The sequence below is a fragment of the Pseudomonas sp. FP198 genome, assembly GCF_030687895.1.
Classification (GTDB): domain Bacteria; phylum Pseudomonadota; class Gammaproteobacteria; order Pseudomonadales; family Pseudomonadaceae; genus Aquipseudomonas.
In genome coordinates this window covers 865,774-922,422 of record NZ_CP117452.1, presented here as the reverse complement: position 1 = coordinate 922,422, position 56,649 = coordinate 865,774, and the positions used below count along the sequence as shown (strand labels likewise).

The window sequence follows — 56,649 nt, the reverse complement described above, 5'->3', positions numbered from 1 at the left end:
GCTCGAACCGTTGGCCAAGGTGACCAGATAAGCCAGGTACCTGGCCGTGTAACGAGTGTTACCGCCCCCTACAGGATCGGGCAACCGCAGACAGACCCGCCCGATGGTGGATCGATAGAAACCATACCAGCCGGAAGAGCAGCCGCCACGCAACAGGCTGACCAACAGAATGTTCGTGTCGTCCAGATCAAGTTCATACCTGTCGTTGCAGCTGCTACTGGAATTGCACGCAAATGTACGCGTCTGTGTTGCCGCCGGATCAAACCCCGCCGCCCAGATAATGTTGTTCATGCTCCCCGAATCATCGATCAGCAGCATCACGTTGGGCGTCACCGCCGCTGCACTCAACAGCGGTGATTCCGACGGTGTGAAGCCATAGGCCGGGGCCGTCAGGTAAAGGCTGAGCAACGCTCCCCACAACGCCTGTCGCCAGCTTCGAAGCACCCTAATATTTCGCATAGATGCTCTCCACTACGCTGCGCTGGTTGTTGCCCACCACCGCCACCGCCGTGATCCGGTACAGCGTCGCCGAGGTATTGAGCGGCACGTTGACTGCCGTAAGGGTTGTGCCGATATTCTGCACGCCGTAAAACCCGCCAGCAGCGGCCACCCAGAGCACCCCCGACGACGAATAGCGCCCCGCCACCGTCACTGTTGCCGACTCAGGCGGTGGTGCGCATTGGGCCGCGGTACAGACCGGCAGCGAATAACTTTCTGCCTGCACCGCGCTTTCCCCGACCCTCAGCGCCGCCTCGGCCATCTGAAACGACTGGTTGCGCTGCATGACGCTGCTGGTCATCTTTTCCTGGAGCGTGGCGCTCTGCATCGACGACAAGCCAATCAGTGTCAGCAGCAGCAAAAAGACCAGGCTGACCAGCAAGGCCATGCCCCGCTGGCGATACCCGAAACCTGTCGACCTCATCAGTCGCCCCCTCATAGCAGCCGGTTGCGCAAGGCAGCAACCACGTTGAAGGTCTGCTCGCGCACGGTATTTTTCGGGTCGAACAGCGTCAACGTCAGGCGCACGCTGCGAATCAGCGCCGGGTCGCTCGGATTGCCGCTGTAGCTGGTGGCTGCGATGTCCGTCGCGCTGCCGGCCACGCCGAAGGTCACGTCGAATGCCCGCACGTTATCCACCAGCACCGCCATGGTCGGGTTGCCAGCGCCGCTCCCCAGCAATAGCTGATTGTTGTTGAAACCATAGATCAGCCGCCGGATCGGAAAGGCCATCTGCCCGCTCGCGGGTGCTCGCGCTCCGGTGTAGGCGGTGGCCGTATTGCGGCAATCGGAAACGATGGTCCAGGTCGGCGCACTGCCGCTATTGCCGATATCCGCCGTGACCAGGGTCAACCTGCGGGTGGCGTTGTCCCAGCGAATCGGGGTGATCTGGCTGGCGGCGAAATCATTGTTCGAAGACGCATCGGTGATCGTCGCCAGGCAGCCGAACATGCCCACCATGCGAATTTCCTGAACCATTTTGCTCAAGGCAAACCGTGCATCCTCCTGCATCACCGCGGCGGCACTCTGGCTTACGTAAGTATTTTTTGCTGCGATGAAAATCTGCACGACGCCCAGCACGACGATCAGGCTGATGACCAGCGCGATCATCAATTCGATCAGCCCGAAACCCCGGCTATGCCGGTTCATGGCGTCGTCGCCAATGGATCGACAGCGACCCGGCTGGTCAGCACAAAGCTGCGTCGCGCCTCGGCCGCGTTGGTCGTGTTGGCAGCCCGGGCGTCGTCCCAGGAAATGGTGATGGTGTAGACCCGCTGGTTCAGCGCAACCGTGCCGGTGGCCGTGGCGCCGCCGAAAGCGACGATATTGGTCTTGAAGTCATAAAGATCCTGGTCCCGGGCCACGTTGAGGTTCGGCGAGCTCGGCGGCGTGATGGTGTAGTCGGCGCCGGAATTGGCCCGGATGCGGTCCAGCAGGTCGTAGGCGATGAAGCTGGCCTGGCTGGTCATGCGCGAGCTGTCGGTGTATTTGAGAGCATTGAGCTGGACCATCGCCGCCCCCAGCAAACCCACGCCGAGAATCAGCATCGCCACCAGCACCTCGATGAGCGTCATGCCCTCCTGCGCCGTTTTACTGCAATCCTTCATCCGCAATTTCCACCCAATACGATTCGTCCATTGAGGCAGACATTGAGCGTCCTGCTCTGCGCCCCTCTCACGTAATTGAAGCCCACCGGCGTGGTCGGTGCCGATAACCCGCCCAGGTTGTTGAAATCAATGTTGGTCACTTCTGAGGTTAGCGTCAGAGTCACGCCACTGCCCATCGCTGGAACAACCCGCAATACATTGGTCGGATTGGCCGGGTTGCCAGTGTTGTCATACACCATCAATTCACCGCTCCAGGCTCCGCCCTGGGTGGTGGGACGAATGCGCGTGGTGATGCCACGATTGATCGCTTCCATTCGCGCGAAGTTCAAGGCCCTGCGCAAGTCGCCGATCTCGGTATCGGCCTTGGTACTTTGCAGCGAGCCGGTGAACGACGGCACCGCCATGGTGATCAGGATCAGCAGCACGCCGAGGGCCACCAACACCTCGATCAGCGTGAAACCTTTTGTACGAAGATCCATCGATGCCCTCCGTTGCCGTCGGCTATACCTGCTTCTACACGCTAGAACAAACCGTCGCCGTATGCGAAGTGCCACAACGATTCATAAGCCTTAAATCCGCTTCACGCTCTCCAGGGAGGAGACGTCATGCATCAACAGGGCTTCACCCTGATCGAACTGCTCATGGGACTGGCGATTGCCGCAATTGTTCTGCCGTGGGCCGGTGCAAGCTACAAAGAGCTGATCGAGTCCATCGAACGCGAGGATACCGCCCGGTTGCTGATCAGCGGGTTGCGTTTTGCCCGCAGCGAAGCCATCACGCGCAACCGCCGCATCTTGATCCAGGGAATCGACAATGATTGGGGCAAGGGCTGGCGGATCACGCTGGACAACAAGGAGCAAAGCTTGCTGAGGGAGCGCAGCGGTCATGCTCGGGTGGTTGGCAACTCGCCAGTAAAACGCCGGGTGAGGTTCGGCGGCCAGGGAGAAGCCCTGCACCTCGACGGCGCGTTCCAGGCAGGCACGCTGCATGTCTGCGCCAGACGCGGGCCGGTCAGCCATCACCAGGTGATCCTGGCGCCCTCCGGTCGCGTCCGCCTGGAAAGTATCAAGGCCGAGCAGGCCCTGTGTGAAAAAGGACTCAAAGCAGGGAGCGGACCCGCAGCTCTTTCGGCATCGAGAACGTAATGTTTTCCTCGCGACCCGCCAGCTCGTCGGCGCCCGTTGCGCCCCAGGCCTGCAACTGCTCGATCACCCCGCGGACGAGGACTTCCGGCGCGGAGGCACCGGCGGTGATGCCGATCCGCTCGACACCGTCGAACCAGCTGCGCTGCATGTCCTCGGCGCCGTCGATCAGGTAGGCCGGGGTCGACATGCGTTCGGCCAGCTCGCGCAAGCGGTTGGAGTTGGAGCTGTTCGGGCTGCCGACCACCAGGACCACATCGCACTCGTTGGCCAGTTGCTTGACCGCGTCCTGACGGTTCTGGGTCGCGTAGCAGATGTCGTCCTTGCGCGGCCCGCCGATGGCCGGGAAGCGCGCGCGCAGGGCGTCGATCACCCGGCTGGTGTCGTCCATGGACAAGGTAGTCTGCGTAACGAAAGCCAGCTTTTCCGGGTTGCGAACCTGCAAGGCCGCGACGTCTTCTTCGTCTTCGACCAAGTAGATCGCGCCGCCATTGCTGGCGTCGTACTGACCCATGGTGCCTTCAACTTCCGGGTGGCCTTCATGGCCGATCAGGATGCATTCGCGACCGTCACGGCTGTACCGCGCCACCTCGATGTGGACCTTGGTAACCAACGGGCACGTAGCATCGAACACTTTCAGGCCACGGCCGGCAGCTTCGGTACGCACCGCCTGGGAAACGCCGTGGGCGCTGAAGATCACGATGACATCGTCCGGCACCTGGTCCAGTTCTTCGACGAAGATGGCCCCACGGCTGCGCAGGTCCTCGACGACGAACTTGTTGTGGACCACTTCATGACGCACGTAGATCGGCGGTCCGAAGACTTCCAGGGCGCGGTTGACGATTTCGATCGCCCGGTCCACGCCAGCGCAGAAGCCACGGGGGTTGGCGAGTTTGATTTGCATGCTGTGCCTCGTGTCTTGCGCAAAAAACTGAATCGGTGCAATTCAGTGTGGGAGCGAGCTTGCTCGCGATTGCGGTGGGCCAGTCACCCCTGTATTAAAAGTGACGTCGCCATCGCGAGCAAGCTCGCTCCCACAGTGAACCGAGTGGCAGCAGGAACTGCCTGCAAAAATATTAAACCGCCCTGACCTCAAGGATTTCCACCTCGAAGCTCAAGGTCTTGCCCGCCAGTGGGTGGTTGAAGTCCACGGTCACCTCGGCATCGTCAAAAGCTTTCACCACACCCGGCAGCTCGGCGTTGGCCGCGTCATTGAAGATCACCAGCAGGCCCTCGGACAGCTCCATGTCCTGGAACTGCGAGCGTGGCATGGTCTGCACGTTTTGCGGGTTGGGCTGACCAAAGGCATTTTCCGGAGGAACCACCACGGTGCGCTTGTCGCCGGCCTTGAAACCGAAGATCGCCGCTTCAAAACCCGGCAGCAGGTTGCCGTCGCCGACCTTGAACACCGCCGGCGCCTTGTCGAACGTGCTGTCGACGGTGTCACCATTTTCCAGGTGCAGGGCGAAGTGCAGCTTCACTTCGGTGTTTTGAGCGATACGCTGCTCAGTCATGGACGGCTTCTCCGGTTTTCTTGCTCTTGAACATATCCAGGGCGAGCATCACGGCGCCCACGCTGATGGCACTGTCGGCAATGTTGAACGCCGGGAAGTACCAGCGGTTCTGCCAATGCACCAGGATGAAATCGATTACATGGCCCAAGGCAATCCGGTCGTACAGGTTACCCAGCGCACCACCGAGGACCAGCGCCAGCGCCACCGCCAGCCAGGTCTCGTCACGCCCCAGGCGCTTGAGCCAGACCACCAGCACGGCGCTGACCACAATGGCAATCAGGGCGAACAGCCAACGCTGCCAGCCCGAACTGTCCGCCAGGAAGCTGAACGCCGCGCCGGTGTTGTAGGCCAGGGTCCAGCTGAAGTAGTCGGGAATGACCACGATCTGCTGGTACATGGTCAAAGAGCTCTCGAAGTAGTACTTGCTGGCCTGGTCGATGACCAGTACCAGCACGCTCAACCAGAGCCAGCCCAGCCGTCCGAAACGGCCCGCTGCATTAGCCGCCACATCAGGCATAGTGGCGAACCTCGCCCGTACCGCTGATGTTGTCGACGCAACGACCGCAGATTTCCGGATGCTCCGGGTTCACGCCGACGTCTTCGCGGCAGTGCCAGCAACGGGCGCACTTGACGAAGCCCGACTTGACCACCTTGAGCTTCAGGCCGCTTACCTCGGTGACCACCGCATCGGCCGGCGCCTGCACCAGCGGCGCGACGCTGGCGGTCGAGGTGATCAGCACGAAGCGCAGCTCGTTGCCCAGCTTGGCCAGATCAGCGCCCAGCGCCTCTTCGGCGTAAAGGGTCACTTCAGCCTGCAGGTTGCCGCCGACAGCCTTGGCCGCCCGCTGGATTTCCATTTCCTTGTTGACCGCCGCCTTGACCGCCATGATCCGGTCCCAATACGCACGGTCCAGCTCGAAGCCTTGCGGCAGTTCGGTCAGGCCTTCGTACCAGGTGTTGAGCATCACCGATTCGTTGCGCTCGCCCGGCAGGTATTCCCACAATTCGTCGGCGGTGAACGCCAGGATCGGCGCGATCCAGCGCACCAGCGCCTCGCTGATGTGGAACAGCGCGGTCTGGCACGAACGACGCGCCTTGCTGTTGGCGCCGGTGGTGTACTGGCGGTCCTTGATGATGTCGAGGTAGAAACCGCCAAGCTCCTGCACGCAGAAGTTGTGGATTTTCGAGTAGACGTTCCAGAAACGGTATTCACCGTAGTGTTCCTGCAATTCACGTTGCAGCAGCAAGGTGCGGTCCACGGCCCAGCGGTCCAGCGCAAGCATGTCTTCGGCCGGCAGCAGGTCGGTGGCCGGATTGAAACCGGTCAGGTTCGAGAGCAGGAAGCGCGCGGTGTTGCGGATCCGCCGGTAGGCGTCCGCGCTACGCTGAAGGATCTGGTCGGAAACGGCCATCTCGCCGGAATAATCGGTGGACGCGACCCACAGGCGCATGATGTCGGCGCCAAGGGTGTCGTTGACTTTCTGCGGCGCGATCACGTTGCCCAGGGACTTGGACATCTTGCGACCGGCCTCATCAACGGTGAAACCGTGGGTCAGCAGCTCGCGGTACGGCGCGTGGTTGTCGATGGCGCAACCGGTCAGCAAGGACGAGTGGAACCAGCCACGGTGCTGGTCCGAACCTTCCAGGTACAGGTCGGCGCGCGGGCCGTTCTCGTGGCCCATCGGGTGCGAGCCGCGCAACACGTGCCAATGAGTGGTGCCGGAATCGAACCAGACGTCGAGGGTGTCGCTGATCTTGTCGTACAGCGGCGCTTCGTCGCCGAGCAGCTCGGCGGCATCGAGCTTGAACCAGGCTTCGATGCCTTCGGCTTCAACGCGCTTGGCAACTTCTTCCATCAGTTCGACGGTGCGCGGGTGCAGCTCGCCGCTTTCCTTGTTCAGGAAGAACGGGATCGGCACGCCCCAGTTGCGCTGGCGGGAGATGCACCAGTCCGGACGGTTGGCGATCATCGAGTGCAGGCGCGCCTGCCCCCAGGCCGGAACGAATTGGGTTTCTTCGATGGCCTTGAGCGAACGCTGGCGCAGGCTGTCGCCGCTGGTTGGCTGCTTGTCCATGCCGATGAACCACTGCGCGGTCGCGCGGTAGATCAGCGGAGTCTTGTGGCGCCAGCAGTGCATGTAGCTGTGTTCGATGACGGTGGTGTGCAGCAGCGCGCCGACTTCGGTCAGCTTGTCGACGATGGCCGGGTTGGCTTTCCAGATGAACTGGCCGCCAAAGAACTCCAGCGACGGCACGTAGACGCCATTGCTCTGCACCGGATTGAGGATGTCGTCGTTGACCATGCCGTATTTCTTGCAGGTCACGAAGTCGTCGACGCCATAGGCCGGCGCGGAGTGAACCACGCCAGTGCCAGCGCCCAGTTCCACGTAGTCGGCCAGGTACACCGGCGACAGGCGGTCATAGAACGGATGACGGAAGTTGATCAGCTCCAACGCCGAACCTGGCGCGGTGGCAATCACCGAACCTTCCAGGCTGTAGCGGGCCAGGCAGGATTCGACCAGCTCTTCGGCCAGCACCAGCAGCCTGTCGCCGACGTCGACCAGGGCGTAGTTGAATTCCGGATGGACGTTCAGCGCCTGGTTGGCCGGGATGGTCCACGGGGTGGTGGTCCAGATCACGATGGCGGCCGGCTTGGCCAGCTTGCCCAGGCCGAAAGCGGCGGCAAGTTTGTCTTCATCGGCGATCGGGAACGCGACGTCGATGGTCGAGGACTTCTTGTTCTCGTACTCGACTTCCGCCTCGGCCAGGGCCGAACCGCAGTCGAAGCACCAGTTGACCGGTTTCAAGCCCTTGAACACGAAGCCGCCCTCGACGATTTTCGCCAGGGCGCGGATTTCACCGGCTTCGTTCTTGAAATCCATGGTCTTGTACGGATTGGCGAAGTCGCCCAGCACGCCGAGACGGATGAATTCGGACTTCTGCCCTTCGATCTGCTCGGTGGCGTAGGCACGGCACAGCTCGCGGGTCTTGTCGGCGCCCAGGTTCTTGCCGTGGGTCACTTCGACCTTGTGCTCGATCGGCAAGCCGTGGCAATCCCAGCCCGGAACATAAGGCGCGTCAAAACCCGACAGGGTCTTGGAGCGGATGATCATGTCCTTGAGAATCTTGTTCAACGCGTGACCGATGTGGATGGTGCCGTTGGCGTACGGAGGGCCGTCGTGCAGGACGAACTTCGGACGATCCTTGCCAATTTCGCGCAACTTTCCGTACAGGCCAATGCTGTCCCAACGCTGCAGAATCTGTGGTTCGCGCTGAGGCAGGCCGGCCTTCATTGGGAAGGCGGTGTCCGGAAGGTTTAGCGTGGCTTTATAGTCGGTCATTTAAGGCTCTTCATTAGCGATTGGCGCTGGTTGCGACAAGGGCACGGGCGGCGGCGATATCTGCATGGATCGCCGTCTTGAGCGCCTCCAGAGAGGCAAAACGCTGCTCTTCACGCAGCTTCTGGTGGAAAACCACCGTCAAACGCCGGTCATACAGATCGCCGGCAAAATCCAGAATGTGTACTTCGAGATGGGCCTTGCCATCCCCCTGCACCGTGGGGCGTACGCCGATATTGGCAACGCCGGGCCAGGTCTTGCCGTCGATGTCGACACTCACCAGGAACACCCCGGTCAACGGCACGCGACGGCGCTTGAGTTGCACGTTGGCCGTCGGCGTGCCCAATTGGCGCGCCAGTTTCTGCCCGTGCAGGATCCGCCCGGCAATCCGGTACGGCCGGCCGAGCAAGCGCTCGGCCAATTCGAAATCCGCCGCCGCCAGGGCATTGCGGACCTGGGTGCTGCTGACGCGCAAACCGTCCATTTCGACGGTCTGTGCCGCTTCGACGGTGAAGCCCTGGGCGATGCCGGCCTGTTGCAGGTAATCGAAATCCCCTGCCCGGTCGCAGCCGAAACGAAAATCGTCGCCGACTTCCAGGTGCTTCACGTCGAGACCGTCCACCAGGATGGTATCGACGAACTCGGCGGCGCTGAGCTGGCTCAGGCGCTGGTTGAAAGCCAGGCAGAGGACCCGATCGACGCCTTCGGCGGCCAACAGTTGCAGTTTGTCACGCAACCGGGCCAGACGCGCCGGAGCGGTGTCCGGAGCGAAGAACTCCCGGGGTTGCGGCTCGAAGATCACCACGCAGCTGGGCAGGCCCAACTCCAGCGCACGCTCGCGCAGCCGCGCCAGGATAGCCTGGTGGCCACGGTGAACACCGTCGAAGTTGCCAATAGTGGCGACACAGCCCCGATGCCGGGGACGCAGGTTGTGGAGGCCTCGAACCAGCTGCATAACGCGCTTCTTGCTCATAAAGTGGCCGATTATAACCACACCCGGCGGTCGGCGACAGGCAACACCGTAACCCAAAGTGATCGAACCGACAAAACCGCCGTCCGGCCCGGGATTATCGAAGGCAACCGTTCAGCTCAAGGCCTTGCGATTGAAGTCGCGCAGACGGAATCCCATCAGCAGCAACATGCCGAAATAAGCCACCACGCCGGCCACGACCAGCACGCCAAGGCGCAGGAAGCGCTCGAGCATCTGCCCTTCGCCCCAGGCCGGCATGAAATGCATCCCCGCCAGCAACACCGCCGACATCACCGCCACGGCGATCAGCAGCTTGAGGCCGAACCTGGCCCAGCCGGGCTGCGGCTGATACATCTTCTGTTTGCGCAACTGGTAGAACAGCAGCCCGGCGTTGAGGCAGGCACCGGCGCTGATCGCCAGGGCCAGGCCGGCATGGGCCAGGGGTCCGATGAGCAGCAGGTTGAACAGCTGGGTCATCACCAAGGTAAAGATGGCGATTTTCACCGGCGTGCGGATGTTCTGCTGGGCATAGAAACCCGGCGCCAGGACCTTGATCACAATGATTCCAAGCAAGCCCACCGAATAGGCGATCAGCGCGCGCTGGGTCATCAAGGCGTCAAACGCATTGAACTGGCCATACTGGAACAGCGAAACCGTCAGCGGCTCGGCAAGGATCCCCAGCGCCAGGGCACAAGGCAGGACCAGCACGAAGCACAGGCGCAGGCCCCAGTCGAGGATGCGCGAGTATTCATGACGGTCCTGGCTGGCGTAGGTCTTGGCCAGGGTAGGCAGCAGAATCGTGCCCAGCGCCACGCCCAGTACGCCGGAGGGCAGCTCCATCAAGCGGTCGGCGTAGTACATCCACGAGACCGAACCGGCCACCAGGAACGAGGCGAAGATAGTGTTGATGATCAGCGAAATCTGGCTCACCGATACCCCGAGAATGGCCGGCAGCATCTGCTTCATCACGCGCCATACGCCGCTGTCGCGCAAGTTCAGGCGCGGCAGTACCAGCATGCCGATCTTTTTCAGGTGGGGCAGTTGATAGAGCAATTGCGCCAGGCCGCCGACCAGCACCGCCCAACCCAGGGCCATCACCGGCGGATCGAAGTACGGCGTCAGGAACAGCGCGAAGACGATCATGCTGACATTGAGCAGCGTCGGCACGAAGGCCGGCACCGAGAAACGGTTCCAGGTATTGAGGATCGCCCCGGCCAGCGATGACAGGGAAATCAGCAATATATAAGGAAAGGTCACCCGCAACAGGTCGGAGGTGAGCTGGAATTTTTCCGGCGTGTCGGTGAAACCTGGCGCGGTGGCCCAGATCACCCAAGGCGCGGCGAGCATGCCGGCCGCGGTGACCAGCGCCAGCACCAGCGTCAGCAAACCGGTCACATAAGCGATGAAAGTGCGGGTCGCCTCGTCGCCCTTCTGGCTTTTGTATTCGGCCAGGATCGGCACGAAGGCCTGGGAAAAGGCCCCTTCGGCGAAGATCCGCCGCAGCAGGTTGGGCAGCTTGAAGGCGATGAAGAAGGCGTCGGTGGCCATTCCGGCACCGAATATCCGCGCGATCAACGTATCGCGAACGAATCCCAGAATCCGGGAAAGCATCGTGATAGAGCTGACGGCAGCCAACGATTTGAGCAGATTCATGAAAAGAGTTTGTGCCTGTCGATAAACAGCAGGCGAACAACGCGCCCACTTGTGCGATACTTCGCGCCGCTAAACAGCACAGCGCCAAAGCCCGCGAGTTTACAGGTCGCACGCCGGAAAGAAATCATTCGGTGCGCCGCACCTGCCATTCAGCGGAACGTGTCACCCGCCCTTGACAAGACCTCAACTCATCGGCATGATTCGCGGCCTATTTTGTTTGCTATTTCCTAAAAAGTCTTTCGAGGAGCTCGACGGTGGCCAACTCACCTTCCGCCAAAAAACGTGCAAAACAGGCTGAGAAGCGTCGCAGCCACAACGCCAGCCTGCGTTCCATGGTCCGTACCTACATCAAAAACGTAGTCAAGGCCATCGACGCAAAAGACGCTGAAAAAGCACAAGCTGCTTACGTTCTGGCTGTGCCAGTTATCGACCGCATGGCCGATAAAGGCATCATCCACAAGAACAAGGCTGCTCGCCATAAGAGCCGCCTGAATGGCCACGTAAAGGCCTTGAACGTTGCCGCTGCTGCCTAAGCGACGCGCTCGTTAAAAAACCGACCTCAGGGTCGGTTTTTTATTGCCTGGGATTTATCAGCCACACCACCGATAACAACTGCGGGAGCGAGTCTGCTCGCGAATGCGGTCCGCCAGGCAGCATCAATGTCACTGGCAGACTGCATTCGCGAGCAGGCTCGCTCCCACAATGGATTTTTGCGTAGTTATTGGGCCTTGGCCCACGGCAGGATCGGAATCGCCGTCACCGCATTCTGCGGGCTGCCCTCGATCACACGGTCGCTGTAGACCAGGTACACCAGCGTATTGCGCTTCTTGTCGAGAAAACGCACCACCTGCATGGTCTTGAACACCAGCGAGGTGCGCTCTCTGAAGACCTCCTCGCCATCCTTGAGCTCACCCTTGAAGCTGATCGGCCCTACCTGGCGGCAGGCGATAGAGGCCTCGGCGCGATCTTCGGCCAGCCCCAGGCCTCCTTTTACGCCGCCGGTCTTGGCCCGCGACAGATAGCAGGTCACGCCATCGACCCTGGGATCGTCGAACGCCTCGACCACGATCCGGTCATTTGGCCCGACGAACTTGAACACAGTGGACACCTGACCGATTTCCTCGGCAGAGGCCAGCAGCGGCAGCGCCACCAGCAAGCCGATCAATCCTTTTGCCAAACCCATGATTTTTCCTTAGACGAGGATCAGGTTGTCACGGTGAACCAGCTCAGGCTCAGCCATGTAACCCAGCAGACCAACAATCGCATCAGACGATTGGCCGATGATTTTCTGTGCTTCCAGCGCGCTGTAGTTGGCCAGGCCCCGGGCAATCTCTCGACCATCCGGCGCTACGCACACGACCATTTCGCCGCGGCGGAAGCTACCCTGGACGAGCTTCACGCCTACCGGCAGCAGGCTTTTGTTACCTTGAGACAGCGCCGACACGGCACCCGCGTCCAGCACCAGCGTGCCCCGGGTTTGCAGATGCCCGGCCAGCCACTGTTTGCGCGCCGCCAGCATGCCGCGCTCAGGCGACAGCAGCGTACCGATACGCTCCCCGGCCTTGAGGCGATCCAGCACCCGCTCCAACCGACCGCCAACGATGATCGTATGGGCGCCAGAGCGCGCCGCCAGACGCGCCGCGCGCAGCTTGGTCTGCATGCCGCCGCGCCCCAGGGCTCCGCCAGTGCCACCCGCCACCGCATCCAGCGCGGGATCGTCGGCTCGGGCTTCGTAGATCAGCTTGGCATCAGGGTTATTGCGCGGATCGGCGTCGAACATGCCGTCGCGATCCGTGAGAATCACCAGCAGGTCGGCTTCCACGAGGTTGGCCACCAGCGCCGCGAGCGTGTCGTTGTCGCCGAAACGGATCTCGTCGGTGACCACCGTGTCGTTCTCGTTGATCACCGGGATGACTTTCAGCTCCACCAACGCTCGCAGCGTGCTACGGGCATTGAGGTAACGCTTGCGGTCGGACAGGTCATCATGGGTCAGCAGGATCTGCGCCGTGTGGCGATCATGCTCGGCAAAGCTCGACTCCCACGCCTGCACCAGGCCCATCTGGCCGATGGCGGCAGCGGCCTGCAGTTCGTGCATCGCGCTGGGTCGCGAGGTCCAGCCCAAACGGCTCATGCCGGCCGCCACCGCACCCGAGGAGACCAGTACCAGCTCGACGCCCGCCTCATGCAGGGCCACCATCTGCTCGACCCACACCGCCATCGCCTGGCGATCCAGGCCCTTGCCATCCGCCGTCAGCAGTGCGCTGCCGATCTTCACGACCCAGCGTTGCGCACCCGTCACCTTGCTCCGCATTTTCTTCAACCTTTGCCAGCGAACAGCGCGACCCAGCGCCACTCATGGGATTATTCGTATTTGCGTTTTTCAGATACCAAAACGCCGCTCGAATGAGCGGCGCCTTGGAAACCGGCCGGCTGCGATGATAACACCGCGCCGAAACACTTGAACCTGCTCCCCATGCCAGCTACCCGAGAATCCTTGTGGGAGCGAGCCTGCTCGCGATGACTAGGGTCAGCAGCATGAATGCTAACTGACACACCGCCTTCCGCGAGCAGGCTCGCTCCCACAGGTTTTGATCTCAAGCGGCCTGCATCAGCAGCAGATCAGTCGCGAACGTAGATGATTTCCGGACCGTCTTCGTCATCCACATCCTCTTCGTCCCAATCGTCATCACCGATGTCATGGACCGACTTGACGCCACTGCGGCGCAGGGCACGCTGGTCGTCCAGCGCCTGCAACTGGGCGCGCGCCTCGTCTTCGATGCGCTGGTCGAGCTCGGCCAGCTCTTCCTTGTAGGCCGGATCATTGGCCAGGCGATCGGCACGATCTTCCAGGTAACGCATGATGTCGTGGCAAAGGCGCTCGGTGCCTTCTTTGGCAATCGCCGAGATCACGTAGACCGGACCTTCCCACTCCAGGCGATCAACGATTTCCTTGACCCGCTCTTCGTGCTCTTCTTCGAGGATCTGGTCGCATTTGTTCAGCACCAGCCAACGGTCGCGCTCGGCCAGGGCCGGGCTGAATTTGGTCAGTTCGTTGACGATGACCTCGGCGGCATCGGCGGCATCGGTTTCATCCAGCGGCGCCATGTCGACGAGGTGCAGCAACAGACGGGTACGGGACAGATGCTTGAGGAAACGAATCCCCAGGCCAGCACCTTCGGAGGCACCTTCGATCAACCCCGGAATGTCGGCGATCACGAAGCTTTTCCAGCGATCGACACTGACCACGCCCAGGTTCGGCACCAGGGTGGTGAACGGGTAATCGGCGACTTTCGGCTTGGCCGCCGACACCGAGCGAATGAACGTACTCTTACCCGCGTTCGGCAGGCCCAGCAGACCGACGTCGGCCAGCACTTTCATTTCCAGCTTCAGGTCACGCTGCTCGCCTGGCTTGCCCGGCGTAGTCTGGCGCGGCGCGCGGTTGGTACTGGATTTGAAGCGGGTGTTACCCAGACCGTGCCAGCCGCCATGAGCCACCAGCAGGCGCTGGCCGGCCTTGGTCAGGTCGCCGATGACCTCCTGGGTGGCAGAGTCGATCACTGTGGTACCGACCGGCACACGCAGGATCAGGTCTTCGCCCTTCTTGCCGGTGCAGTCGGTGCTGCCGCCATTGGAACCACGCTCGGCATCGAAATGCCGGGTGTAACGGTAATCCACCAAGGTGTTGAGGTTTTCATCGGCGAGCATGTAGATCGAGCCGCCATCGCCCCCGTCACCACCGTTCGGACCACCGTTTTCGATGAATTTTTCCCGACGGAAACTCATGCAACCATTGCCGCCGTCGCCAGCCTTTACTCGAATCGATACTTCATCAACAAACTTCATGACACACGCCTCTCGCCGTACGGACGAGCCAAAAAAACAAGACATAAGACTCTTGCAAAAATGAGCGCAGCGACCTGAAAACACGCCCCAACCGCAGCGCCGACAGCCCATACAAACAGTTTTGCAAGAGACTCACCCCACAAACGAAAAAGCCCCGTCGCAAGACAGGGCTTTTCCAGCGGTCTCGCAATTAAGCTGCGATAACGCTTACGTAACGACGACCGAAGGCGCCTTTTACTTCGAACTTGATCACGCCTTCGACTTTAGCGAAGAGGGTGTGATCCTTGCCCATGCCAACGCCGTAGCCAGCGTGGAATTGGGTGCCGCGCTGACGCACGATGATGTTGCCCGCTTTGATAGCCTGGCCGCCATACATCTTCACGCCAAGGCGTTTGGCTTCTGAGTCGCGACCGTTACGGGTACTACCACCAGCTTTTTTGTGTGCCATGAGTTCAATTCTCCTAGTGAGGAATTAGGCTGAAATTAAGCCTGAATACCGGTGATTTTGATCTCGGTGTACCACTGGCGGTGGCCCATACGCTTCATGTGGTGCTTACGACGACGGAACTTGATGATGCGGACTTTATCGTGACGACCTTGGGAGATCACTTCAGCCACAACGGTAGCGCCAGCAACGACTGGAGCGCCGATATTCACGTCGTCGCCATTGGCGACCAACAGAACGCGATCAAAAGTCACGGATTCGCCGGTAGCGATTTCCAGTTTTTCGATCTTCAGGTATTCACCTGGGGCGACCTTGTATTGCTTGCCACCAGTAACAATTACTGCGTACGACATGGTATTTCTCCGATAATCCTGCTCACCCAGCGCTTTATAAGAAGAGGTATTGGCTGGCATGGCTGCATGGGCTGGAAGGCCCGGATGCAATTGCGTAAGGCAGGTGCTGCCCAGGAAGTTCAGGGTGCGCGATTGTACGCAAGCCGGGAGAGCCTTGCAAGTAGCCGCCAGACACTGTTAAAGCGTCGCGAGCGAAGGGAAGACAAGGAAAAAACAGGCGAGGAAGCGGAGTTTACAGGCTGTAAATGAGCATTCCGAGCCTGTTTTTGACGCGGGATTAGGCGCGTAGAGCCGAAGGCGCGAAGCCTGCAGCAGTTTTAACAGGGTCTGGTCGCGCCTTGACACCTGCGGACGTGGGTCCTAGCATGCCGCGCAACCCTTCTGGAGCGCCTGTCGCTGATGCAACCCCAAGCTTTCTACCGCGCTGTGGCGGACGATTTTAGCGCCGTCGACGGTATCATCAAGAAGCAGCTGACTTCCCGAGTGCCGCTGGTATCGAAAATCGGCGACTACATCACTTCGGCCGGGGGCAAGCGCCTGCGTCCTCTGTTGGTGCTTTTGTGCGGCAAGGCCCTGGGTCGCGAAGGCGACGACATGCGCCTGCTGGCCGCCACCATCGAATTTTTGCACACCGCGACGCTGCTGCATGACGACGTGGTCGACATGTCCGGCATGCGCCGTGGCCGCTCGACGGCCAACGCGATGTGGGGCAACGCCCCAAGCGTACTGGTCGGCGATTTCCTGTATTCGCGCTCGTTCGAAATGATGGTCGAACTGGGCTCGATGCCGGTGATGAAGATTCTGTCCCAGGCCACGCGCATCATCGCCGAAGGCGAAGTGTTGCAGTTGTCCAAGGTCCGCGACGCCAGCACCACCGAAGAAACCTACATGGAAGTCATCCGCGGCAAGACTGCGATGCTCTTCGAAGCCTCGACTCACAGCGCCGCCGCCCTGGCCGGCGCGACCGCCGAGCAGAGCGAAGCCCTGCGCACCTTCGGCGATCACTTGGGCGTGGCGTTCCAACTGGTAGACGACCTGCTGGACTACAAGGGCGACGCCGACACCCTCGGCAAGAACGTCGGTGACGACTTGGCCGAAGGCAAGCCAACCCTGCCGCTGATCTACACCATGCGCGAAGGCACGCCGGAACAGGCCGCGCTGGTCCGCCAGGCGATCCAGAAAGGCGGGATCGAAGATCTGGAAAGCATCCGTGCGGCGGTTGAAGCCTCCGGCTCGCTGGACTACACCGCAACCCTGGCCCGGGACTACGTCGCCCGTGCGATCAAATGCCTCGACGCCCTGCCGGCCAGCGAGTACCGCGACGCGCTGGTGGAACTGAGCGAGTTTGCGGTGGCGCGTACGCACTGATTGCATGAAAACGGCGAGCTTTTGTGGCGAGGGAGCTTGCTCCCGCTCGGCGGCGCAGCCGTCGTAAAACCGGCTGACGCGATCCGTCTGAATGATCACAGCAATCCAATTGGGCTGCTGCGCAACCCAGCGGGAGCAAGCTCCCTCGCCACGAAAGCCCCGTATCACCCACCCCGCAACAAAACCCTATACAATGTGCGCCCTTTTGACCTCCTGATACCCAAGGAACCTTAGTGAGCACGTTGCCTCCCTGCCCGAAATGCAATTCCGAATACACCTACGAAGACGGTACTCAACTGGTCTGCCCGGAGTGTGCCCACGAATGGTCCGCCAGCGGCGAAGCTGAAGCGCCGTCCGACGATACAGTGAAAAAAGATTCGGTCGGCAACGTCCTGCAGGACGGCGACACCATCACCGTGATCAAGGACCTCAAGGTCAAGGGCACTTCACTGGTGGTCAAGGTCGGCACCAAGGTGAAGAATATCCGCCTGTGCGAGGGCGACCACGACATCGACTGCAAGATCGACGGCATCGGCCCGATGAAGCTCAAATCCGAGTTCGTCAGAAAGGTCTGAACCTGTCACACGCCATCCCGCGTCACGCGCGGGATGCTGCTTCGCCCCCGCCGTTTCGCCAGGCCCGCCAGTTGCGGATGACCTGAGCCTTCCCAACCCATCGTCAGAAAAACCAGCGTTGCGCCAATAGAGACTTGCTATTTAGCGAATAAGAATTATTCTCATCGAACCCCATCAAGGAGATGAGAACCATGACTTATTTGATCGATGCCTGGCTGGACCGCCCACATCCCTACCTCAGGATCCTGCATCGGGAAACCGGCGAAGTCTGTGCGGTGCTTGAAGAAGAAGCCTTGAACGAGCTGCAGGACCAAGGCGACCTGGACCTCAACAGCCTCAATTCCAGTGAGCCGCTGGTGCTCAAGGAGCTGGTGCGTAACCTGTTTCTGTTCTGCTACGCCCGGGCGTTGCGCCCGACGGGTGATTTCAGCGGCAGGTTCCATGGATGAAGCAGCAAACCCTGTGGGAGCAAGCCTGCTCGCGAAGACGGTAGGTCAGTCGATATCAATGTTCGATGACACACCGCTTCACGAGCAGGCTCGCTCCCACAAAAGGCAGTTGCCTTACAGAACGTCCAACAGCTCGACGTCGAACACCAGCACGCTGTGCGGTGGAATGCTGCCAACGCCCTGGGCGCCGTAGGCCAGTTCGCTCGGCACGTACAGGCGCCATTTGCTGCCGGCGTTCATCAATTGGAGCGCCTCGGTCCAGCCCGGGATCACGCCGCCTACCGGGAATTCGGCTGGCTGGCCACGATCGTAGGAGCTGTCGAACACAGTGCCGTCGATCAGGGTGCCATGGTAGTGGGTACGCACCTGGTCTTCGCGAGTCGGCTTGGCGCCTTCGCCCTGGGTCAGCACTTCGAACTGCAGGCCGGACGCCAGGGTGGTGATGCCTTCGCGCTTGGCGTTTTCGGCCAGGAATGCACGGCCTTCGCCAGCAGCGGCTTCAGCCTTGGCGGCAGCTTCGGCCTGCATGATTTCGCGGATCACCTTGAAGCTTGCGGACATCTCGTCCTGGCCAACGCGGCTCGGCTTGCCGGCGAAAGCGTCGGTCAGGCCGGCGAGGATCGCGTCCAGGCTGACGCCCGGCGGCGGGTTGTCGCGCAGTTGGTCGCCCAACTGACGGCCGATGCCGTAGCTGACGCGGGTTTCGTCGGTGGACAGGTTAACTTCGGACATGGTGCTGCTCCGCTGTGCGGACGGCTCGGGAACGTGCCGTGCGTGACACAGCGCCTCCCGGAGCGCCCGGAACCAAAAGGGCGAGCAGACTAGCACAGATGCCGCCGCCCGTGACGAACCTCAATGCTTGGTCAGTTTGTCCAGGTAGCCCATGGCGAATGCCGAGACCACGAACGTCATGTGAATGATCACGTACCACATCAGGTGCTCGGGATCGACATTCTTGGCGTCCATGAAGATACGCAGCAAGTGGATGGAAGAAATGGCTACGATCGACGCCGCGACTTTCATCTTCAGCGACGAGGAATCCATCGTGCCCAGCCAGTTGAGCTTTTCCTTGTCGGAGTCGATGTCCAGTTGCGAGACGAAGTTCTCGTAGCCGGAAATCATCACCATCACCAGCAGGCCGCCTACCAGCGCCATGTCGATCAGCGACAACAGCACCAGGATCAGCTCGGACTCGGCCATGGCAAACACGTTGGGAATGATATGAAAGACTTCCTGAAAGAATTTCAGTGCCAGGGCCAGCAAGCCCAGGGATAGCCCGAAGTAGATCGGCGCCAGTAGCCAACGGGAGGCATACATTGCATTTTCGATAAAGCGTTCCATTGAGTCTCACACCTGGGCTGAAAAATCGCGGCGAGTATATCAGCCACGACCCGCCCCACAAACGCCGCCCCCTTCCTGGGGCCCGACGCTTGTGTCAAGACTTTACCGCGCTGAAGGCTCAATGCAGCGGGCGATATTCGACACCGCCGACGTTGCGACAACGGCCCCCGTTGATTTCCCGTAGCTGTGCCTGCATGTGCAGCGACCAGATCTGCGGATCATCAGCCAGCTCATAACCGTGCAATGTCAGGTTCTGGACGATGGTGTCGAGGAGGGTTTCAGCGGCAGTCGGACCAGGGAACGGCCCTTGGGCCTTGATCGCGGTAGGTTGCTCGCCGGCCATTCCGGCGGCGAACAGTACGGTCCACATGCCGGTGTCGCCAGCGAGCGGACGAACGGCGCATTCGATGCGGGTCACCAGACCCAGGCAGTGGCGAGTAAGACAAAGGTTGCGCGACATGGCGGCGCCCCTCGGTAGATCCGGTATTCAGCCCGGGAAGGCTGTTTCGATCCAATGATGGCTCTCGTTATCCTTGAACTGAGGATAGGAGAAAAGTTCCGGCCGCAAGGGATTTCGAGACCAGAATGCGCCGAGCGGTCACAGTGTGAATATTGACGCCAAACTGGTGACGCAATTCCCAGATAATCCACCAAAACAATGTGGGAGCGAGCCTGCTCGCGAAGTCGGTGTGTCAGCCAACAACACTACTGGCCGACAGTCCGCCTTCGCGAGCAGGCTCGCTCCCACAAGGGTACTTGCGACAATCAGGAAAACATCAGGCCGGCTTCGCCTCCGCCAGAGCCTGCTGGGCCATTTCCTTTTCGGCTTCCTTGATGTCGTCTTCGCTGATCATTTCCGCGATCACCCGTAGCCGCTCCACCACGCGAGCATTGACGCTGCCCTCCGGGAAATCGCCATTTTCATCCGGCTCACCGGCCGGCTCGCCCACCAGCAGGCTCAATGCCTCGTCGGCCTGGCGCACGGCATAGACGTGAAACTGCCCCGCTCGCACCGCGGCCAGCACCTTCTCGTCGAGCATCAGGGTCGCAACGTTGGCCTGGGGGATGATCGCACCCTGCTCTCCCGTCAGCCCGCGGGCTTCGCAGAGGCGGAAGAACCCTTCGATCTTCTCGTTGACCCCGCCGACCGCCTGCACTTCGCCGAACTGGTTGATCGAACCGGTGATGGCGAAGCACTGCTTCAACGGCGTCTTCGACAGGGCCGAGATCAACGTGCAAGCCTCGCCCAGGGAGGCGCTGTCACCGTCCACATAACCATAGGATTGCTCAAGGGCGATGCTGGCCGAAATCGCCAGGGGGAATTCCTGGGCATAACGGCTGCCCAGGTACCCGGTGAGAATCATCACACCCTTGGAGTGGATCGGCTGGCCGAGGTTGACCTCACGCTCGATGTCGACGATACCGCTGCCGCCGGGGTACACCGTGGCGGAAATCCGCGCCGGCACGCCAAACGCCGAATCCCCCACTTCCAGCACGGTCAGCCCGTTGCACTTGCCCACGGCCGCGCCGTCGGTATCGATCAGGATGATCCCCGCCAGCATGTCGTCCAGGATCCGCGCCGAAACCCGTCCGGTGCGAGTCGCCTTGGCCTTGAGGGCGCGCTCGATGTGGCCGGCATCGGTCATGTCATCGCCGGCCAGTTGCCGGATGAAGTCCGCCTCGCTGACCAATTGGAACAGATCACCGATCCGCGCCGACAGGCGCCCCTGATGCTCCGCCAGGCGCGCGCTGTAAGTGGCCAGGCGCGCCACCGCATCGGCGGTCAGCGGGGCCATGCCCTCCTCCGAAGTTCGGGTCTTGAGCAACTGGGCAAACTGCTCCAGGCTCTCGTCGCCCATCGGGATGTCTTCGTCGAAGTCCACCAGCACGCGAAACATTTCCTGGAAGTCCGAATCCAGGTCCTGCAAGGCGTAGTACAGCTGGCGAGCGCCGATGATCACCACCTTGACCTGCAACGGAATATGTTGCGGCGTCAGGGTGACCGTCGCCAGTCGCCCCAGCTCACCCAACGGCGACTCCATCTTCAGCTTGCGCGATTGCAGGGCGCGCTTGAGCGCATCCCACACGAACGGCTCGCCGAGCATCTTTTCCGCCTCAAGAATCAGGAACCCGCCGTTGGCCCGGTGCAAGGCACCCGGGCGCAACTGCCGATACGTGGTGTAGAGCGCGCCCTGATCGGTGCTGTACTCGATGCGCCCGAACAGGTTGTCGTAGGTCGGGTGCGGTTCGAACACCACCGGCGCGCCACCGCTCGCCGGATGCCCGACCACCAGGCTCGGCGCGTATTGCTCTTCGAGCAATTTGCGCGCGACGGCGTCGGTCTTGCTGTCGTCGACCAATTGCTCGACCACGGTCTTGAGCAGGTAGACCTGCATGGCCTGCAGGTAACCGCAGACGGCGGCATTCTCGGCGTATTTTTCCGAGAGCGGCGCGAGCAACGGCTGCAAGGCCAGGGTAATGGTTTCTTCGTTGAGCTGGCGCAGTTGGTTGTTGGACTCGCGTTTCCATTGCGGCAGGCTGGCGAGCTCTTCGTTCAGACGCTCCTCCAGACTGGAAATGTCCTCATGGAAGCGCTCGCGGTCGGCCTCCGGCAACTGGGCGAATTCCGCTTCATCCAGGGCCTTGCCTTCGCTCATCGGCGTGAAGGCGATGTTGCTGCTGTCACGGTACAGCGCGACATCCTTTTCCAACGCCAGGCGCTCGATCACATCGAGGGCGCGGTCGTAGCGCTGATTGAAGGCGCGGTCGATCGCGCTTTTTTTCTGTTGGTAGGACGGATGCTCGAACACCGCCGGAAAAGTCGCCAGCAGATTGTCGATCAGGCCATTGATGTCGGCGATGAAAGCGCCGGCCGTGCCCGACGGCAATTCCAGGGCACGCGGTTCGCGAGGCTCGTCGAAGTTATTGACGTAGACCCAGTCCGCCGGGGTCTGCATGCGCTTGCCCTCGGCCTTGAGGTAGCGTTTGACGAACGAGAACCGACCGGTGCCGGGCTCGCCCATGACAAAGACGTTGTAACCGGGGCGTGGCATCGCCACACCGAACTGCAAGGCTTCGACCGCGCGTTCCTGGCCAAGCACACCGCGAAAGGGCTCCAGATCATTGGTGGTAGAGAAGCTGAACTGTTCAGCGGAAAACGGACGGGTCAGCGCTTCGGGCGCTAGACGCAAGCTGGCAGCAACAGGATCAGGCATCGGGCTTCCTTACATCAGGCGGGGCAGATAGCGGCATTCTGGCGCTGCCCATGCCTGACTGGCAAGGAGCGCCTCAGGCCGAAGCATAGTCGACGGCCCCACCACCGGCAGAAGCCCGTAAACAGGTGATTTCAAATAATGTTTTTGCAAAATGTCACGGAACCCTCGGAACGTGCCTAAACTCCAAACTGCGCGGCTGGAACAATAACCGGCCCACTGGCTGCTGTAGGGGCCAGACCCTGTCCATTGGTATGCACATAAAGAGAACATAGCTATGAAACGGATTCTTCTCGGTACTCTCTTCACCGCTGTATCCATCAACGCCATGGCTCAGGCGCCGGGCGGCCCGGATTGCGGTTGGGGCAACATGCTGTTCGAAGGCCAGCGTGGCACCCCGGCGCATTTCCTCGCATCCACCACCAACGGCACCTCCGGCAACGCCACCTTCGGCATGACCTCCGGCACCAACGGCTGCTCGACCAACGCGGCACTGACCTACGGTGGCAAGTCCTGGCTGGCCATGAATGGCATGATGAACGAGCTGTCCGAAGACATGGCCAAGGGTCAGGGTGAAGCACTGACCACCTACGCCGTGGTACTGGGCGTGGCGCCGGAAGACCGCGCGCACTTCTCCGCTGTGACCCACGAGCACTTCCAGCAGATCTTCAGCAAGGCTGACGTGACCGCCGAAGACGTGCATACCAACACCCTGGCCGTGCTGAAAAACGACCCTCGCCTGGCCAAGTACGCTACTCAAGCTTAAGCTCGACATCACTCGCTCCTTTCGGGGAGCGGGTTTTTTCTTTTTGGGGCCCCTTCGGTCTTTATTTTTCGACTTTCCAAGTAGCCGACTATGCTCAAACGCCTTGCCTGGCTGGCGCTCTGTGTGTGCGCCCCGCTGTCCGCCGCGCCTCATGTCGATCCTCAACGTTTGCAGCAACTGGCCAATGACCGCTTCTGGATTTCCCTGGGTCACTACGAAACGGCCAAGCTCGGTGGCTGGCGCAGCTATGTCAGCGATCGCAAGTTTTTCCTCGCACCCGACGGCAATGAACATCCCGACCGTGAGCTGACCGCCACGTTGCAAGCCTTGTATGGCCCGGCCAGCGCCGGCCAGCAACATGCCCAGTGCGTGTACCCGGCGCGAACGCGCTGGCTCAAGGCGCAGCTCAACCTGACGGACCTGCCGGCGGTCAATTGCAGCGAATTCACCCAGTGGTTCAAGGACGTATCGCCCCACAGCGCGGTGATGATTTTCCCCGCCGCGTACCTGAACAGTCCTTCCTCAATGTTCGGCCATACCTTGCTGCGCATCGACCAGGCCGACGTGCAAAGCGACAAGACCGCACTGCTCAGCTACGCAATCAACTTCGGCGCCTACATCGAAGGTTCGGACAACAGCCTGCTCTACGCCTGGAAGGGTTTGATGGGCGGCTATCCCGGTCTGTTCGCCCTGGTGCCGTACCAGGAAAAACTCTCCGAGTACCGTAGCCTGGAGAACCGCGACCTGTGGGAATACCGCCTCAACCTGAGCCAGGCGGAAACCGAACGCATGGTCGAGCATGTGTGGGAACTCAAGCAGATCCAGTTCGACTACTTCTTCTTTGATGAAAACTGCTCCTACCGCCTCCTCGAACTGCTGCAGGTGGCGCGTCCGAGCCTGCGCCTGACCGAACAGTTTCCGCTGACGGCAATCCCCACCGACACCGTCAAGGCGGTGAAGGAAGCCGGACTGGTGGAAAGCATCCAGTACCGGCCATCCCGCGAGCGAGAGCTGCTCAGCCGCGCCGAGCCGCTCAGCGACGACGAGCAGCAATGGGTACAGAAAGTCAGCGCCGACCAGCAGCAACTGCAAGCGCCGGCATTCCAGGCGCTGCCGCGCCAGCGCCAGGCCCTGATCATCGATGCGGCCTATCGCCTGGAGCGCTATCGTGCCAACGGCCAGGAGCGTGACCCGCAGCGGGCCCAGCGCAGCTTCGAACTGCTGCGGGCGATCAACCGCAATCCCGCGCCGGAACTGGACATCCCGCAACCCGGCCTGCCCGAGGATGGCCATGAATCGCGCACCTGGCAGGCTGGCCTGGGCACGCGAGGCGATCGTGCGTTCGGTGAATACGGCCTGCGCATGGCCTATCACGACCTCAACGACAACGCCGAGAGTTTCCCGCTCGGCGCACAGATCGAGATCCTGCAATTGAAGCTGCGCCAGTACGAAGGCAACGATTGGCAGCTACAACAACTGGACCTGGCGACCATTCGCTCACTGACCCCGCGCAATGAGTTGCTGCAGCCGCTGTCCTGGCAGGTTACCGGTGGCCTGGAGCGAGTACCTGGCAAACACGACGATGAAACCCTGGTCAGCCACGTCAACGGTGGCGCCGGTGGCACCTGGGCCTTGGCTGAGGATGTGCTGGGCTTTGCCCTGGGCACCGTGCGGGTCGAGCACAATAACGACTTCGCCCAGTTCGTCGCCCCGGCCGCCGGCTTCAACAGCGGCGTGCTGTGGAAAAACCCACTGGGCAACCTGAGCCTCGAAGCCAAGGGCGATTACTTCGTCAACGGTGAGGTGCGCCGTAGCCTGAGCCTGAATCAGCAGTGGGAATTGTCGCGCAACCTCGGTCTGCGCCTGAGCGCCCAGCGCGAATTCAGCCAATTGGCTTCGCCGGAAACCGAGGTGATGCTCGAAGTGAAGTGGTACCACTACTGAACAAACGGAATGATCACCGCGCTTTCACGCCTTTCTGACGAATCCGCTTCTAGACTTGCCTTACAAGTGGATCCGGCAGGCAGGCAGAACATGAGGCGCGCGGCAGTGGTACTGGGTGTGTTGATGTTGCTCGGTGGCTGCGAAACCACCCACGAGGATCTGATCGCCCGAGGTTATCCACCGGCCTTCGCCGATGGCTTCGATGACGGTTGTAGCAGTGGCCGGCAAGCGGCCGGCGCGATCACTGGCCAATTCCGCAAAGACGTGCCGCGTTATCTCAGGGACGCCCACTACGCCGAAGGCTGGAGCGATGGCTTTCGGCAGTGCCAGGCCATGCGCGAGAGTCAAGAGCGTGACGCGTACCGTGAGCGCCATTGGGACGATCGCGAACGGGCCTGGCAGCAGGAGAAAGATCGGGACGCCGCCCGGGCTTATCGCTCGCCGTGAGTCGCGTACAGACATTCGTCGAAACCAAAACCCTGCGACCATGGCCCAAACTCCAATAGAGGAGAATTCCATGAGTCGCGCCTTCGTCAACGAAGACAACGCCGCCGCCCAGGCCGATCAACCGGTAGAGCGCCAGGTCAGCACGCAACCCAACTGTGTCACACCCGCCGGGCTCGCCCAGCTACAGGCGCGGGTCGCCGAGTTGCAAGCGCTGCACGGTCAACAGACAGCCCAGGGCGAGCAGGCGGACAAGCAGCGTATCGCCGACCTCGAACGGGATCTGCGGTATTTCAATCAGCGGCTGCAAAGTGCGCAGGTCGTCACCTTGAGCAAATGTGATCAGGTGCGAATCGGACATTGGGTGACCTTCGCCGATGAGCACGACCAGGCGCAACGAGTGCAACTGGTGGGTGAAGACCAGGCCGATGCCGCCAATGGATTGATCAATTGGGGCTCGCCGCTCGGGCGGGCCTTGCTAGGGGCGAAGATCGGGGATGAGGTGGTGTGGAAGCGGCCGGTGGGGGATGTGGCGATCGAGGTGCTGGAAATAGAGCTTGGGTGATGTTGCAGGCCTAATGTGGGAGCGAGCCTGCTCGCGATGGCGGTGGATCAGTCAGTAATCTTTCAACTGATCTGACGCCTTCGCGAGCAGGCTCGCTCCCACAGGGTTACTGCTTAGCCGGGCGAATCAAGCCAGCTTCTTGTGCCGTACACGATGCGGCTGGGCAGCGGCTTCGCCGAGGCGCTTCTTGCGATCGGCTTCGTACTCGGTGTAGTTGCCTTCGAAGAACACCGCTTGCGAGTCGTCTTCGTACGCCAGAATGTGCGTCGCGACGCGGTCGAGGAACCACCGATCGTGGGAGATCACAATGGCCGCGCCCGGGAAGTCCAGCAGGGCCTCTTCCAGGGAACGCAGGGTTTCGACGTCGAGGTCGTTGGACGGTTCGTCGAGCAGCAGGACGTTGCCACCCTCCTTCAAGGTCAGCGCCAGGTGCAAGCGACCACGCTCACCGCCGGACAGGTCCTTGACGAATTTCTGCTGGTCGCCACCCTTGAAGTTGAAGCGCCCCACGTAGGTACGCGACGGGATTTCGTAGCTGCCAATGCGGATCTGGTCGGAGCCGTCGGAGATCTGCTGGAACACGGTCTTGCTGCCGTCCAGGTCCTCGCGGCTCTGGTCGACGCAGGCCAGCTGCACGGTTTCACCGATTTCGATGGTGCCCGAGTCCGGTGTTTCCTTGCCCATCAGCATGCGGAACAGCGTGGACTTACCGGCGCCGTTACCACCGATCACGCCGACGATGGCGCCCTTGGGCATGGAGAACGACAGGTTGTCGATCAACACGCGGTCGCCGTAGCCCTTGCTGACGTTCTTGAACTCGATGACCTTGTCACCCAGGCGCGGACCGGCCGGGATGTAGATCTCGTTGGTTTCGCTGCGCTTCTGGAATTCCTGGGACTGCATTTCCTCGAAGCGTTGCAGACGCGCCTTGGATTTGGACTGACGAGCCTTGGCGCCTTTGCGCACCCACTCCAGTTCTTCCTTCATGGCTTTTTCATGCGCCGATTGCTGCTTGGACTCCTGGGCCAGACGATCGGATTTGGCCTCCAGCCAGCCCGAATAGTTGCCTTCGTATGGAATGCCTGCGCCGCGGTCGAGCTCCAGGATCCAGCCGGCAACGTTGTCCAGGAAGTACCGGTCGTGCGTGATCGCAACCACGGTGCCGGGGAAATCGTGCAGGAAGTGTTCGAGCCAGGCGACGGAATCGGCGTCCAGGTGGTTGGTCGGTTCGTCGAGCAGCAGCATGTCCGGGGCGGACAGCAGCAAGCGGCACAGCGCCACGCGGCGCTTTTCACCGCCGGACAGGTGCTCGACCTTGGCGTCCCAGGCCGGCAGGCGCAGTGCATCGGCGGCGACTTCCAGCTGACGGTCCAGGTTGTGGCCATCGCTGGCCTGCAGGATCGCTTCGAGCTTGGCCTGCTCGGCGGCCAACTTGTCGAAATCGGCGTCCGGATCGGCGTAGGCGGCATAGACCTCGTCCAGGCGCGCCTGGGCATCCTTGATCACGCTGACCGCTTCCTCGACCACTTCGCGAACGGTCTTGGTCGGATCCAGCTGAGGCTCCTGCGGCAGGTAGCCGATGTTCAGGTCAGGCATCGGACGGGCTTCGCCGTCGAATTCCTTGTCGACGCCAGCCATGATTTTCAACAGCGTGGACTTACCCGAACCGTTGAGGCCCAGCACGCCGATCTTGGCGCCGGGGAAAAATGACAGCGAAATGTTTTTCAGGATTTCCCGCTTCGGCGGAACAACTTTGCTCAGCCGATGCATGGTGAAGACGTATTGAGCCATGGTGAACCTAGCGTCAGTGACAGGTGAAAAGAACGAGCCAGGCCATGCGCGGCGCGGGCACTTGATGTTGATCAATGCCTGCGGGCCGATTGAGCCTGGGAATCTGGAGCCGGAGCGCTCTTGTTTGACCGGCAAAGCTACCTCAACCGTCGGTCAAGGTCCAGCCGCCCAGGGCTGGCACTTTGCCACAAGTCAAGGCATGCTAGCCGCCCTTCGGGCGTCCGGCTTATAGTGCACGTCGCGCCAGTCCAGCAAACTGCAGGATTACAGCTTGTCCAACGTCACTCCGTCCCCGTCCCCGCGCGCCGCCCCTGCTGTGCCTGGCGTGCCCCTGCGCGGGACATTGAAGGGCGCGCTGGCCTCGCTGGTGCTGTTGCTGCTGGGCCTGCTTTTCTGGCAATTGCTCGACCAACTGCGCGAGACCCAGCAGCAACAGCGCCAATACACCATCGACTACACCGCCGACCTGGCCGCGCAAGTCAGCCTGAACATGGCCTTGAATGCGCAGATTGCACTCAATCTGCTACCGATCGTCGAACAACCGCAAAGCGCCGACGAACAACAGGCGCTGCTGCGCAAACTCCAGCAATCGTTGCCCGAATTACGCAGCCTGGCACTGCTGAGCCCTTCCGGCCGGGTGCTCAGCGACAGCGACGCGACCAGCGAGGATGCCAGCTACCTGGCCGAACTGGTACGGCGCAGTCATGCCCAGGCGCACTATTTCAGCAATGCCGAGGACGGTTCCGTGGTGCACCTGTTGTTGCACCAGGCCAGCGGCAACACGCGCGGTTATTGGGCGTTGCGCCTGACCCCGGGGTTCTTCGCGACATTGACCAAACAGGCCGATACCGGGCTGCGCCCGCTGTGGCTGGTGGAGAACCGGGTCAACCAGCAAATCATCAGCCGCGACGAGGCCCCGCCCTCGCCCAACCCGACCCGATTGACCTCGCAAGATCTCAGCAACACCGTGCTGACGGTGCCGCTGAGCAGCAGCGACTGGCAACTGCGCGGGTTGTTCGATCGCAGCCAGGTGCTCGAACAGTTGCTGCCCGCGTTCATTGGCAAATGCCTGCTGGGCCTGGCGTTTTCGCTGCTGCCGGTGATCGCGCTGCTGAACATGCGTCGCCGCCAGCGTCAGTTGCATGAGGGGCGCCGCCGCTACCAGGACATCTTCGAGGGCACCGGCGTGGCCCTCTGCGTGCTTGACCTGTCTGGGCTCAAGGCCTTTTTTGCCCGAGCCGGCCTGCATGATGGCGAGCAGTTGCGCACCTGGCTGCAGGCCCCGCAGCAGCTCGAGCAGTTACAGCAGCAAGTGCACGTCACCGAAGTCAACCAGATGGCCTTGAAGCTGCTCAATGTCGATTCCTGCGAACAGGCCTGGCAACTGCTGGTGGGCAACGCGGCGAAAGACCACAACCCAGTTGGCTCGAAACTGCTCGAAGCGCTGCTCGACCAGCACAAACAACTGGAACTGGAAATCAGGCTCCAGGACGCCCATGGTCGTGACCAGCATTTGTGGCTGGTGTTGCGCCTGCCGGAAACACAGGACGACTATAACGCCGTCATCCTGAGCATCAGCGATATCACCAGCCGCAAGCTGATCGAATTGTCGCTGCTTGAGCGCGAAGGTTTCTGGTCCGATGTTGTGCGCACCGTCCCGGATCATCTTTACGTACAGGACGTCATCAGCCAGCGGATGATCTTCAGCAACCACCACCTGGGCCAGACGCTCGGCTACGACCGTACCGAGTTGCACCAGATGGGCGAGTATTTCTGGGAAATCCTGCTGCACAGCGACGATGCCGATCACTACCACCACTTGCGCCAGGAACAGCGCCGCGGCGGTTACACGCAACTGCTGCAATGCCAGTTACGCTTTCGCCATCGCAACGGCAAATGGCGACGTTTCGAGGTCCGCGAACAGGCCCTGGCCCGGGACCGCCATGACCAGGTCACACGGATCATCGGCGTGGCCAAGGACATCACCGAGCAGATCGAGGCCAGCGAATCACTGCGCGACAGCGAGCAGCGCTACCGGATGCTCGCCGAAAGCATCAGCGACGTGATTTTCTCCACCGACAGCAAACTCTCGCTCAACTATGTCAGCCCGTCGGTCCAGGCAGTGCTGGGCTACACCGCCGACTGGATCTTCCAGCATGGCTGGCAGTCGACCATCGCCAATCCGCAACAACTGACCGGCATCTACAGCCTGATGGACCGGGTCAGCAAGGCCCTCGACCAGCCTGGCCAACTGGCTGAGCTGCGCAACCAGTTGCAGACCCAACTGTTCCTGTTCGACTGCCTGCGTGCCGACGGGCGCAAGATCCCCATCGAGCTGCGGCTGGTGCTGGTGTGGGACGACAACGGCGCGTTCGAGGGGGTATTGGGTGTCGGCCGTGACATCAGCCAGCAGCGTCGCGCCGAAAAAGACCTGCGCATGGCCGCGACGGTATTCGAGCATTCGACCTCGGCGATCCTGATCACCGACCCGGCCGGCTACATTGTCCAGGCCAACGAAGCCTTCAGCCGGGTCAGCGGTTATGCGGTGTCGCAGGTGTTGGACCAGTTGCCCAACATGCTGACCGTCGACGAGCAGCAGGAAGCCCACTTGCGCTACGTGCTCAAGCAGCTGCAACAACACAGCACCTGGGAAGGCGAAGTCTGGCTCAAGCGCCGCAACGGCGAGCACTACCCGGCCTGGGTCGGCATTACCGCGGTGCTCGACGACGAAGGCGACCTCGCCAGCTATGTGTGCTTCTTCAGCGACATCAGCGAGCGCAAGGCCAGCGAGCAGCGCATCCATCGCCTGGCTTACTACGACGCCCTGACCCACCTGCCCAACCGCACGCTGTTCCAGGACCGCCTGCATACCGCGCTGCAATCGGCGGAACGGCAGAAGAGCTGGGTGGTGCTGATGTTCCTCGACCTGGACCGCTTCAAGCCGATCAACGATTCCCTCGGCCACGCCGCCGGCGACCGGATGCTCAAGGAAATGGCCACGCGACTGCTCGGCTGCGTGGCCGATGACGACACGGTGGCGCGCATGGGCGGCGACGAGTTCACCCTGTTGCTGCAACCGCGCGCAAGCCGCGAAATGGCGCTCAACCGGGCGATTACCGTGGCCGAGCAGATCCTTGCCAGCCTGGTCCGGCCGTTTGTGCTCGAAGGCCGGGAGTTCTTCGTCACCGCCAGTATCGGTATCGCCCTGAGCCCACAGGACGGCAACGAGCTGAGCCAACTGATGAAAAACGCCGACACCGCCATGTACCACGCCAAAGAGCGCGGCAAGAACAACTTCCAGTTCTACCAGGCCGACATGAACGCCAGCGCCCTGGAGCGCCTGGAGCTGGAAAGTGACCTGCGCCATGCGCTGGAACAGAACGAGTTCGTCTTGTATTACCAGCCACAGTTCAGCGGCGACGGCAAGCGCCTGACCGGGACCGAGGCCTTGCTGCGCTGGCGCCATCCGCGACGCGGGCTGGTGCCGCCAGGGGACTTCATCCCGGTGCTCGAAGAACTCGGGCTGGTGGTGGACGTCGGCGACTGGGTCATCAGCGAGGCCTGTCGCCAGCTCAAGACCTGGCACCAGGCCAAGGTCCGGGTGCCGAAGGTCTCGGTCAACATTTCCGCCCGGCAGTTCTCCGACGGCCAGCTCGGCACGCGCATCGCCAATATCCTGCGCAGCACCGGCCTGCCGCCGGCGTGCCTGGAACTGGAGCTGACGGAAAGCATTCTGATGCGCGAAGTCAGCGAGGCGATGCAGATCCTGGCCGGCTTGAAGAATCTGGGCCTGAGCATCGCGGTCGATGACTTCGGCACCGGTTATTCATCGCTCAACTACCTCAAGCAATTCCCCATCGACGTGCTGAAGATCGACCGCACCTTCGTCGATGGCCTGCCGTCCGGCGAGCAGGATGCCCAGATCGCCCGGGCGATCATCGCCATGGCCCACAGTCTCAACCTGGCGGTCATCGCCGAGGGTGTCGAGACGCACGAGCAACTGGATTTCCTCCGTGAACATGGCTGCGACGAAGTCCAGGGCTACCTGTTTGGCCGACCGATGCCGGCCAACCGGTTTGAAGCGCAGTTCAGCAATGATGCGCTGTTCATGCTCGACTGAAATTTATATCGTCTGGGCGGGCGTCTTCGCGAGCAGGCTCGCTCCCACATGGGAATCATTTCAAGTGTGGGAGCGAGCCTGCTCGCGAAAGGCCCGGCCAGGACACCACTTGGGGCGCATGAAACCCATTCGTCCAGGACATGACGTCCTTTCATATGCCTTCCAAAACCGGTTGGGTTAGAATGCCCCCCTTTTCTGCCCCGATCCTTGAGGACCGCCATGTTCAGCCGTGATTTGACTATTGCCAAGTACGACGCCGATCTCTTTGCCGCCATGGAGCAAGAAGCTCAGCGCCAGGAAGAGCACATTGAGCTGATCGCTTCGGAAAACTACACCAGCCCCGCGGTGATGGAAGCTCAAGGCTCGGTACTGACCAACAAGTACGCCGAAGGCTACCCGGGCAAGCGCTACTACGGCGGTTGCGAGTACGTCGATGTGGTCGAACAACTGGCCATCGACCGCGCCAAGCAACTGTTCGGCGCCGATTACGCCAACGTCCAGCCGCACGCAGGCTCGCAAGCCAACGCCGCCGTCTACCTGGCGCTGCTGTCGGCCGGCGACACCATCCTGGGCATGAGCCTGGCCCACGGCGGTCACTTGACCCACGGCGCCAGCGTTTCGTCCTCGGGCAAACTGTATAACGCCATCCAGTACGGCATCGACGGCAACGGCCTGATCGACTATGACGAAGTCGAGCGCCTAGCCGTCGAGCACAAGCCGAAAATGATCGTGGCCGGCTTCTCCGCCTACTCGCAGATCCTCGACTTCCCGCGCTTCCGCGAAATCGCCGACAAGGTCGGCGCCTACCTCTTCGTCGACATGGCTCACGTTGCGGGCCTGGTTGCCGCTGGCGTCTACCCGAACCCGGTGCCGTTCGCCGACGTGGTCACCACCACGACCCACAAGACCCTGCGTGGCCCACGTGGCGGCCTGATCCTGGCACGTGCCAACGCCGACATCGAGAAGAAGCTGAACTCGGCCGTATTCCCTGGCGCCCAAGGTGGCCCGCTGGAACACGTGATCGCGGCCAAGGCCATCTGCTTCAAGGAAGCTTTGCAACCTGAGTTCAAAGCCTACCAGCAGCAAGTGGTGAAGAATGCCAAGGCCATGGCCGGCGTGTTCATCGAACGCGGCTTCGACGTGGTCTCCGGCGGTACTGAAAACCACCTGTTCCTGCTGTCGCTGATCAAGCAGGACATCTCCGGTAAAGACGCTGATGCCGCATTGGGCAAGGCGTTCATCACCGTGAACAAGAACTCGGTGCCGAACGATCCACGCTCCCCATTCGTCACCTCGGGCCTGCGCTTCGGCACCCCGGCCGTGACCACTCGCGGCTTCAAGGAAGCCGAGTGCAAGGAACTGGCCGGCTGGATCTGCGACATCCTGGCGGACCTGAACAACGAAGCGGTGATCGATGCCGTTCGCGAGAAGGTCAAGGCCATCTGCAAGAAGCTGCCGGTGTACGGCGCTTAATTAGCCCTGCTACATTCGCTGTTCGAAAAAAGGCCCCTATCGAAAGATAGGGGCCTTTTTAGTTAGCGCGACTAACAAATGTTATTGGCAAACTGCTCCAGTCTCTGCCGAGCCAATCAAAACTGGCAACACTTCAAATCTCCTCCTCCAACAAAAAAATAATATAAGTATTCCTCACTTGATCAATCGACCTTAAGGAATATTTCAACACATGGACAACCAATCATCTTTCGATGCTGTAATAAGAACTTCCGGCGAGCATATAAACCTGCTTGAAGAGCTGCATGGTAAACCCGCAATCGCAACCTTGACCGAGTTCAGCGGAGGCTTCTTTACCGGCAGGCCCCAACCCCATGACCACTCGACGCTTCTCGGTACTGTCTCCAGAGATCCGCGCCTGGATCGGAAGCCGCTAAGGCTACGTTTTCAATACACCGAAGCCGGGTATGCACTGACTATAAAAAACACAGGCGAGCATCAGGACAAATATATCGGCCTGGCTTGGCGCAACCACTTTGGCGTGACGACCGCAAGCATTGAAGACGCCGCCTTGTTCAGCCTGACGGATCAGAACAACAACATACTTACCCGAGACAGTTTAAAAGCAGCCCACACCCTCATCACCTTGAGGACTGCAACCGACAAATATATCGGTAGATCCAAGCGGCGAGGATCCCCTTATACCTATCTCGCCGAGACAGACGAAAATGCCAAGATTACATTCATACTCAGCCTTCTGGAGCACTCCTCATCCTGATGGCCGAAGGGTGACCCTGGCCATGAGGAGCAGGCATCCCCGATGCCTGGAACACTTGACCATCAGAGTAGCGCAGCGTCGAAACCAGCGCGGATCTTCTCTTCAGGCAATTCGTCGGCAATGAACACGATCACGCTTTCCCGAGCTTCACCCTCGGCCCATTCGGTGTCCCAATCGAAACCGTACAGCTTGAGTACGCCCTGGAATACCAGTCGGCGGGGTTCGCCGGCAATGTTCAGCACACCTTTGTAGCGCAGCAATTGCTTGCCGTGCTCTTCCAGCAGCTGGTTCATGAACGCACTCAGCCTGTCGATATCCAGCGGCTTGTCGGTGCGCAGCACGAGGCTGCTGATGCGATCGGCCGTGGTGGCCTTGGCGACCGGGCGAAGGCTGAGCCCGCCGCCCAGGTCCGCGTTGAGATTGAAGCCGCGAATGTCGAGCAACTCGGCCAGATCGATCTTGCCGTGCTCGACCACTCGGATCGGCGCCCGTCGGTTGATCCGAGTCAGGCGCTCGGCAAGTGCCTCGACATCAGCGGCGTCCACCAGGTCGGTCTTGCTCATGAGCAGCCGATCGGCAAACCCGACCTGGGCCTGGGCAATGGCCTGGGTCAGGTGGATCTCGGCGTGAGCGGCATCGACCAAGGTCAGGATGCCGTCGAGGATGTAGCGTTCGCGCAGGTCTTCATCGATGAAGAAGGTCTGGGCCACTGGGGCTGGATCGGCCAGGCCGGTGCATTCGATCACCAGGCGGTCGAAGGCGATTTCACCGCTGTCCAGCCGCTCAAGCAACAGGTACAGGGCCTTGGTCAGATCGGTGTGAATGGTGCAGCACACGCAACCGTTGGCCAGGGTCATGACTTGCACCGGATCGTCGCCCAGCAACTGGGTGTCGATGCCGGCATCGCTGAATTCGTTCTCGATCACGGCGATTTTCAGGCCGTGCTCGGCCTTGAGCAGATGACGCAACAACGTGGTCTTGCCAGCACCGAGGAAGCCGCTGAGGATCGTGACCGGGATGGGAGAGGACACACTGGATCTCCTGTTTCGAAATTAAGATAAGGCAAACAAACTCCTGCGGGAGCGAGCCTTTGTAGCGCATGCGAATCCTGAGTCCAACCCAAAAACAACTGTGGGAGCGAGCCTGCTCGCGAAGGCGCCGGGTCAGTCGACATCTTCATCGACTGACACTCCGCTATCGCGAGCAGGCTCGCTCCCACAGGGATTACTTCAGTTCAACAGCATTTGGGGCCACCCTTGCCACCGTAACGGGCTTCCTGGCGTTCTCGGAAGAACGCCTCGTAGTCCATCAACGGCTTGTCGGGATGCTTGGTTTGCATGTGCTCGACGTAGTTGTCGTAGTCGGGCATGCCGACCATCAGGCGGGCGGCCTGACCGAGGTATTTACCGAGGCGACTCAAGTCATTGAACATCGTTGCAATCCCCTATCAAGCGTCCGGCAGCGCCTGGAATGGCGCTTCCTTGTCCGTGCGTTCCTTGGTGCCCCAAGCGGCGATGCCGACCTTGAGCGCGTAGAACAGGATGCTGAAGACCACGAACAGGAACAACACCGTCAGCGTTGCGTTGGTGTAGGCGTTGAACACCACGTGCTGCATCTGCTCGATGCTCTTGGCCGGGGCCAGGATCTGGCCGGCGGCCAGGGCATCGTTGTATTTGCGCGCCAGGGCCAGGAAGCCGATCGCCGGGTTGGCGTCGAACAGCTTGATCAGGCCCGCGGTGGTGGTGCAGATCAGCAGCCAGCTGGCCGGCAGCAGCGTGACCCAGACGTAGCGCTGGCGCTTCATCTTGATCAGCACCACGGTAGCGAGCATCAGCGCGATACCGGCCAGCATCTGGTTGGAGATGCCGAACAGCGGCCACAAGGTGTTGATGCCGCCCAGCGGATCGATCACGCCCTGGTACAGCAAGTAACCCCACAGCGCGACGCAGCCGGCGGTGGCGATCAGGTTGGCGGTCCACGATTCGGTGCGCTTGAGGGCCGGCACGAACGAGCCGAGCAGGTCCTGCAACATGAACCGTCCGGCACGGGTGCCGGCGTCTACCGCGGTGAGGATGAACAGCGCTTCGAACAGGATCGCGAAGTGGTACCAGAACGCCATGGTGTTCTCACCCGGCAGCACCGAGTGGAGGATCTGCGCGATACCCACCGCCAGGGTCGGCGCACCGCCGGCACGGGCCAGGATGGTGGTCTCGCCGATGTCCTTGGCCACCGCTTGCAGCGCGTCGGGGGTGATTGCAAAACCCCAGCTGCTGACGGTCTGGGCCACGGCTACCACGTCCGAACCGACGATAGCCGCCGGGCTGTTCATGGCGAAGTACACGCCCGGCTCGATCACCGAGGCCGCGACCATGGCCATGATCGCTACGAACGATTCCATCAACATGCCGCCGTAACCGATGTAGCGGGCGTTGGTTTCGTTATCCAGCAGCTTGGGCGTGGTGCCCGAGGAGATCAGCGCGTGGAAACCCGAGACCGCACCGCAGGCGATGGTGATGAACAGGAACGGGAACAGACCGCCCTTCCACACCGGCCCGGTGCCGTCGGTGAACTGGGTCAGCGCCGGCATTTTCAGCTCGGGCATGGTCACCAGGATGCCGATCGCCAGGGCGATGATGGTGCCGATCTTGAGGAATGTGGACAGGTAGTCCCGTGGCGCCAGGATCAGCCACACCGGCAGCACCGCGGCGACAAAACCGTAGCCGATCAGCATCCAGGTGATCTGGATCCCAGTGAAGGTGAAGGCCTTGGCCCAGACCGGGTCGGCGGCAATCTGCCCGCCCAGCCAGATCGAACCGAGCAGCAACAGCACGCCGATGAGCGAGATTTCACCGATGCGGCCCGGGCGGATGTAGCGCATGTAGATGCCCATGAACATCGCGATCGGGATGGTCGCCATCACCGTGAAGATGCCCCACGGGCTCTCGGCCAGGGCCTTGACCACGATCAGCGCCAGCACCGCAAGGATGATGATCATGATCAGGAAGCAGCCGAACAGCGCGATGGTGCCGGGGATGCGGCCCATTTCCTCGCGCACCATGTCGCCCAGCGAGCGACCGTTGCGGCGGGTCGACAGGAACAGGACCATGAAGTCCTGCACCGCACCGGCCAGCACCACGCCGGCGATCAGCCAGAGCGTGCCGGGCAGGTAGCCCATCTGCGCCGCCAGCACCGGCCCGACCAGCGGCCCCGCGCCGGCAATGGCCGCGAAGTGGTGGCCGAAGAGAATGTGCTTGTTGGTCGGGACATAGTCCAGGCCATCGTTGTTGAGCACGGCGGGCGTGGCCCGGCGCGCATCGAGTTGCATCACGTTGTTGGCGATGAAGAGGCTGTAGTAGCGGTAGGCGACCAGGTAGATGGCCACGGCCGCGACGACGATCCAGAGGGCGTTGATCGGCTCTCCGCGGCGCAGGGCCACTACGCCAAGGGCGCACGCGCCTACGACGGCCAGCAGTAGCCAGGGCAGATGGCGTAGCAGGCTATTATTGTTTTTCATTTTTTTATTCCAGCCAGGGTGGACAAGAAAGACAGCCACCCGAGTTTAGCGCTTACCGGCGTAAAGGCCATACCCGACATTCGTCTGCCAATGGCCAAACGGGCACGATGCTGCGCCAGCAGGGTCTATAGTCAGTGAATCTCCAGAGGGATTGCGTAATGAGCGAACGCCGCCGCTTCGTACGAATTGAATTTCATGCAAAGACCGAACTGAGCCAAGGGCCTTTCACCTGGCCGGTGGAGCTGCTGGATTTGTCTCTCAAGGGATTACTGATCAACAAGCCCGAACCCTGGATTGGTGACCCCGAAAAACCCTTCATGGCTGATATTCATTTGAGCCCCGAGGCTGAGGTCAAGATGGAAGTCCGGCTGACTCACGATGACCATGGTCATCTGGGTTTTGTCTGTGAACACATCGACCTGGAGTCCATTGCGCATCTACGTCGGCTGGTAGAACTGAATCTGGCTGACCATGACGAGCTGGAGCGGGAACTGGCGGCGTTGATCCAAATCTGACGACACCGAGATCCCTCGCCACAAAAGGCCTGCACAAGCCGCTACTCGAACAACGCATCCAACGCCTGCTCCAACCGCGTCACCGCAATGATCTGCAGCCCCGCCGGCGCTTCCTTCGGCGCATTGCCCTTGGGCACGATGGCGCGCTTGAAGCCATGTTTGGCCGCTTCCTTGAGCCGCTCCTGCCCGCTGGGCACTGGTCGCACTTCACCCGAAAGCCCGACCTCACCGAACACCAGCAAATCATGCGGCAGCGGCCGATTGCGCAGGCTGGACATCACGGCCGCCATCAATGCCAGGTCGGACGCGGTCTCCAATACCTTCACCCCGCCCACCACGTTGAGGAATACATCCTGGTCGTGGGTAGGGATGCCGCCGTGCCGGTGCAAGACAGCCAACAGCATGGCGAGCCGGTTCTGATCCAGGCCCAGGGTGACCCGGCGCGGATTCGCCAGGTGGCTGTCATCCACCAGCGCCTGGACTTCCACCAGCATCGGCCGGGTGCCTTCCCACGTCGCCATGACCACGCTACCCGGAACCTCTTCCTGGGCACGCGTGAGAAAAATCGCCGAAGGGTTGGAGACTTCCTTCAGGCCCCGGTCAGTCATGCCGAACACGCCCAACTCGTTGACGGCGCCAAAACGGTTCTTCACCGCTCGCAACAAACGCAGGCGACCGTCCGATTCGCCTTCGAAATACAACACCGTATCGACCATGTGCTCCAGCACCCGAGGGCCCGCCAGCGCGCCTTCCTTGGTGACGTGACCGACCAGGAAGATCGCCGTGCCGCTCTGCTTGGCATAACGCACCAGCAGCGCCGCGCTTTCGCGCACCTGGGACACGCCACCCGGTGCCGATTGCAGCTGTTCGGTAAAAATCGTCTGGATCGAGTCGATCACCATCACCTTGGGTTTTTCCAGGCGCGCCGTGGCGATGATGGTTTCGATGCAAGTCTCGGTCATGACGCGCAACTGATCCTGGGGCAACCCCAGCCGTCGTGCGCGCATCGCGACCTGTTGCTGGGATTCTTCGCCAGTGACATACAGCGCCGGCATGCGAGTAGCGAGGTTGCACAGGGTTTGCAGCAGGATGGTGGATTTGCCGATGCCCGGATCTCCGCCGATCAGTACCACCGAACCATCCACCAGACCGCCGCCCAACACGCGATCCAGTTCGCCGGACGCCGTGGAAAAGCGCGGGATTTCTTCGACGCTGACCTCGGCCAGGGTCTTGATCTGGGCTTGTTGCCCAGCCCAACCCGTGCGCCCGGTGGGTGCCGCCGCCCCGCCGCTTTCCACCATGGTTTCGGTCAGGGTATTCCAGGCGCCGCACTCACTGCATTGGCCAGCCCATTTGGGAAAGGTCGAGCCGCACTCGGTGCAGCCGTACATGCGCTTTGCCTTGGCCATCTGAACTCCGGGTAAAAACCGCGATGATAGCCTAGCCAGGCTTTACTGCGGGGCCGGCATTCTGATTTCGCCCTTCGCCAGATCCGCCGCGCTATTGCCCAACGGATCCCTGGCCTCCAGGTCGGCACCCTTGGCCTTCAAGGCATCGAGCAATTCGTCACGCTTGAACAGGCCTGCATACATCGCAGCGGTCTGTCCGGCACCGTTGCGTTGGTCCGGACTGCACTCGGTGGACAATAAACGGCGGGCGATCTGGACTTCACCCTTGAAGATGGCGCCCATTAACGCCGTATTGCCGCGTTTGTCCTGGGCGCAGGCATCGGCGCCAGCGGCCAACAGCCGCTCCACCGCGGGCGCGTGGCCGTGATAAGCCGCCAGGATCAGCGCCGTGTAGCCCTTCTCATCCCGGGTGTCGAGCGAGTAACCGGCCTCGATGAACGTATCGAGCATCGGCACATCACCCCGGCGTGCGGCGTCGAAATAATAGTCTTGCAGCTGTTCCCGCACCGCAGCCGGATCGGCGGGTACAGGCTGCTCGGCCAACACGCCCACCGACCAGGTCACGAGTACCGATAGAAGAAAATTTCGCATCAGGCTTCTCCTTATGACACAGGCCTGTGGGAGCGAGCCTGCTCGCGATCCGGGCAACGCGGCCTGCCTGGGCACCGCATCGCGAGCAAACTTGCTCCCTACAGGTCGATCAGTCGCTCAGCTTCTCGGCCAGCGCCTTGACCCGCGCCAGGTCGCCTTTGGCGACACGAGCCACGCCGGTGCCGTATTCCGGGTCAGCCTTGTAGAGATACGACAGGATGATGTGCTTGCTCTCATCGTCAGTCGTTGCCAATGACCCACCGAAGCTTTCGATCAAGTCATTGCGCTCCTTCTGGTTGAACGAGCGGTACAGATCACCCGCCTGCTTGAAGTTCTGCTCGCGCTGGATTTTCGCTTGCTGGGTGCTGCCGGTCAGCGCTGCCTGGCTATAGCGCGCCGCAGGTTGCTCTTCGCGCGCCAGCAAGCGGCTCGGCTGGTAATTCACGCCAGTGCTGGTGCTGCCGAAATTCATCGCACCGTCCTGGTTGCCATTGTTTACCGCGACCTTGGGCGCGTTGATTGGCAGCTGCAACGCGTTCGGCCCGACCCGGTACATTTGCGTATCGGCATAAGAGAAGACCCGCCCCTGCAACAGGCGATCCTCGGAAGGCTCGATACCCGGGACCAGATTGGCCGGAGCCATCGCGACTTGTTCGGTTTCCTGGAAAACATTCGCCGGATTACGATTCAACACCATCTGCCCAACTTTTCGCTCAGGCACATCCGGCCAGATCTTGGTGGCGTCCAGCGGATCGAAGTCGAACTTCGACAAGTCTTGCGGCTTGAGCACCTGAACGTACAGATCCCACTTCGGAAAGTCACCCTTGTTGATATGACTGACCAAATCATTCGTCATATGGCTGTATTCCTGCCCTTGAACTTTCACTACTTCTTTTGGATCGAGGTTTTTCAGCCCCTGCAAACTTTTCCAATGAAACTTCACGTAACTGATATCGCCCTTGGCGTTGATCAGTTTGTAAGCGTGTACGCCGTTCCCGTCCATTTCGCGATAACTGGCCGGAGTGCCGGAGTTGGAATACAGCTCGGTCAGCGTGCGGGTGGCTTCCGGTACGTGGGAAAAGAAATCGAAACGACGCGAATCATCGTCCAGGTTGGTCCGCGGGTCGGGTTTGAACGCATGGACCATGTCGGGAAACTTGATCGCATCACGGATGAAGAACGTCGGGAAATTATTCCCGACCAGGTCCCAGTTACCATCCGCCGTGTAGAACTTGGTGGCGAAGCCTCGAGGATCACGCAGCGTCTCAGGCGAATGATTGCCATGCACCACGGCGGAAAAACGGACGAACACCGGCGTGACCTGTCCGGCGGCGAATACCTTGGCCTTGGTCAGGTCGCTCAGGTCATTGGACACCGTGAACTCGCCATGCGCACCGGTACCACGGGCATGCACCACACGCTCGGGGATCCGTTCACGGTCAAAACGCTGGAGCTTCTGGATCAGTTGCACATCCTGCAGAAGGGTCGGGCCGTTGGGTCCGGCGGTCTGGGAGTTCTGGTTATCGCCCACGGCCGCGCCATTATCCCGGGTCAGGGTGGCGGCATTGACGGACAGGGAAAACAGGCTGGCGGTCAGCACAACGAGGGTATGGCGGTTGGAAAAAGCACCAAGGCCAAGGGAAGTGTTCATGTGAGTTTCCTCTGATTTTATAGAGCGCATCCATGTGCGCCTTTCAGAGGCTAGTGCTCGACAAACCGAAACCTAAATAGAAATGCCGTACCGACCTGATAGAAAAAACATTATGGGGAATCGGCCCCGAACCGCGTATCACGCGCGATTGATGGCACTTTGTAAACTTTCTGGGGAGAGCCGGGTCGATAACAGGCAAGCTTTGTAAGCAGGCATGTCAGGCAAGACCCGTTCAGCTGACTTACACTGCGGCTATCAATCTCATCTGTCACAAGGAACAACTCATGGGCGTGCTAAGCGAGTTCAAGGCCTTCGCGGTCAAAGGCAATGTCGTCGACATGGCCGTCGGGATCATCATTGGTGCTGCTTTTGGCAAAATCGTTTCGTCATTCGTTGGCGACGTGGTCATGCCACCGCTCGGCCTGCTGATTGGCGGAGTGGATTTCAGTGACCTGGCGATCACGCTCAAGGCGGCCGAGGGCAATACGCCCGCGGTGGTGCTCGCCTACGGCAAATTCATCCAGACGATGGTGGACTTCATCATCGTGGCTTTCGCCATTTTCATGGGCGTCAAGGCCATCAATCGCCTCAAGCGTGAAGAGGCCGTCGCTCCGAGCGCGCCGCCTGTCCCGACCAAGGAAGAACAATTGCTCAGCGAGATCCGCGACCTGCTCAAGGCTCAGAACGAGAGGCCTTGAGCATTCTCGCTGGCAAAAAAATGGCGCCCCACGGACGCCATTTTTTTCACCAGTAGTTTTCCACCGCCACCTGACCGGGACGCCGCGTGAGGCTCAGTTGCAAGCCCCTGGCCTTGAGCAACTTGCGCGTGTCGTCAATCATCTGCGGGTTGCCGCATAACATGACCCGCGAATGCTCTGGCGTCAGCGCGACACCGGCGGCCTGTTCCAGCTCGCCATTTTCGATCAGTGTGGTGATGCGTCCGTTGAGGGCGCCAGGGTGTTGTTCACGGGTAACCGTCGCAATGAAGCGAAACTTATGAGCGTATTCCGCCAGATAGTCTCGCCGGGGCAACGCATCAATCAAGGCCTGATAGGCCAATTCCCGTGACTCGCGGACGCTGTAAACGAGGATGATCCGCTCGAATTTTTCCCAGACCTCGAAGTCCTGCAGGATAGAAAGAAACGGGGCGACCCCTGTCCCGGTGGACAACAGCCACAAATCGCGACCGTCAACAAAACGGTCCAGCGTCAGGTAACCAAAGGCCTGACGCTCGACCAACAAGCTGTCCCCCGGCTTCAAGCGGCTGAGCTCACTGGTGAACTCGCCGTCCGGGACGACGATGGAAAAAAACTCGAGAAACTCGTCGAACGGCGAAGACACCATGGAATAAGCCCGCCAGACGGCAGTGCCGTCCGCCTTCACCACCCCCAGTCGGGCAAACTGACCAGCCCGGAAACGAAAGCCGCGATCCCGGGTGGTACGCAGGGTAAACAGGTGAGGCGTCAGGGACTGCACCTCGATCAGGGTTTGGCGGGTAAACTTTTCTGCGCTGTCGGTCATGAGCCTCTCCAATGGGACGAGGACCGTATTGTCCTGTAAACAAAGCACATTAACCACTTACGTTCAGTAATGGTATTGAACTGCGCAGTAAACATTCATGGACGAATGTTTCATCAGCCTTATACAAAAACTAAACATCGTATCGAAAAATAACGTGAAAACTCACCACAGTTCATAAACAACTAACATCGAAAAAAAATACCTAACATTGAGGAAATCTCCTACACTAATTTTCGCAGCTTCAATTGGATCCACGACACTAGGGAGAACGCCATGGATGCATGGAAAGATTTGCAATTGCGAAAATTGTCGTGCGAAAAGGATCTCCAAAAAGCCTATCGCCTCGTACAAAACTTCTTTAATTATCAAGGATTTGAATACTGCGCCTTCGCCGCATACCCGACTTTTGCAGACAGACACAGGCATCGGATCAATATCAACAACTACCCTTATGGATGGAACAAACTGTACAAACAAAACGGTTATGCGGCGAACGACCCAATACTGGCACACTGCAATCAATCATCGCTGCCAATCCTCTGGAGCGAAGATATTTTTTGCGAGGTCCCCGAATTATGGCAAGCACTTGAACACCAAGGACTCAGCCATGGCTGGACCCAAGCCGTCCATGAGGAACGGGGCACCTATTACAGTCTGTTCAGTCTCGCCAGGATGCAACGCCCCATCGACCCGGAGGAGCATTATGGCAACCTGGGCTATGCCATTTTCGCCAGCCAACGGTTGCATGCGCTGGCTTGCCAGCGAATGTCCGACGCCGAGCCTTCCTCACAGACAGTCCATTTGTCGCCAAGGGAAATTGAAGTATTGAGATGGTCCGCCGAAGGCAAGACGGCATCGGAAGTCGGCAGGATCCTCTGTCTTTCCGAGCGCACCGTGAATTTCCATGTCAACAGCTGCATGCGGAAACTGAACGTGACCAACAAAATCTCGGCGGTTGCCAAGGCGGCCCATATCCACATGATCTGATCAGCAAAGCAGAACAGCCCCCTGAAAACCCACGAGTAATGCCCAGTAAAAAAACGTAACATCCACGGTTCCACTTGAATGATGACGTGCCAGGCACGCGACGCAGTTCATTCAGGCGGTCCCGCTGAGACACCTGCCCCCAGGCAGCGGGACATCCGTTGATTTGCCAGAGTCCCCGCCATGCCCTTGCTAGACAGTCCCTTCGCCCAACTCGACCTGATCCGCCAACCCGAACAGCAGAACGAACCGCTGCAGGCATTCGACGCAGCCGATGAATATCTGCTTGCGTACCTGGCCGAACAGCAGCCGGGGGCGGATACCCGGGTTCTGGTACTCAACGATGGCTTCGGGGCCCTGGCGGCGAGCCTGGTCGGCAAAGTCAAGGTCACCAGTAGCGGAGACTCGTTCCTTGCCCTACAGGCATTGGAGAAAAACCTGGCGCGCAACGGTTTGCCCTTCGACGCGGTACCGATCGTGCCCGCCAGCGAACCGCTGACAGGGCAGTTCGACCGTGTCCTGATCAAAGTACCCAAGACCCTGGCCCTGCTGGAAGAGCAATTGATCCGGCTGCAAGAGCAACTGGCTCCAGGCGCTCAGGTCATCGCCGCCGCGATGGTCAAGCATCTGCCACGGGCCGCTGGCGATCTGCTGGAGCGCTATATCGGCCCGGTACAGGCCTCGTTGGCGGTGAAGAAGGCTCGCCTGTTGATTGCCACGCCACAAACCAGGACAGCCACCGCCTCTCCCTACCCGACTCGCTATTGGCTGGATGAGCCGAAAATCGAGTTGCTCAACCACGCCAACGTATTCTGTCGCGAAGGGCTGGATATCGGCACGCGCGCCTTTTTGCCACACCTGCCAAAAAACCTCGGCACGGCGCGGGTGGCGGACCTGGGCTGCGGCAATGGCGTGCTGGCTATTGCCAGTGCCCTGCACAACCCGCAGGCCCATTACACGTTGGTGGATGAGTCGTACATGGCGGTCCAATCAGCCGCTGAAAACTGGCGAGCGGCGCTGGGCGAGCGTGAAGTGACCCTGCGGGCCGACGATGGGCTCGCCGGACAAGCGCCGCAATCGTTGGATGTGGTGCTGTGCAATCCACCCTTCCATCAGCAGCAAGTAGTCGGCGATTTCCTCGCCTGGCGGATGTTCCAGCAAGCCCGCGAGGCGTTGGTAGTTGGCGGCGCGCTGTACATCGTCGGCAACCGGCACTTGGGCTACCACAGCAAGCTGGCTCGGCTGTTCCGGGGGGTCGAGCAGGTCGCCGCCACGCCAAAATTCGTGATTCTCAAGGCCCGCAAGTAACCCTGGTATTCAGTGGGGTCCGCTCAATGAGTCGTCAGCCCGGCGGCGTTCATGAACATCCGCATCAGGCTGGCAACGATGAACAGCGCCAGCACACTCCCGGCCCAGATCATCACCAGCCAGCCGAGCCGCTGCCATAACGGTTTTTTCTCAGCGGCTTCGATGTCTTTCAGGTCAGGCTTGGCCATTCTCGGCACCTCGCAGGTCGGTCAATGGTAGCCATCGTCATGGGTGCCGCGGAACACGTAGTAGCTCCAGAAGGTGTACACCAGGATCAACGGAATGATGAACAGCGTGCCGACCAGCATGAAGCCCTGGCTCTGGGGCGGTGACGCGGCGTCCCAGATCGAAATGGACGGCGGCACGATGTTCGGCCACAAGCTGATGCCGAGGCCACTGTAGCCAAGAAAGATCAACACCAGCGTCAGGATGAACGGCGTGTAGTTGGCGTTGCGGGCGACGGCGCGGAACAAGCCGTACATGGTGACGAGCACCAGGATCGGCACCGGCAGGAACCAGAACAGGTTCGGCAGGGTGAACCAGCGTGCCGCGATGTCGGCGTGAGCCAGCGGCGTCCAGATGCTGACGATGCCGATCACGGCGAGCACCACGAATGCCAGTGGCCTGGCCAGATCGTGCATCTGTTCTTGCAGCTTGCCTTCGGTCTTCATGATCAGCCAGGTACAGCCGAGCAAAGCGTAGGCGGCGATCAGCGCCAGGCCGCAGAACACCGTAAACGGCGTGAACCAATCCAGGGAGCCGCCGGCAAACTGGCGATTGACCACCTCGAAACCGTCAATGAATGCCCCCAGCGCCACGCCCTGGAAAAAGGTCGCCGTCAGCGAACCACCGATGAAAGCCTTGTCCCACAAATGCCGCTTCTCGGCCTTGGCCTTGAAGCGGAACTCGAATGCCACGCCCCGGAAGATCAGGCCGATGAGCATCAGGATCAGCGGCAGGTACAGCGCCGAGAGCACCACCGAATAGGCCAGCGGAAACGCCCCGAACAGCCCGGCGCCGCCCAGCACCAGCCAGGTTTCGTTACCGTCCCAGACTGGCGCGACGGTATTCATCATCACGTCGCGGTCGCGCTCGCCCTTGACGAAGGGAAAAAGAATGCCGATCCCCAGGTCGAAGCCGTCCATGATCACGTACATCATGATGCCGAAGATGATGACCACGGCCCAGATCAGCGGAAGATCAATACCCATGACTCAATTCCCCTTGTGCGAGCTGTCGTTGTGGTCCACTTCGTCGTCGCCTTCGTTGGCGGCCGACAATGGACGGGCCGGGGTGCGTTTCTGGCCCGGACCGCCATCGCTCGGCTCGGTTTCGTGAGCCACCGGGCCCTTGCGCACCAGGCGCAGCATGTAGCTCAGGCCCGCACCGAACAGCGCGAAATACACCACCACGAACATGATCAGGGTGAAGCTCATTTGCGCAAAGCTGTGGCCGGAAGAGGCATCCGCCGTGCGCATCAGGCCGTAGACCACCCAGGGTTGGCGGCCGATTTCCGTGGTGAACCAGCCCGCGAGAATCGCAATCAAGCCCGACGGTCCCATCCACAGCACCAGGTGCAAAAATGGCCGGGATTGGTAGAGCCGTTCACCACGCCGCAGCCAGAGGCTGCACAGGCCGGTGAAAATCATCAGCAGCCCCAGGCCCACCATGACCCGGAACGACCAGAACACGATGGTCGAATTCGGCCGGTCCTCCGGCGGAAACTCCTTCAGGGCCGGCACTTGATCGGTCAGCGAGTGCGTCAGGATCAGGCTGCCCAGGTAAGGGATCTCCACGGCAAATCTGGTTTCCTCGGCTTCCATGTCCGGCCAGCCGAACAGAATCAGTGGCGTGGGCTCGTCGCCGACGTTTTCCCAATGCCCCTCGATCGCGGCGATTTTTGCCGGCTGGTGCTTGAGCGTGTTGAGCCCATGGAAGTCGCCGATGACCGCTTGCACCGGTGCCACCAGCAGGGCCATCCACATCGCCATGGACAGCATCCGGCGAATGGCCGGATTGTCGCGACCACGAAGCAGATGCCAGGCCGCCGACGATCCGACAAAAAACGCCGTGGCAACAAATGCCGCGACCGACATGTGCAACAGTCGGTAAGGGAACGAGGGGTTGAACACCACTGCCAGCCAATCCACCGGGATGACCCGGCCATCGATGATTTCGTAGCCCTGCGGAGTCTGCATCCAGCTGTTGGAGGAGAGGATCCAGAAAGTCGAGATCAGGGTGCCGATCGCCACCATGACCGTAGAGAAGAAGTGCAGCCCCCTGCCGACGCGATTCCAGCCGAACAACATGACCCCGAGGAAACCCGCCTCCAGGAAGAATGCCGTGAGCACCTCATAGGTCAGTAACGGCCCGGTGACCGCACCGGCGAAGTCTGAAAAGCGGCTCCAGTTGGTGCCGAACTGATAGGCCATGACCAGGCCGGACACCACGCCCATGCCGAAGTTGACGGCAAATATCTTCGACCAGAAGTGGTACAGGTCGCGGTAGGTGTCGTCACGCGTCTTCAGCCACAGGCCTTCGAGCACCGCCAGGTAGCTCGCCAGGCCAATGGTGATGGCCGGGAACAGGATGTGGAACGAGATGGTGAATGCGAACTGGATTCGGGCGAGATCGAGCGCCTCCAAACCGAACATAAGTCTTCCTCTGTCAGGTAAAACCGGCTGCGGGCGGGGCTTGCATCACAGCTCCCTGGGGATATGGAGTGTGATGCTTTTCAAATCGTTCTTTTTTTAGAACCGTCACAACGCAGGACTCTGGCCAGGTGGCCCCCAGCGCAACGCCTGGGCAGGCGTTGATCTGGATCAAGCAATGCTCAAAGAGTAGACCCATATTTGCCGATGGACGGCGTGGTCTTTTGTCGCGTGGCAGGTTGTCTCAGTGCCGTAAAGCTGCCCCACGGCATCGCTTCCAAACACATGCTTTCCCGTGGTGAGGGAGCTTGCTCCCGCTGGGCTGCGCAGCGGCCCCGAGATTTTGCGGTCGCTGCGCAACCGAGCGGGAGCAAGCTCCCTCGCCACAAAAGCCCGCATCAGTCTGAATTGATGTCTGGCTAACTATTTTTCCAGCCGCCGCAACTTCCAGTTACAGCTCGGTGATAATCTCGCTCTTCACGTCACCGGACCCGTCATAGATGCCCAGCCAAGCGCCCTTGCTGCTCCGTCACCACCGACCTTTCATCGCCTTCTGGCTAGCCCGGATCTTCACGGCAAGCGGCTTCCAGATGCTCACCGTGGCCATCGGCTGGAACCTCTATCAACTGACCGGCAACGTCTTGGACCTGGGTCTCGTAGGGCTGGTCGAATTCGCACCGCGGGTGCTGTTCATGCTGCACACCGGCCATGTAGCCGATCGGTATGACCGGCGCAAGGTCGCAGCCATCTGCCAATCCCTGCAGGCGACGATTGCCGTGGCGCTGGTAATCGGCAGCGCCACCGACAACGTCACGCGCGAGATGATCTTCATCCTGGCGTTCCTGCTGGGCGCGGCCCGCTCCTTCGAAATGCCGACGACCCAGGCACTACTGCCGAGCATCGTGCCTTCCGCGCTGTTTCCCCGCGCCGTGGCCGCTGCGCAGTCGGCACAACAATCGGCGACCATCGTCGCGCCAGCCCTGGGCGGTTTGCTGTACGCCTTCGGCAGCGTCTGGGTCTATGGGCCGACCGTGCTGCTCTACCTCATCGCCTGCGGCCTGATGCTCAACCTGCCCGCCCGGCAGACGCCGTTGAACAAAGGCAAGGCGACCCTGGATTCGCTGCTGGCGGGCATCCGCTTCATCCGCAGCCGGCAGGATATTCTCGGGGCGATTTCCCTGGACCTGTTCGCGGTATTGCTGGGGGGCGCGACGGCGTTGCTGCCGGTATTCGCCAAGGACATCCTGCTCACCGGCCCGTGGGGCCTGGGCCTGTTGCGCTCGGCGCCGGCGGTGGGTGCCTTGCTGATGTCGTTGTGGCTGGCGCGGTTTGCCGTCGAGCGCAAGGTTGGCCGGGTGATGTTCACGGCGGTGGGCGTGTTCGGCGTCGCCACGATCGCGTTCGGCCTCTCCACTTCGTTCTGGTTTTCCTTGGCGGTGCTGGTGGTGCTGGGCGCGGCGGACATGATCAGCATGGTCATCCGCGCCTCTTTCGTGCAATTGGAAACGCCGGATGAAATGCGTGGCCGGGTCAGCGCCGTGAACGGCCTGTTCATCGGCGCCTCGAACCAGCTGGGCGAATTCGAATCCGGCCTGACCGCCCACTGGTTCGGCACGGTGCCGGCGGTGGTCATGGGCGGCGTCGGCACGCTGCTGGTGACCGGAGCCTGGATCAAACTGTTCCCGACCCTGGCCAACCGCGATCGGATGCACGAACCGGTTGCCGAAACGAAAGCCTGAGGCGTATTGCTTCGGGAATCGCTGGGCTTTTTCGCCTGTGGGTCATGGCCTTGCGGGCTTGCTGGGTTTGGCCGATTTTTCTCTGTTCGATTCTTGGGCATCCGAGTTGAGGAATGCATTGGGCCTTTTCGGCAGTATTTGTGGGAAGAGTCCTAAGGGCCAAACCTGCTTGTTTATATAAACAACTTACTTACTACACGCCAGAGTAAATCTTCTTACGTATCTTTCCCTTATTAACATACGCAGACTTATTGGCATTGCAAAAAACCATTTAGCGTCACACCATGCAAAAAACATCCTCCGTGAAGCAATACCGGCAACGCTGTATAAAAATCAATACAGGGAACGAACCATGCGCGCATCAACCTGGACAATAACAATTCTTGCATTGACAATTTTCTCCATGACTTCAGCTATGGCTGGGCCAACCGTAACCGTCACATTCAAGAACCTTGGCACAAAGGACGCGACATACACCGTTACAAACAACAACGAAGCCTCCACCAGGAACAATTCCAACCCCACCCCCACGTCATCAATAAAAGCAGACCAATCCAACACCTATAAGGTGCAAAGTCGAACCTCTCCAGATGCCAACTTTGCAAGTTTGCGCTACACAATGGGCAGCAAGGAGTGTGTTTATTCAACTACTTTCGTGGCGACTGCAGGTTCAGGAGGCTCCAAGATTCCAAGATGGAAGGAGTCTGCTACTCCGAGTGGCGGTGCTATCTGCACTATCACAGTCCTGTCCAGAGACTTCAGAACTTATGAATGGGCAGTGCAAATCACCATGAAGTAAGGACCGTTCGAATTCGAAGTCTTTTCAGGCCTGAACTCGGAAAATAAATGTCTGAACACCTCGCGTGGAAAAGGTGACCACCATGGCAATTTCCAATATCAATTTCGTGACCCACAGCGCTCCCACGCTGAATAAAGCAACCGGAGCCAAAGCCACCGTTAGCGATAATCTGAATATCATTCACGACCCGGTAAATACCGGAGGTGATGACAGCAGCACCGTTTCTCCGCTCTCACGCCAATTGAGCGAGGCTGCTGAACGCGCAGAGGCGCGGGACGCTAGCCTGAGCAGGAGAGAGCTTTTCGCCTTGGCCATGAGCACAGCAGAAAAATTGGGTGAGGATTATATTGAAACCAAAGCCAGATATGATGCTGAAGTTCCTGATACCGATGACCCCGAACTCTTGGCGCGTGCCAGACAGGCTACTGAATACATCAACGGAGTCGTCACAGACGGCCGAGGCAAAAATCCTTTTTCCGGAATGCCGAGAGATCAACTGACCTTGATTATTTACGATGACAGCGGCGCTTTTACCGTTAATGAGCGGCGCTCTGCGCAGCATGAAGTAGGCCAGCAGGAAGAGGCATGGCGGCAGATAGTCATCGCCAAGTCGGGGATGGAATACAGCAACACAGGAAAAACGACCGATTTCTACAAGAACGTGCTCGAGCATTACCGTGGCTTGCCCGCCATTGAACAATCGCAGTATCCAGCCGATTACGAAGCCAGGCTGCTGCTTGATATAGCAATGGATCTCAACACCGAAAGACCTGATATCGATAGTGAAAACTTCTGGAACGAACTGTTCAAGGGCGATACCTCACCGGCCAGCAAGCCCCCCATCGAGGAGAAAGCAGCGGTCAACACCCATATCAAGGAGCCCTGAACAGATTATTCAAAAGCGACAACCCGTCGTTCGAAAAGCCCCCTTCACCCGAGCGGGACGCAGGACAACCGGAGGCTCTCCTTTGAACTCAACAGGCGTTCGAACCACTGCTCTCCAGCCTGTGGAACCGAAGTCCCACAGGCTCACCGTTATTGATCACTCCATCAGAGCAATTTATCCAGCGTAATGGGAAAGTCCCGCACCCGTTTGCCGGTGGCATGGTAAATGGCATTAGCCACCGCTGCTGCCACGCCCACGATGCCGATTTCACCGACGCCCTTGGACCCCAGCGCATTGACAATGTCGTCCTGTTCATCGACAAACACCACGTCGATGTCGCCGATGTCGGCGTTGACCGGCACGTGGTATTCGGCGAGGTTGTGGTTCATGTGACGGCCCAGGGCGTGGTCGGTCAGGGTCTCTTCGTGCAAGGCCATGCCAACGCCCCAGACCACGCCACCGAGAATCTGGCTGCGGGCGGTTTTCGGGTTGATCACCCGCCCGGCCGCGATGACGCTGACCACGCGGTGGACCTTCACCGTGCCCAGGTCTTCGTCGACCAGCACCTCGACGAACACCGCCGAGTGCGTAGCAGTGGCATAAGCCTGGCGTTTCTCATCCGGCTGCGCAGTGACCTGTGCCTGCAACGGCGTCTCGCCGCTGTTCCGAGCGAGTTCCGCCAGGGTGACACTGGCCTCCCCCATTCGCAGCTCACCGTCGACAAACGTCACTTGCTCAAGGGTTGCGCCGCTGAAGGCCGGGCAAGTTTGCCGAGCCACGGCGAGCAGTTTTTCCCGCAGCGCCTCACAGGCTTGCTGCACTGCGGTGCCGACTGACGAGACGGTAAACGAACCGCCCTGCAACGGTGCGGCGGGCAACGACGAATCGCCAAGCACAAAAGTGACATTCTCCAGGGAAACGCCGGACGTCTCGGCAGCAATCTGGGTCATGACCGTGTAGGTGCCGGTGCCGATGTCAGTGGTCGCGCTGCTGACGGTCAGCTTGCCGTCGGGGTCCAGCGATGCTCGGGCGCTGGCCTTTTGCTGCATGGCCTCCCAGACACCGCCGGCCATGCCCCAACCTACCAGTTGCCGCCCTGCGCGCATGCTGCGCGGCTCCGGATTGCGCTTGCTCCAACCGAAACGGTCGGCTCCCTGGGCGTAACATTCGCGCAACTCCTTGCTCGAATACGGCTTGCCTTCGTTCTCGTTACGTTCGGCATAGTTGATCAAGCGCAACTGGACCGGGTCGATGGCCAAGGCGCAGGCCAACTCGTCCATGGCGCATTCCAGGCCGATCAGTCCAAGGGCGGCGCCGGGGGCACGCATGTCCAGCGGCGTATAGACGTCCAGGGGCACCAGCTTGTAGCTCAACTCGACGTTGTCGCAGTGATAGAGCATGCCGCTCCACTCCACCACATGCTCGGTGAAGTCCTCGAAGCGCGACGTCTGGCCGACGGCACTATGGGCCACCGCGAGCAAACGTCCGTTGGCCGCCGCTCCCAGTTGCACGCGCTGAAAGGTCCGGGGCCGGTAGCCGAAGGTAAACATCTGCTGACGGGTCAGGCTGACCCGCACCGAGCGCCTGAGCGTCAGCGCGGCCATTACTGCCAGCGGCAATTGGTACTGCGGACGCAGCCCGGAACCGAAAGCGCCGCCAACGTAGGCGGCAAACACCCGCACCTGTTCTTTTTCCAGCCCGAACACCTCTTGCACATAGGCTTGGCAATTCTGCGTGCCTTGGGTTTTGTCATGAATGTGCAGGCTGCCGTCGGGTTGGTACAGGACCGTCGAAGCGTGGGGCTCCATCGGGTTGTGATGTTCTATCGGCGTGCTGTAGGACGCATCAACGCTGAGTGCCGAGCTGGCGTACTCCCCTTGAAAATTCCCACGGGGCTTGGGCAATTCGGCCGGTGCCGGATGCGCTTCGTTTTGCAGGATCGTCAGATCGGTCTGATGGTCCTGGGTCTCGTAGTCGATTTCAACGAGCGAGCCGGCATAACGCGCCAGCTCCAGATTTTCCGCAACCACCAAGGCGAGCGGCTGGCCGCTGTAGAGGATCTGGTCGTTGAACAACGGCCGGAACGGCGAACCCTCCGCGGCATCGGCATCCTGGTAGGGCTCGTCGTAGCTGGCGATCTTCGGGCGGTTGGTGTGATCGATCACCGCGACGACGCCCGGCAGCGCCAAGGCTCGGGAAGCATCGATGCGCAGGACCCGGCCACAGGTGATTCCGCTGGAGACGACGCTGCCGTGCAGCAGGCCATCTTCGGGGTACTCCCCGGCGTATCGGGCTCGACCCGTGACCTTGAGCAGGCCATCGGTCCGGTCAAGCGGCTTGCCTATGGTTTTGCTCAATGCATTCATCGGGTGGTTCCCCCCACCAGCGCGGCATCGCTCAAGGCGCGGATAATTGCCCGGCGTGCCAGTTTGACTTTGAAGCCGTTGTGCTCCAGCGGCTCGGCGTTCTGCATCAACGCATCGGCCGCCGCCGTAAAGGTTTCGCGGCTGACGGCCTGGCCGACCAGCCAGTTTTCCACGGCCTTGTCGCGCCACGGTTTGTGGGCTACACCGCCAAGGGCCAGCCGAGCCTGGCGAATCACCGGCCCATCAAGCTCCAGCGCCGCCGCCACCGAAACCAGCGCAAAGGCGTAGGAGGCCCGGTCACGGATCTTCAGGTAATGGCTATGTTCAGCAAAACCCTCCGAGGGCAACTCGATATAGGTGATCAGCTCGTCATCGGCCAACTGGTTGTCCCGATCCGGTGCGTCACCGGGCAATCGGTGAAAATCAGCGAATTCGATGGTCCGCGCGCCGCCCCGTCCCAGCACATGAACAACCGCCTCAAGCGCCGCCAGGGCCACGCACATGTCCGACGGATGAGTCGCCACGCACTGATCACTGGCGCCGAAAATCGCGTGGATCCGGTTCAGGCCGCTTCGGGCCGGACAACCACTGCCCGGGCGCCGCTTGTTGCACGGCACGGAAGCGTCATAAAAGTAATAGCAGCGCGTGCGTTGCAGCAGGTTGCCGCCGGTACTGGCCATATTGCGCAACTGCGGCGAGGCACCCGCCAGGATGGCTTGGGCGAGCAGCGGGTAGCGCCGTTGAATCCACGGGTGCCAGGCCAGATCGGCATTACTCACCAATGCGCCAATCATCACCCCGCCCGAGGGAGTTTCGCTGAGGTCCGTCAAAGGCAGACCGGTGATATCGATCAGGTGCTGGGGGCGGCTGAGGTTTTCCTTCATCAGGTCCAGCAGGTTGGTGCCGCCGGCGATGAAGCGTGAGCTCGCACTGGACAACTCGACGGCCGCCTGCACGGTGTCGGGCTTGCTGTAGCTGAAGGGATTCATCGCTCGCCCTCCGTTGGCTGGCAGAGTGGAAGCGCTTCCTCGATGGCGTCGCGAATATTGTTGTAGGCGCCGCATCGGCAGAGGTTGCCGCTCATCAGTTCGCTGATTTCAGCGCTGGTCTGTGCCCGGCCTTCGTTGGCCAGTCCCACCGCCGAGCAGATTTGCCCCGGCGTGCAGTAGCCGCACTGGAACGCGTCATGTTTGATAAACGCGCGCTGCATGGGGTGCAGCTCATCGCCACTGGCCAAGCCCTCGACGGTGGTCAACTCGGCGCCGTCGCACATCACCGCCAGCGTCAGGCAGGCGTTGATGCGCTTGCCATCACGCAACACCGTGCAGGCGCCGCATTGGCCGTGATCGCAGCCTTTCTTGCTGCCTATCAGGTCCAGTTGCTCGCGCAGCAGGTCCAGCAGCGTAGTCCAGGGCAGCACCTGCAACTCACGCACGGCGCCATTGAGTGTCAGACGTATCGGATGACGGACGAAGGACGCCTGCGTCGCTTCGGACAAGGTCGCGCTCATGGAACACCTCACGGTTGGTCGTACTCGCGGCGTTTTGGGAAACCGCCGTCATAAGGGGTACGACTTCGAGGTGGGGTGAGCGTTCAAGGCAATTGGGCGACGAAATGCCAGCGGCCGCTGCGCAGCCGAGCGGGAGCAAGCTCCCTCGCCACAGGGCTACTCTCGATTAAAGGAAAGATCAGGCCAGCAACTCCGCTCCCACCACGCTCCTCACACCCTTGCCGGCGAGTTGCTCCACCAGCGTCAGGGCGAACATCAGGGCGGCGGCCGAGCCTTGGGCGGTGATGCAATTGCCATCCACCACCACCGGCTGGTCGACGAAGCTGCATCCGGACAACTGCTGGCTCACGGCGGGCAGGCAGGTCATGCGGCGCTGGCGTAGCACACCGAACGCCTGGAGCACCAGCGCCGGCGCTTCGGCGATGGCGGCAAAAAATCGCCCGGCGGCGGCCTGGTCCCTGACCAACTGCTGCAAAGGTTGGTGGGCGGCCAGATGTTGCGCGCCAATGATGCCGCCCGGCAGGACGATCAGGTCGAAATCCTGGACCAGCATGTCCACCAGCATGCCGTCGGCGGTCAGGCGCGTGCCGCGTGCACAGGTGAGCATGCGGCGGCCCTCGATACTCGCCACCACCACTTCGAGCTGCGCACGACGCAACACATCGATCAACGTCACCGTCTGCAAATCGTCGACGCCTTCAGCCACGGCAATCAGGGCTCGGGGGATCTTGGTTCCAGGAATCATGGGCGCTCTCCGCTGGGTGATTCCCTCAAGACTAGCCAGCTTTGCCGGGCCGTGTCAGGTGAAGGCCGCCCGTGACGGTGGTCATTTGATGTAGAGCTCGGTCGCCATCCGGTTCCCCGGCGCGTTGATCGACACATTGCTGAAGCTGAAAGTGCCTTCCTGCTTGCCCTTCAGATCGAAGATGTACAGGTAACCGACCACCTTGGTGCTTGTCGAACAGTCGTTGAGATTGCCATTGCTGAACGCACACACCGGCGAGCGGGTGCCGTCGACTTCGAAGCCGTCCAGCGTG

Annotated in this window: 55 protein-coding genes (2 of these 55 cut by a window edge); 19 read left to right on the top strand and 36 right to left on the bottom strand. The window is 60.7% G+C overall.

Annotated elements, in window-relative coordinates:
* The 5 genes in view from PSH78_RS04320 to PSH78_RS04300 are tightly spaced (at most 11 nt apart) and all read right to left on the bottom strand, a layout consistent with a single transcriptional unit that may run on beyond the window.
* Positions 1–459: the start of a pilus assembly protein gene (locus PSH78_RS04320; protein ID WP_305498728.1), read on the bottom strand. The gene continues 2,643 nt to the left of window position 1, outside the view; 459 of the gene's 3,102 nt are visible here — the first part of the coding sequence; it begins with the start codon at positions 457–459; its stop codon lies off the left edge, out of view.
* The gene (locus tag PSH78_RS04315) at positions 446–922 is read right to left on the bottom strand and encodes a PilX N-terminal domain-containing pilus assembly protein (RefSeq protein WP_305498726.1); all 477 of its coding nucleotides are present in this window, start codon (positions 920–922) and stop codon (positions 446–448) included. Before PSH78_RS04315 ends, PSH78_RS04320 begins: the two co-directional genes overlap by 14 nt.
* 11 nt (positions 923–933) lie before the next feature.
* Entirely contained in the window at positions 934–1,647 is a 714-nt protein-coding gene (locus PSH78_RS04310) for a PilW family protein (RefSeq protein ID WP_305498724.1), read from the bottom strand.
* A complete protein-coding gene (gene pilV, locus PSH78_RS04305; RefSeq protein WP_305498723.1) occupies positions 1,644–2,105 on the bottom strand; it encodes a type IV pilus modification protein PilV in 462 nt (153 codons plus the stop codon). The genes PSH78_RS04310 and pilV overlap by 4 nt, the downstream gene beginning before the upstream one ends.
* On the bottom strand, positions 2,102–2,584 hold the full coding sequence (locus PSH78_RS04300; RefSeq protein ID WP_305498721.1) for a GspH/FimT family pseudopilin: 483 nt from the start codon (positions 2,582–2,584) through the stop codon (positions 2,102–2,104). The genes pilV and PSH78_RS04300 overlap by 4 nt, the downstream gene beginning before the upstream one ends.
* Positions 2,585–2,710: 126 nt before the next feature.
* Between PSH78_RS04300 and PSH78_RS04295 the strand changes: the two genes are divergently transcribed.
* Complete coding sequence (locus PSH78_RS04295) at positions 2,711–3,250, top strand: GspH/FimT family pseudopilin (protein WP_305498718.1); 540 nt, start codon at positions 2,711–2,713, stop codon at positions 3,248–3,250.
* Here PSH78_RS04295 and ispH read toward each other — a convergent pair.
* From ispH to murJ, 6 genes are all read right to left on the bottom strand, one after another.
* Entirely contained in the window at positions 3,204–4,151 is a 948-nt protein-coding gene (ispH, locus tag PSH78_RS04290) for a 4-hydroxy-3-methylbut-2-enyl diphosphate reductase (protein WP_305498716.1), read from the bottom strand. The two genes, PSH78_RS04295 and ispH, sit on opposite strands and share 47 nt — an antisense overlap.
* A 172-nt stretch (positions 4,152–4,323) precedes the next feature.
* The gene (gene fkpB, locus PSH78_RS04285; RefSeq protein WP_305498715.1) at positions 4,324–4,761 is read right to left on the bottom strand and encodes an FKBP-type peptidyl-prolyl cis-trans isomerase; all 438 of its coding nucleotides are present in this window, start codon (positions 4,759–4,761) and stop codon (positions 4,324–4,326) included.
* Entirely contained in the window at positions 4,754–5,278 is a 525-nt protein-coding gene (lspA, locus tag PSH78_RS04280) for a signal peptidase II (RefSeq protein ID WP_305498713.1), read from the bottom strand. The genes fkpB and lspA overlap by 8 nt, the downstream gene beginning before the upstream one ends.
* Entirely contained in the window at positions 5,271–8,102 is a 2,832-nt protein-coding gene (gene ileS / locus PSH78_RS04275) for an isoleucine--tRNA ligase (RefSeq protein WP_305498711.1), read from the bottom strand. The genes lspA and ileS overlap by 8 nt, the downstream gene beginning before the upstream one ends.
* 13 nt (positions 8,103–8,115) lie before the next feature.
* Positions 8,116–9,054 carry a bifunctional riboflavin kinase/FAD synthetase gene (gene ribF / locus PSH78_RS04270; protein ID WP_039593898.1) on the bottom strand — a complete coding sequence of 313 codons (939 nt, stop codon included), beginning with the start codon at positions 9,052–9,054 and terminating at the stop codon, positions 8,116–8,118.
* Positions 9,055–9,183: 129 nt separating this feature from the next.
* A complete protein-coding gene (murJ, locus tag PSH78_RS04265; protein WP_305498709.1) occupies positions 9,184–10,722 on the bottom strand; it encodes a murein biosynthesis integral membrane protein MurJ in 1,539 nt (512 codons plus the stop codon).
* Between the two features lie 254 nt (positions 10,723–10,976).
* Here murJ and rpsT point away from each other — a divergent pair, with 254 nt between their 5' ends.
* The gene (gene rpsT, locus PSH78_RS04260; protein WP_020798646.1) at positions 10,977–11,255 is read left to right on the top strand and encodes a 30S ribosomal protein S20; all 279 of its coding nucleotides are present in this window, start codon (positions 10,977–10,979) and stop codon (positions 11,253–11,255) included.
* A 185-nt stretch (positions 11,256–11,440) separates the two neighbouring features.
* Here rpsT and PSH78_RS04255 read toward each other — a convergent pair whose 3' ends face one another.
* The 5 genes from PSH78_RS04255 to rplU form a co-directional block, all read right to left on the bottom strand.
* Positions 11,441–11,905, bottom strand: coding sequence for a CreA family protein (locus tag PSH78_RS04255; protein WP_305498707.1), 465 nt, complete (start codon positions 11,903–11,905; stop codon positions 11,441–11,443).
* 9 nt (positions 11,906–11,914) lie between these two features.
* Complete coding sequence (proB, locus tag PSH78_RS04250) at positions 11,915–13,033, bottom strand: glutamate 5-kinase (RefSeq protein ID WP_305498706.1); 1,119 nt, start codon at positions 13,031–13,033, stop codon at positions 11,915–11,917.
* Positions 13,034–13,341: 308 nt separating this feature from the next.
* Positions 13,342–14,565: an Obg family GTPase CgtA gene (cgtA, locus tag PSH78_RS04245; protein ID WP_060740551.1), complete on the bottom strand. Its 1,224-nt coding sequence runs from the start codon at positions 14,563–14,565 to the stop codon at positions 13,342–13,344.
* A gap of 190 nt (positions 14,566–14,755) precedes the next feature.
* A complete protein-coding gene (gene rpmA, locus PSH78_RS04240; protein ID WP_003205738.1) occupies positions 14,756–15,013 on the bottom strand; it encodes a 50S ribosomal protein L27 in 258 nt (85 codons plus the stop codon).
* A gap of 35 nt (positions 15,014–15,048) precedes the next feature.
* Entirely contained in the window at positions 15,049–15,363 is a 315-nt protein-coding gene (rplU, locus tag PSH78_RS04235; protein WP_003176051.1) for a 50S ribosomal protein L21, read from the bottom strand.
* A 399-nt stretch (positions 15,364–15,762) separates the two neighbouring features.
* Here rplU and PSH78_RS04230 point away from each other — a divergent pair, with 399 nt between their 5' ends.
* The 3 genes from PSH78_RS04230 to PSH78_RS04220 all read left to right on the top strand — a co-directional run bounded on the left by PSH78_RS04230 (position 15,763) and on the right by PSH78_RS04220 (position 17,755).
* Complete coding sequence (locus PSH78_RS04230; RefSeq protein WP_305498703.1) at positions 15,763–16,731, top strand: polyprenyl synthetase family protein; 969 nt, start codon at positions 15,763–15,765, stop codon at positions 16,729–16,731.
* Between the two features lie 233 nt (positions 16,732–16,964).
* The gene (locus tag PSH78_RS04225; RefSeq protein ID WP_305498702.1) at positions 16,965–17,306 is read left to right on the top strand and encodes a zinc ribbon domain-containing protein YjdM; all 342 of its coding nucleotides are present in this window, start codon (positions 16,965–16,967) and stop codon (positions 17,304–17,306) included.
* 191 nt (positions 17,307–17,497) lie between these two features.
* Entirely contained in the window at positions 17,498–17,755 is a 258-nt protein-coding gene (locus tag PSH78_RS04220) for a hypothetical protein (protein WP_003205743.1), read from the top strand.
* A 114-nt stretch (positions 17,756–17,869) separates the two neighbouring features.
* Here the strand turns inward: PSH78_RS04220 and PSH78_RS04215 are convergent, their stop codons facing one another.
* The 4 genes from PSH78_RS04215 to PSH78_RS04200 all read right to left on the bottom strand — a co-directional run bounded on the left by PSH78_RS04215 (position 17,870) and on the right by PSH78_RS04200 (position 22,311).
* Positions 17,870–18,487, bottom strand: coding sequence for an FKBP-type peptidyl-prolyl cis-trans isomerase (locus PSH78_RS04215; RefSeq protein ID WP_003205746.1), 618 nt, complete (start codon positions 18,485–18,487; stop codon positions 17,870–17,872).
* A 120-nt stretch (positions 18,488–18,607) separates the two neighbouring features.
* Positions 18,608–19,096: a TIGR00645 family protein gene (locus PSH78_RS04210; protein ID WP_047230159.1), complete on the bottom strand. Its 489-nt coding sequence runs from the start codon at positions 19,094–19,096 to the stop codon at positions 18,608–18,610.
* 118 nt (positions 19,097–19,214) lie between these two features.
* A complete protein-coding gene (locus tag PSH78_RS04205; protein WP_305498700.1) occupies positions 19,215–19,556 on the bottom strand; it encodes a hypothetical protein in 342 nt (113 codons plus the stop codon).
* Between the two features lie 316 nt (positions 19,557–19,872).
* Positions 19,873–22,311: a Lon protease family protein gene (locus PSH78_RS04200; protein WP_305498698.1), complete on the bottom strand. Its 2,439-nt coding sequence runs from the start codon at positions 22,309–22,311 to the stop codon at positions 19,873–19,875.
* 274 nt (positions 22,312–22,585) lie between these two features.
* Here PSH78_RS04200 and PSH78_RS04195 point away from each other — a divergent pair, with 274 nt between their 5' ends.
* From PSH78_RS04195 to PSH78_RS04180, 4 genes are all read left to right on the top strand, one after another.
* Complete coding sequence (locus tag PSH78_RS04195; protein ID WP_030140293.1) at positions 22,586–23,074, top strand: DUF3015 domain-containing protein; 489 nt, start codon at positions 22,586–22,588, stop codon at positions 23,072–23,074.
* Between the two features lie 90 nt (positions 23,075–23,164).
* Positions 23,165–25,018: a DUF4105 domain-containing protein gene (locus tag PSH78_RS04190; RefSeq protein WP_305498696.1), complete on the top strand. Its 1,854-nt coding sequence runs from the start codon at positions 23,165–23,167 to the stop codon at positions 25,016–25,018.
* Positions 25,019–25,108: 90 nt separating this feature from the next.
* Positions 25,109–25,465, top strand: coding sequence for a hypothetical protein (locus PSH78_RS04185; protein WP_305498695.1), 357 nt, complete (start codon positions 25,109–25,111; stop codon positions 25,463–25,465).
* A 70-nt stretch (positions 25,466–25,535) separates the two neighbouring features.
* Positions 25,536–26,027, top strand: a complete 492-nt coding sequence (locus PSH78_RS04180; RefSeq protein WP_305498694.1) for a GreA/GreB family elongation factor — start codon at positions 25,536–25,538, stop codon at positions 26,025–26,027.
* 126 nt (positions 26,028–26,153) lie between these two features.
* Here PSH78_RS04180 and ettA read toward each other — a convergent pair whose 3' ends face one another.
* Complete coding sequence (gene ettA, locus PSH78_RS04175; protein WP_305498693.1) at positions 26,154–27,818, bottom strand: energy-dependent translational throttle protein EttA; 1,665 nt, start codon at positions 27,816–27,818, stop codon at positions 26,154–26,156.
* Positions 27,819–28,089: 271 nt separating this feature from the next.
* Between ettA and PSH78_RS04170 the strand changes: the two genes are divergently transcribed.
* The 3 genes from PSH78_RS04170 (at position 28,090) to PSH78_RS04160 (ending at position 34,168) form a co-directional block, all read left to right on the top strand.
* Positions 28,090–31,938, top strand: a complete 3,849-nt coding sequence (locus PSH78_RS04170; protein ID WP_305498692.1) for an EAL domain-containing protein — start codon at positions 28,090–28,092, stop codon at positions 31,936–31,938.
* A 219-nt stretch (positions 31,939–32,157) separates the two neighbouring features.
* Entirely contained in the window at positions 32,158–33,411 is a 1,254-nt protein-coding gene (gene glyA / locus PSH78_RS04165; RefSeq protein ID WP_305498691.1) for a serine hydroxymethyltransferase, read from the top strand.
* Between the two features lie 211 nt (positions 33,412–33,622).
* A complete protein-coding gene (locus PSH78_RS04160; protein WP_305498690.1) occupies positions 33,623–34,168 on the top strand; it encodes a hypothetical protein in 546 nt (181 codons plus the stop codon).
* A gap of 62 nt (positions 34,169–34,230) precedes the next feature.
* Here the strand turns inward: PSH78_RS04160 and yjiA are convergent, their stop codons facing one another.
* The 3 genes from yjiA to PSH78_RS04145 form a co-directional block, all read right to left on the bottom strand.
* Complete coding sequence (yjiA, locus tag PSH78_RS04155) at positions 34,231–35,199, bottom strand: GTPase (RefSeq protein WP_305498689.1); 969 nt, start codon at positions 35,197–35,199, stop codon at positions 34,231–34,233.
* Between the two features lie 203 nt (positions 35,200–35,402).
* Positions 35,403–35,600, bottom strand: a complete 198-nt coding sequence (locus PSH78_RS04150; RefSeq protein WP_003201656.1) for a YbdD/YjiX family protein — start codon at positions 35,598–35,600, stop codon at positions 35,403–35,405.
* A 15-nt stretch (positions 35,601–35,615) separates the two neighbouring features.
* Entirely contained in the window at positions 35,616–37,682 is a 2,067-nt protein-coding gene (locus PSH78_RS04145; protein WP_305498688.1) for a carbon starvation CstA family protein, read from the bottom strand.
* A 158-nt stretch (positions 37,683–37,840) separates the two neighbouring features.
* On the opposite strand from PSH78_RS04145, the gene PSH78_RS04140 reads away from it, so the two are divergent.
* Complete coding sequence (locus tag PSH78_RS04140) at positions 37,841–38,197, top strand: PilZ domain-containing protein (RefSeq protein WP_305498687.1); 357 nt, start codon at positions 37,841–37,843, stop codon at positions 38,195–38,197.
* A 41-nt stretch (positions 38,198–38,238) separates the two neighbouring features.
* Here PSH78_RS04140 and radA read toward each other — a convergent pair whose 3' ends face one another.
* From radA to katB, 3 genes are all read right to left on the bottom strand, one after another.
* Positions 38,239–39,606, bottom strand: a complete 1,368-nt coding sequence (gene radA, locus PSH78_RS04135) for a DNA repair protein RadA (protein WP_030140305.1) — start codon at positions 39,604–39,606, stop codon at positions 38,239–38,241.
* Between the two features lie 42 nt (positions 39,607–39,648).
* A complete protein-coding gene (locus tag PSH78_RS04130; RefSeq protein WP_305498686.1) occupies positions 39,649–40,197 on the bottom strand; it encodes an ankyrin repeat domain-containing protein in 549 nt (182 codons plus the stop codon).
* A 109-nt stretch (positions 40,198–40,306) separates the two neighbouring features.
* Complete coding sequence (gene katB / locus PSH78_RS04125; protein WP_305498684.1) at positions 40,307–41,848, bottom strand: catalase KatB; 1,542 nt, start codon at positions 41,846–41,848, stop codon at positions 40,307–40,309.
* 284 nt (positions 41,849–42,132) lie between these two features.
* Between katB and mscL the strand changes: the two genes are divergently transcribed.
* Positions 42,133–42,546: a large-conductance mechanosensitive channel protein MscL gene (mscL, locus tag PSH78_RS04120; RefSeq protein WP_305498682.1), complete on the top strand. Its 414-nt coding sequence runs from the start codon at positions 42,133–42,135 to the stop codon at positions 42,544–42,546.
* A gap of 46 nt (positions 42,547–42,592) precedes the next feature.
* Here mscL and PSH78_RS04115 read toward each other — a convergent pair whose 3' ends face one another.
* Positions 42,593–43,369 (bottom strand): ferredoxin--NADP reductase, encoded by a 777-nt coding sequence (locus PSH78_RS04115; protein ID WP_305498681.1) that lies wholly within the window; start codon positions 43,367–43,369, stop codon positions 42,593–42,595.
* Between the two features lie 273 nt (positions 43,370–43,642).
* Between PSH78_RS04115 and PSH78_RS04110 the strand changes: the two genes are divergently transcribed.
* Both PSH78_RS04110 and PSH78_RS04105 read left to right on the top strand, forming a co-directional pair.
* Positions 43,643–44,356 carry an autoinducer binding domain-containing protein gene (locus PSH78_RS04110; RefSeq protein WP_305498679.1) on the top strand — a complete coding sequence of 238 codons (714 nt, stop codon included), beginning with the start codon at positions 43,643–43,645 and terminating at the stop codon, positions 44,354–44,356.
* Between the two features lie 180 nt (positions 44,357–44,536).
* A complete protein-coding gene (locus PSH78_RS04105; protein WP_305498677.1) occupies positions 44,537–45,661 on the top strand; it encodes a class I SAM-dependent methyltransferase in 1,125 nt (374 codons plus the stop codon).
* A 23-nt stretch (positions 45,662–45,684) separates the two neighbouring features.
* Here the strand turns inward: PSH78_RS04105 and PSH78_RS04100 are convergent, their stop codons facing one another.
* From PSH78_RS04100 to PSH78_RS04090, 3 genes are read right to left on the bottom strand one after another with little or no spacing between them, the layout of a single operon-like run.
* Positions 45,685–45,849, bottom strand: a complete 165-nt coding sequence (locus PSH78_RS04100; protein ID WP_305498675.1) for a DUF2474 domain-containing protein — start codon at positions 45,847–45,849, stop codon at positions 45,685–45,687.
* A gap of 21 nt (positions 45,850–45,870) precedes the next feature.
* The gene (gene cydB, locus PSH78_RS04095; protein WP_305498673.1) at positions 45,871–46,872 is read right to left on the bottom strand and encodes a cytochrome d ubiquinol oxidase subunit II; all 1,002 of its coding nucleotides are present in this window, start codon (positions 46,870–46,872) and stop codon (positions 45,871–45,873) included.
* Positions 46,873–46,875: 3 nt separating this feature from the next.
* Entirely contained in the window at positions 46,876–48,315 is a 1,440-nt protein-coding gene (locus PSH78_RS04090) for a cytochrome ubiquinol oxidase subunit I (protein ID WP_305498672.1), read from the bottom strand.
* Between the two features lie 497 nt (positions 48,316–48,812).
* Between PSH78_RS04090 and PSH78_RS04085 the strand changes: the two genes are divergently transcribed.
* The 3 genes from PSH78_RS04085 to PSH78_RS04075 all read left to right on the top strand — a co-directional run bounded on the left by PSH78_RS04085 (position 48,813) and on the right by PSH78_RS04075 (position 51,736).
* Positions 48,813–50,051 (top strand): MFS transporter, encoded by a 1,239-nt coding sequence (locus PSH78_RS04085; RefSeq protein ID WP_305498671.1) that lies wholly within the window; start codon positions 48,813–48,815, stop codon positions 50,049–50,051.
* A gap of 352 nt (positions 50,052–50,403) precedes the next feature.
* Positions 50,404–50,850: a hypothetical protein gene (locus tag PSH78_RS04080; RefSeq protein WP_305498670.1), complete on the top strand. Its 447-nt coding sequence runs from the start codon at positions 50,404–50,406 to the stop codon at positions 50,848–50,850.
* Between the two features lie 82 nt (positions 50,851–50,932).
* Positions 50,933–51,736 carry a hypothetical protein gene (locus PSH78_RS04075; RefSeq protein ID WP_305498669.1) on the top strand — a complete coding sequence of 268 codons (804 nt, stop codon included), beginning with the start codon at positions 50,933–50,935 and terminating at the stop codon, positions 51,734–51,736.
* Positions 51,737–51,900: 164 nt separating this feature from the next.
* On the opposite strand, the gene PSH78_RS04070 is transcribed toward PSH78_RS04075, so the two are convergent.
* The 5 genes from PSH78_RS04070 to PSH78_RS04050 form a co-directional block, all read right to left on the bottom strand.
* Positions 51,901–54,102, bottom strand: coding sequence for a xanthine dehydrogenase family protein molybdopterin-binding subunit (locus PSH78_RS04070; protein ID WP_305498667.1), 2,202 nt, complete (start codon positions 54,100–54,102; stop codon positions 51,901–51,903).
* Complete coding sequence (locus tag PSH78_RS04065) at positions 54,099–55,091, bottom strand: xanthine dehydrogenase family protein subunit M (RefSeq protein WP_305498666.1); 993 nt, start codon at positions 55,089–55,091, stop codon at positions 54,099–54,101. Before PSH78_RS04065 ends, PSH78_RS04070 begins: the two co-directional genes overlap by 4 nt.
* Entirely contained in the window at positions 55,088–55,612 is a 525-nt protein-coding gene (locus PSH78_RS04060; RefSeq protein ID WP_305498663.1) for a (2Fe-2S)-binding protein, read from the bottom strand. The genes PSH78_RS04065 and PSH78_RS04060 overlap by 4 nt, the downstream gene beginning before the upstream one ends.
* A 178-nt stretch (positions 55,613–55,790) precedes the next feature.
* Positions 55,791–56,357: a DJ-1 family glyoxalase III gene (locus PSH78_RS04055; RefSeq protein ID WP_305498661.1), complete on the bottom strand. Its 567-nt coding sequence runs from the start codon at positions 56,355–56,357 to the stop codon at positions 55,791–55,793.
* An 81-nt stretch (positions 56,358–56,438) separates the two neighbouring features.
* On the bottom strand, positions 56,439–56,649 hold the 3' end of the coding sequence (locus PSH78_RS04050) for a DUF4879 domain-containing protein (RefSeq protein ID WP_305498659.1). It continues 227 nt past the right edge of the window; the window shows 211 of its 438 coding nt (coding positions 228–438); its start codon lies off the right edge, out of view — the gene reads right to left on this strand; it ends in the stop codon at positions 56,439–56,441.

Coding starts and splice junctions, on each gene's coding strand:
- PSH78_RS04110 (WP_305498679.1), top strand. CDS start 43,643: ATGGATGCATGGAAAGATTTGCAATTGCGAAAATTGTCGTGCGAAAAG.
- PSH78_RS04220 (WP_003205743.1), top strand. CDS start 17,498: ATGACTTATTTGATCGATGCCTGGCTGGACCGCCCACATCCCTACCTC.
- ileS (WP_305498711.1), bottom strand. CDS start 8,102: ATGACCGACTATAAAGCCACGCTAAACCTTCCGGACACCGCCTTCCCA.
- PSH78_RS04145 (WP_305498688.1), bottom strand. CDS start 37,682: ATGAAAAACAATAATAGCCTGCTACGCCATCTGCCCTGGCTACTGCTG.
- PSH78_RS04210 (WP_047230159.1), bottom strand. CDS start 19,096: ATGGAACGCTTTATCGAAAATGCAATGTATGCCTCCCGTTGGCTACTG.
- proB (WP_305498706.1), bottom strand. CDS start 13,033: ATGCGGAGCAAGGTGACGGGTGCGCAACGCTGGGTCGTGAAGATCGGC.
- mscL (WP_305498682.1), top strand. CDS start 42,133: ATGGGCGTGCTAAGCGAGTTCAAGGCCTTCGCGGTCAAAGGCAATGTC.
- PSH78_RS04295 (WP_305498718.1), top strand. CDS start 2,711: ATGCATCAACAGGGCTTCACCCTGATCGAACTGCTCATGGGACTGGCG.
- glyA (WP_305498691.1), top strand. CDS start 32,158: ATGTTCAGCCGTGATTTGACTATTGCCAAGTACGACGCCGATCTCTTT.
- cydB (WP_305498673.1), bottom strand. CDS start 46,872: ATGGGTATTGATCTTCCGCTGATCTGGGCCGTGGTCATCATCTTCGGC.
- katB (WP_305498684.1), bottom strand. CDS start 41,848: ATGAACACTTCCCTTGGCCTTGGTGCTTTTTCCAACCGCCATACCCTC.
- pilV (WP_305498723.1), bottom strand. CDS start 2,105: ATGAAGGATTGCAGTAAAACGGCGCAGGAGGGCATGACGCTCATCGAG.
- rplU (WP_003176051.1), bottom strand. CDS start 15,363: ATGTCGTACGCAGTAATTGTTACTGGTGGCAAGCAATACAAGGTCGCC.
- ettA (WP_305498693.1), bottom strand. CDS start 27,818: ATGGCTCAATACGTCTTCACCATGCATCGGCTGAGCAAAGTTGTTCCG.
- PSH78_RS04215 (WP_003205746.1), bottom strand. CDS start 18,487: ATGTCCGAAGTTAACCTGTCCACCGACGAAACCCGCGTCAGCTACGGC.
- PSH78_RS04055 (WP_305498661.1), bottom strand. CDS start 56,357: ATGATTCCTGGAACCAAGATCCCCCGAGCCCTGATTGCCGTGGCTGAA.
- radA (WP_030140305.1), bottom strand. CDS start 39,606: ATGGCCAAGGCAAAGCGCATGTACGGCTGCACCGAGTGCGGCTCGACC.
- PSH78_RS04075 (WP_305498669.1), top strand. CDS start 50,933: ATGGCAATTTCCAATATCAATTTCGTGACCCACAGCGCTCCCACGCTG.
- PSH78_RS04255 (WP_305498707.1), bottom strand. CDS start 11,905: ATGGGTTTGGCAAAAGGATTGATCGGCTTGCTGGTGGCGCTGCCGCTG.
- ribF (WP_039593898.1), bottom strand. CDS start 9,054: ATGCAGCTGGTTCGAGGCCTCCACAACCTGCGTCCCCGGCATCGGGGC.
- PSH78_RS04070 (WP_305498667.1), bottom strand. CDS start 54,102: ATGAATGCATTGAGCAAAACCATAGGCAAGCCGCTTGACCGGACCGAT.
- PSH78_RS04080 (WP_305498670.1), top strand. CDS start 50,404: ATGCGCGCATCAACCTGGACAATAACAATTCTTGCATTGACAATTTTC.
- PSH78_RS04115 (WP_305498681.1), bottom strand. CDS start 43,369: ATGACCGACAGCGCAGAAAAGTTTACCCGCCAAACCCTGATCGAGGTG.
- PSH78_RS04300 (WP_305498721.1), bottom strand. CDS start 2,584: ATGGATCTTCGTACAAAAGGTTTCACGCTGATCGAGGTGTTGGTGGCC.
- PSH78_RS04200 (WP_305498698.1), bottom strand. CDS start 22,311: ATGCCTGATCCTGTTGCTGCCAGCTTGCGTCTAGCGCCCGAAGCGCTG.
- fkpB (WP_305498715.1), bottom strand. CDS start 4,761: ATGACTGAGCAGCGTATCGCTCAAAACACCGAAGTGAAGCTGCACTTC.
- PSH78_RS04230 (WP_305498703.1), top strand. CDS start 15,763: ATGCAACCCCAAGCTTTCTACCGCGCTGTGGCGGACGATTTTAGCGCC.
- PSH78_RS04100 (WP_305498675.1), bottom strand. CDS start 45,849: ATGGCCAAGCCTGACCTGAAAGACATCGAAGCCGCTGAGAAAAAACCG.
- lspA (WP_305498713.1), bottom strand. CDS start 5,278: ATGCCTGATGTGGCGGCTAATGCAGCGGGCCGTTTCGGACGGCTGGGC.
- PSH78_RS04190 (WP_305498696.1), top strand. CDS start 23,165: ATGCTCAAACGCCTTGCCTGGCTGGCGCTCTGTGTGTGCGCCCCGCTG.
- PSH78_RS04180 (WP_305498694.1), top strand. CDS start 25,536: ATGAGTCGCGCCTTCGTCAACGAAGACAACGCCGCCGCCCAGGCCGAT.
- murJ (WP_305498709.1), bottom strand. CDS start 10,722: ATGAATCTGCTCAAATCGTTGGCTGCCGTCAGCTCTATCACGATGCTT.
- PSH78_RS04090 (WP_305498672.1), bottom strand. CDS start 48,315: ATGTTCGGTTTGGAGGCGCTCGATCTCGCCCGAATCCAGTTCGCATTC.
- PSH78_RS04085 (WP_305498671.1), top strand. CDS start 48,813: ATGCCCAGCCAAGCGCCCTTGCTGCTCCGTCACCACCGACCTTTCATC.
- ispH (WP_305498716.1), bottom strand. CDS start 4,151: ATGCAAATCAAACTCGCCAACCCCCGTGGCTTCTGCGCTGGCGTGGAC.
- PSH78_RS04105 (WP_305498677.1), top strand. CDS start 44,537: ATGCCCTTGCTAGACAGTCCCTTCGCCCAACTCGACCTGATCCGCCAA.
- PSH78_RS04310 (WP_305498724.1), bottom strand. CDS start 1,647: ATGAACCGGCATAGCCGGGGTTTCGGGCTGATCGAATTGATGATCGCG.
- cgtA (WP_060740551.1), bottom strand. CDS start 14,565: ATGAAGTTTGTTGATGAAGTATCGATTCGAGTAAAGGCTGGCGACGGC.
- PSH78_RS04150 (WP_003201656.1), bottom strand. CDS start 35,600: ATGTTCAATGACTTGAGTCGCCTCGGTAAATACCTCGGTCAGGCCGCC.
- PSH78_RS04195 (WP_030140293.1), top strand. CDS start 22,586: ATGAAACGGATTCTTCTCGGTACTCTCTTCACCGCTGTATCCATCAAC.
- PSH78_RS04060 (WP_305498663.1), bottom strand. CDS start 55,612: ATGAGCGCGACCTTGTCCGAAGCGACGCAGGCGTCCTTCGTCCGTCAT.
- PSH78_RS04065 (WP_305498666.1), bottom strand. CDS start 55,091: ATGAATCCCTTCAGCTACAGCAAGCCCGACACCGTGCAGGCGGCCGTC.
- rpmA (WP_003205738.1), bottom strand. CDS start 15,013: ATGGCACACAAAAAAGCTGGTGGTAGTACCCGTAACGGTCGCGACTCA.
- PSH78_RS04140 (WP_305498687.1), top strand. CDS start 37,841: ATGAGCGAACGCCGCCGCTTCGTACGAATTGAATTTCATGCAAAGACC.
- PSH78_RS04205 (WP_305498700.1), bottom strand. CDS start 19,556: ATGTCGCGCAACCTTTGTCTTACTCGCCACTGCCTGGGTCTGGTGACC.
- PSH78_RS04185 (WP_305498695.1), top strand. CDS start 25,109: ATGAGGCGCGCGGCAGTGGTACTGGGTGTGTTGATGTTGCTCGGTGGC.
- PSH78_RS04315 (WP_305498726.1), bottom strand. CDS start 922: ATGAGGTCGACAGGTTTCGGGTATCGCCAGCGGGGCATGGCCTTGCTG.
- PSH78_RS04160 (WP_305498690.1), top strand. CDS start 33,623: ATGGACAACCAATCATCTTTCGATGCTGTAATAAGAACTTCCGGCGAG.
- PSH78_RS04130 (WP_305498686.1), bottom strand. CDS start 40,197: ATGCGAAATTTTCTTCTATCGGTACTCGTGACCTGGTCGGTGGGCGTG.